The sequence below is a fragment of the Comamonas testosteroni TK102 genome (genome assembly GCF_000739375.1).
Taxonomy (GTDB): domain Bacteria; phylum Pseudomonadota; class Gammaproteobacteria; order Burkholderiales; family Burkholderiaceae_C; genus Comamonas; species Comamonas brasiliensis.
In genome coordinates, this window is the sequence record NZ_CP006704.1 from 57,299 (window position 1) to 113,301 (window position 56,003).

At 64.0% G+C, this 56,003-nt stretch carries 51 protein-coding genes (2 of these 51 running past the window's edge); 26 read left to right on the forward strand and 25 right to left on the reverse strand.

Going from position 1 to position 56,003, the window contains the following annotated elements; genetic code table 11:
- A protein-coding gene (locus O987_RS00230; RefSeq protein ID WP_043370390.1) for a hypothetical protein crosses the window boundary here: on the reverse strand, positions 1 to 376 show its start. Its footprint begins 377 nt before the window's first position; only the first 376 of its 753 coding nucleotides appear in the window; it begins with the start codon at positions 374 to 376; its stop codon lies beyond the left edge, outside the window.
- A gap of 206 nt (positions 377 to 582) precedes the next feature.
- Between O987_RS00230 and O987_RS00235 the strand changes: the two genes are divergently transcribed.
- Positions 583 to 1,206 carry a tetratricopeptide repeat protein gene (locus O987_RS00235; RefSeq protein ID WP_003059943.1) on the forward strand — a complete coding sequence of 208 codons (624 nt, stop codon included), beginning with the start codon at positions 583 to 585 and terminating at the stop codon, positions 1,204 to 1,206.
- A gap of 46 nt (positions 1,207 to 1,252) precedes the next feature.
- Positions 1,253 to 2,080, forward strand: coding sequence for a hypothetical protein (locus tag O987_RS00240; protein ID WP_003059942.1), 828 nt, complete (start codon positions 1,253 to 1,255; stop codon positions 2,078 to 2,080).
- Positions 2,081 to 2,164: 84 nt separating this feature from the next.
- Here O987_RS00240 and O987_RS00245 read toward each other — a convergent pair whose 3' ends face one another.
- Positions 2,165 to 3,592 carry an FAD-binding oxidoreductase gene (locus O987_RS00245; protein ID WP_003059940.1) on the reverse strand — a complete coding sequence of 476 codons (1,428 nt, stop codon included), beginning with the start codon at positions 3,590 to 3,592 and terminating at the stop codon, positions 2,165 to 2,167.
- Between the two features lie 291 nt (positions 3,593 to 3,883).
- Here O987_RS00245 and O987_RS00250 point away from each other — a divergent pair, with 291 nt between their 5' ends.
- Together O987_RS00250 and O987_RS00255 are read left to right on the forward strand one after the other, a co-directional pair.
- Positions 3,884 to 4,882 carry a Bug family tripartite tricarboxylate transporter substrate binding protein gene (locus tag O987_RS00250; protein WP_003059938.1) on the forward strand — a complete coding sequence of 333 codons (999 nt, stop codon included), beginning with the start codon at positions 3,884 to 3,886 and terminating at the stop codon, positions 4,880 to 4,882.
- A 15-nt stretch (positions 4,883 to 4,897) separates the two neighbouring features.
- Positions 4,898 to 5,869: a BMP family lipoprotein gene (locus O987_RS00255; protein ID WP_043370392.1), complete on the forward strand. Its 972-nt coding sequence runs from the start codon at positions 4,898 to 4,900 to the stop codon at positions 5,867 to 5,869.
- Positions 5,870 to 5,893: 24 nt separating this feature from the next.
- Here O987_RS00255 and O987_RS00260 read toward each other — a convergent pair whose 3' ends face one another.
- Positions 5,894 to 6,262 carry an EF-hand domain-containing protein gene (locus tag O987_RS00260; protein ID WP_043370394.1) on the reverse strand — a complete coding sequence of 123 codons (369 nt, stop codon included), beginning with the start codon at positions 6,260 to 6,262 and terminating at the stop codon, positions 5,894 to 5,896.
- Positions 6,263 to 6,446: 184 nt separating this feature from the next.
- Between O987_RS00260 and O987_RS00265 the strand changes: the two genes are divergently transcribed.
- Together O987_RS00265 and O987_RS00270 are read left to right on the forward strand one after the other, a co-directional pair.
- Positions 6,447 to 7,013, forward strand: a complete 567-nt coding sequence (locus O987_RS00265; RefSeq protein WP_043370396.1) for a cob(I)yrinic acid a,c-diamide adenosyltransferase — start codon at positions 6,447 to 6,449, stop codon at positions 7,011 to 7,013.
- A 21-nt stretch (positions 7,014 to 7,034) separates the two neighbouring features.
- Positions 7,035 to 7,943 carry a LysR substrate-binding domain-containing protein gene (locus O987_RS00270; RefSeq protein ID WP_043370397.1) on the forward strand — a complete coding sequence of 303 codons (909 nt, stop codon included), beginning with the start codon at positions 7,035 to 7,037 and terminating at the stop codon, positions 7,941 to 7,943.
- 12 nt (positions 7,944 to 7,955) lie between these two features.
- On the opposite strand, the gene O987_RS00275 is transcribed toward O987_RS00270, so the two are convergent.
- Complete coding sequence (locus tag O987_RS00275; protein WP_043370398.1) at positions 7,956 to 9,179, reverse strand: D-amino acid dehydrogenase; 1,224 nt, start codon at positions 9,177 to 9,179, stop codon at positions 7,956 to 7,958.
- A gap of 270 nt (positions 9,180 to 9,449) precedes the next feature.
- Between O987_RS00275 and O987_RS00280 the strand changes: the two genes are divergently transcribed.
- Positions 9,450 to 10,331, forward strand: a complete 882-nt coding sequence (locus O987_RS00280) for an amino acid ABC transporter substrate-binding protein (RefSeq protein WP_043370399.1) — start codon at positions 9,450 to 9,452, stop codon at positions 10,329 to 10,331.
- A gap of 1 nt (position 10,332) precedes the next feature.
- The gene (locus O987_RS00285) at positions 10,333 to 11,061 is read left to right on the forward strand and encodes an aspartate/glutamate racemase family protein (RefSeq protein WP_043370401.1); all 729 of its coding nucleotides are present in this window, start codon (positions 10,333 to 10,335) and stop codon (positions 11,059 to 11,061) included.
- A gap of 146 nt (positions 11,062 to 11,207) precedes the next feature.
- Here the strand turns inward: O987_RS00285 and O987_RS00290 are convergent, their stop codons facing one another.
- The 4 genes from O987_RS00290 to boxC form a co-directional block, all read right to left on the reverse strand.
- The gene (locus tag O987_RS00290) at positions 11,208 to 11,810 is read right to left on the reverse strand and encodes an HD domain-containing protein (protein WP_043370402.1); all 603 of its coding nucleotides are present in this window, start codon (positions 11,808 to 11,810) and stop codon (positions 11,208 to 11,210) included.
- A gap of 138 nt (positions 11,811 to 11,948) precedes the next feature.
- Entirely contained in the window at positions 11,949 to 13,250 is a 1,302-nt protein-coding gene (boxA, locus tag O987_RS00295; RefSeq protein WP_003059922.1) for a benzoyl-CoA 2,3-epoxidase subunit BoxA, read from the reverse strand.
- A 120-nt stretch (positions 13,251 to 13,370) separates the two neighbouring features.
- Complete coding sequence (gene boxB, locus O987_RS00300; RefSeq protein ID WP_043370403.1) at positions 13,371 to 14,798, reverse strand: benzoyl-CoA 2,3-epoxidase subunit BoxB; 1,428 nt, start codon at positions 14,796 to 14,798, stop codon at positions 13,371 to 13,373.
- A 174-nt stretch (positions 14,799 to 14,972) separates the two neighbouring features.
- Positions 14,973 to 16,631, reverse strand: coding sequence for a 2,3-epoxybenzoyl-CoA dihydrolase (gene boxC / locus O987_RS00305; RefSeq protein ID WP_043370404.1), 1,659 nt, complete (start codon positions 16,629 to 16,631; stop codon positions 14,973 to 14,975).
- A gap of 304 nt (positions 16,632 to 16,935) precedes the next feature.
- Between boxC and O987_RS00310 the strand changes: the two genes are divergently transcribed.
- Positions 16,936 to 18,135, forward strand: coding sequence for a threonine ammonia-lyase (locus O987_RS00310; protein ID WP_029158482.1), 1,200 nt, complete (start codon positions 16,936 to 16,938; stop codon positions 18,133 to 18,135).
- A 21-nt stretch (positions 18,136 to 18,156) separates the two neighbouring features.
- Here O987_RS00310 and O987_RS00315 read toward each other — a convergent pair whose 3' ends face one another.
- On the reverse strand, positions 18,157 to 18,927 hold the full coding sequence (locus O987_RS00315) for a slipin family protein (RefSeq protein WP_003059914.1): 771 nt from the start codon (positions 18,925 to 18,927) through the stop codon (positions 18,157 to 18,159).
- 304 nt (positions 18,928 to 19,231) lie between these two features.
- Here O987_RS00315 and O987_RS29170 point away from each other — a divergent pair, with 304 nt between their 5' ends.
- Positions 19,232 to 19,369 (forward strand): hypothetical protein, encoded by a 138-nt coding sequence (locus tag O987_RS29170; RefSeq protein ID WP_003059912.1) that lies wholly within the window; start codon positions 19,232 to 19,234, stop codon positions 19,367 to 19,369.
- 320 nt (positions 19,370 to 19,689) lie between these two features.
- Positions 19,690 to 21,546 (forward strand): phosphoenolpyruvate carboxykinase (GTP), encoded by a 1,857-nt coding sequence (locus O987_RS00320; protein ID WP_003059910.1) that lies wholly within the window; start codon positions 19,690 to 19,692, stop codon positions 21,544 to 21,546.
- A 308-nt stretch (positions 21,547 to 21,854) separates the two neighbouring features.
- On the opposite strand, the gene O987_RS00325 is transcribed toward O987_RS00320, so the two are convergent.
- Entirely contained in the window at positions 21,855 to 22,271 is a 417-nt protein-coding gene (locus tag O987_RS00325; RefSeq protein ID WP_043370406.1) for a hypothetical protein, read from the reverse strand.
- 135 nt (positions 22,272 to 22,406) lie between these two features.
- Here O987_RS00325 and O987_RS00330 point away from each other — a divergent pair, with 135 nt between their 5' ends.
- Genes O987_RS00330 through O987_RS00340 form a run of 3 tightly spaced genes read left to right on the forward strand, consistent with a single transcriptional unit; the run spans position 22,407 to position 24,731 of the window.
- Positions 22,407 to 23,387 carry a LysR family transcriptional regulator gene (locus O987_RS00330; RefSeq protein WP_003059905.1) on the forward strand — a complete coding sequence of 327 codons (981 nt, stop codon included), beginning with the start codon at positions 22,407 to 22,409 and terminating at the stop codon, positions 23,385 to 23,387.
- A 13-nt stretch (positions 23,388 to 23,400) separates the two neighbouring features.
- The gene (locus O987_RS00335; protein ID WP_043370408.1) at positions 23,401 to 24,279 is read left to right on the forward strand and encodes a metallophosphoesterase; all 879 of its coding nucleotides are present in this window, start codon (positions 23,401 to 23,403) and stop codon (positions 24,277 to 24,279) included.
- Between the two features lie 29 nt (positions 24,280 to 24,308).
- Positions 24,309 to 24,731, forward strand: coding sequence for a universal stress protein (locus O987_RS00340; protein ID WP_003059902.1), 423 nt, complete (start codon positions 24,309 to 24,311; stop codon positions 24,729 to 24,731).
- 164 nt (positions 24,732 to 24,895) lie between these two features.
- On the opposite strand, the gene O987_RS00345 is transcribed toward O987_RS00340, so the two are convergent.
- Complete coding sequence (locus tag O987_RS00345; protein WP_003059900.1) at positions 24,896 to 25,807, reverse strand: LysR family transcriptional regulator ArgP; 912 nt, start codon at positions 25,805 to 25,807, stop codon at positions 24,896 to 24,898.
- Between the two features lie 42 nt (positions 25,808 to 25,849).
- Here O987_RS00345 and O987_RS00350 point away from each other — a divergent pair, with 42 nt between their 5' ends.
- The 6 genes from O987_RS00350 to gorA all read left to right on the forward strand — a co-directional run bounded on the left by O987_RS00350 (position 25,850) and on the right by gorA (position 31,758).
- Positions 25,850 to 27,226 (forward strand): D-amino acid dehydrogenase, encoded by a 1,377-nt coding sequence (locus O987_RS00350; protein ID WP_043370409.1) that lies wholly within the window; start codon positions 25,850 to 25,852, stop codon positions 27,224 to 27,226.
- A 113-nt stretch (positions 27,227 to 27,339) separates the two neighbouring features.
- Entirely contained in the window at positions 27,340 to 27,831 is a 492-nt protein-coding gene (gene hpaR, locus O987_RS00355; protein ID WP_034401205.1) for a homoprotocatechuate degradation operon regulator HpaR, read from the forward strand.
- A 26-nt stretch (positions 27,832 to 27,857) separates the two neighbouring features.
- Positions 27,858 to 28,499 carry a PolC-type DNA polymerase III gene (locus O987_RS00360; RefSeq protein ID WP_003059894.1) on the forward strand — a complete coding sequence of 214 codons (642 nt, stop codon included), beginning with the start codon at positions 27,858 to 27,860 and terminating at the stop codon, positions 28,497 to 28,499.
- A 198-nt stretch (positions 28,500 to 28,697) separates the two neighbouring features.
- The gene (locus tag O987_RS00365) at positions 28,698 to 29,222 is read left to right on the forward strand and encodes a flavin reductase family protein (protein WP_043370410.1); all 525 of its coding nucleotides are present in this window, start codon (positions 28,698 to 28,700) and stop codon (positions 29,220 to 29,222) included.
- Between the two features lie 130 nt (positions 29,223 to 29,352).
- Positions 29,353 to 30,264 (forward strand): TauD/TfdA dioxygenase family protein, encoded by a 912-nt coding sequence (locus O987_RS00370; protein WP_043370411.1) that lies wholly within the window; start codon positions 29,353 to 29,355, stop codon positions 30,262 to 30,264.
- Positions 30,265 to 30,393: 129 nt separating this feature from the next.
- Positions 30,394 to 31,758 (forward strand): glutathione-disulfide reductase, encoded by a 1,365-nt coding sequence (gene gorA / locus O987_RS00375; RefSeq protein ID WP_003059889.1) that lies wholly within the window; start codon positions 30,394 to 30,396, stop codon positions 31,756 to 31,758.
- Between the two features lie 98 nt (positions 31,759 to 31,856).
- On the opposite strand, the gene minE is transcribed toward gorA, so the two are convergent.
- From minE to minC, 3 genes are read right to left on the reverse strand one after another with little or no spacing between them, the layout of a single operon-like run.
- Entirely contained in the window at positions 31,857 to 32,123 is a 267-nt protein-coding gene (gene minE, locus O987_RS00380) for a cell division topological specificity factor MinE (RefSeq protein WP_003059887.1), read from the reverse strand.
- A gap of 5 nt (positions 32,124 to 32,128) precedes the next feature.
- Positions 32,129 to 32,941 carry a septum site-determining protein MinD gene (gene minD / locus O987_RS00385; protein ID WP_003059885.1) on the reverse strand — a complete coding sequence of 271 codons (813 nt, stop codon included), beginning with the start codon at positions 32,939 to 32,941 and terminating at the stop codon, positions 32,129 to 32,131.
- A gap of 56 nt (positions 32,942 to 32,997) precedes the next feature.
- Positions 32,998 to 33,732, reverse strand: a complete 735-nt coding sequence (minC, locus tag O987_RS00390; protein WP_043370414.1) for a septum site-determining protein MinC — start codon at positions 33,730 to 33,732, stop codon at positions 32,998 to 33,000.
- Between the two features lie 148 nt (positions 33,733 to 33,880).
- On the opposite strand from minC, the gene O987_RS00395 reads away from it, so the two are divergent.
- Positions 33,881 to 34,630 (forward strand): enoyl-CoA hydratase/isomerase family protein, encoded by a 750-nt coding sequence (locus O987_RS00395; RefSeq protein ID WP_043370415.1) that lies wholly within the window; start codon positions 33,881 to 33,883, stop codon positions 34,628 to 34,630.
- Here the strand turns inward: O987_RS00395 and O987_RS00400 are convergent.
- Positions 34,627 to 36,849: an acetoacetate--CoA ligase gene (locus O987_RS00400; RefSeq protein WP_043370416.1), complete on the reverse strand. Its 2,223-nt coding sequence runs from the start codon at positions 36,847 to 36,849 to the stop codon at positions 34,627 to 34,629. The two genes, O987_RS00395 and O987_RS00400, sit on opposite strands and share 4 nt — an antisense overlap.
- A gap of 229 nt (positions 36,850 to 37,078) precedes the next feature.
- Between O987_RS00400 and O987_RS00405 the strand changes: the two genes are divergently transcribed.
- From O987_RS00405 to O987_RS00420, 4 genes are all read left to right on the forward strand, one after another.
- Complete coding sequence (locus O987_RS00405; protein WP_043370417.1) at positions 37,079 to 38,989, forward strand: B12-binding domain-containing radical SAM protein; 1,911 nt, start codon at positions 37,079 to 37,081, stop codon at positions 38,987 to 38,989.
- A gap of 232 nt (positions 38,990 to 39,221) precedes the next feature.
- Positions 39,222 to 40,544 carry a solute carrier family 23 protein gene (locus tag O987_RS00410; protein ID WP_003059874.1) on the forward strand — a complete coding sequence of 441 codons (1,323 nt, stop codon included), beginning with the start codon at positions 39,222 to 39,224 and terminating at the stop codon, positions 40,542 to 40,544.
- Positions 40,545 to 40,691: 147 nt separating this feature from the next.
- Positions 40,692 to 42,218: an acetyl-CoA hydrolase/transferase family protein gene (locus O987_RS00415; protein ID WP_043370418.1), complete on the forward strand. Its 1,527-nt coding sequence runs from the start codon at positions 40,692 to 40,694 to the stop codon at positions 42,216 to 42,218.
- A gap of 212 nt (positions 42,219 to 42,430) precedes the next feature.
- Complete coding sequence (locus O987_RS00420; RefSeq protein WP_043370419.1) at positions 42,431 to 42,904, forward strand: PaaI family thioesterase; 474 nt, start codon at positions 42,431 to 42,433, stop codon at positions 42,902 to 42,904.
- 608 nt (positions 42,905 to 43,512) lie between these two features.
- Here the strand turns inward: O987_RS00420 and O987_RS00425 are convergent.
- From O987_RS00425 to O987_RS00455, 7 genes are all read right to left on the reverse strand, one after another.
- The gene (locus tag O987_RS00425) at positions 43,513 to 44,214 is read right to left on the reverse strand and encodes an ABC transporter ATP-binding protein (protein WP_043370421.1); all 702 of its coding nucleotides are present in this window, start codon (positions 44,212 to 44,214) and stop codon (positions 43,513 to 43,515) included.
- Between the two features lie 142 nt (positions 44,215 to 44,356).
- Positions 44,357 to 45,127, reverse strand: coding sequence for an ABC transporter ATP-binding protein (locus tag O987_RS00430; RefSeq protein ID WP_003059864.1), 771 nt, complete (start codon positions 45,125 to 45,127; stop codon positions 44,357 to 44,359).
- Positions 45,120 to 46,214: a branched-chain amino acid ABC transporter permease gene (locus O987_RS00435; protein ID WP_043370422.1), complete on the reverse strand. Its 1,095-nt coding sequence runs from the start codon at positions 46,212 to 46,214 to the stop codon at positions 45,120 to 45,122. The genes O987_RS00430 and O987_RS00435 overlap by 8 nt, the downstream gene beginning before the upstream one ends.
- A 142-nt stretch (positions 46,215 to 46,356) precedes the next feature.
- Positions 46,357 to 47,226, reverse strand: coding sequence for a branched-chain amino acid ABC transporter permease (locus O987_RS00440; RefSeq protein WP_043370423.1), 870 nt, complete (start codon positions 47,224 to 47,226; stop codon positions 46,357 to 46,359).
- Between the two features lie 158 nt (positions 47,227 to 47,384).
- Positions 47,385 to 48,548: an ABC transporter substrate-binding protein gene (locus O987_RS00445; protein WP_003059855.1), complete on the reverse strand. Its 1,164-nt coding sequence runs from the start codon at positions 48,546 to 48,548 to the stop codon at positions 47,385 to 47,387.
- 190 nt (positions 48,549 to 48,738) lie between these two features.
- Positions 48,739 to 50,301 carry a benzoate-CoA ligase family protein gene (locus tag O987_RS00450; protein WP_003059853.1) on the reverse strand — a complete coding sequence of 521 codons (1,563 nt, stop codon included), beginning with the start codon at positions 50,299 to 50,301 and terminating at the stop codon, positions 48,739 to 48,741.
- A 3-nt stretch (positions 50,302 to 50,304) separates the two neighbouring features.
- Complete coding sequence (locus tag O987_RS00455; RefSeq protein ID WP_043370425.1) at positions 50,305 to 51,867, reverse strand: 3,4-dehydroadipyl-CoA semialdehyde dehydrogenase; 1,563 nt, start codon at positions 51,865 to 51,867, stop codon at positions 50,305 to 50,307.
- A 167-nt stretch (positions 51,868 to 52,034) separates the two neighbouring features.
- Between O987_RS00455 and O987_RS00460 the strand changes: the two genes are divergently transcribed.
- Positions 52,035 to 52,937: a helix-turn-helix transcriptional regulator gene (locus O987_RS00460; protein WP_003059848.1), complete on the forward strand. Its 903-nt coding sequence runs from the start codon at positions 52,035 to 52,037 to the stop codon at positions 52,935 to 52,937.
- Between the two features lie 6 nt (positions 52,938 to 52,943).
- Here O987_RS00460 and O987_RS00465 read toward each other — a convergent pair whose 3' ends face one another.
- The 3 genes from O987_RS00465 to O987_RS00475 all read right to left on the reverse strand — a co-directional run.
- Positions 52,944 to 54,620: an acyl-CoA dehydrogenase family protein gene (locus O987_RS00465; protein ID WP_043370426.1), complete on the reverse strand. Its 1,677-nt coding sequence runs from the start codon at positions 54,618 to 54,620 to the stop codon at positions 52,944 to 52,946.
- 94 nt (positions 54,621 to 54,714) lie between these two features.
- Positions 54,715 to 55,542: a M48 family metallopeptidase gene (locus O987_RS00470; RefSeq protein ID WP_003059843.1), complete on the reverse strand. Its 828-nt coding sequence runs from the start codon at positions 55,540 to 55,542 to the stop codon at positions 54,715 to 54,717.
- 37 nt (positions 55,543 to 55,579) lie between these two features.
- A protein-coding gene (locus tag O987_RS00475; RefSeq protein WP_043370427.1) for a DMT family transporter crosses the window boundary here: on the reverse strand, positions 55,580 to 56,003 show its end. 449 nt of this gene lie beyond the right edge of the window; 424 of the gene's 873 nt are visible here — the last part of the coding sequence; its start codon lies beyond the right edge, outside the window; it ends in the stop codon at positions 55,580 to 55,582.

A 56,003-nucleotide genomic window follows, 5' to 3' on the forward strand; every position in this document is an offset into this window, starting at 1 on the left:
CCGGTGCCTGGTCGGGCAGCTTCACGACCTCTGCCAATCCTTTGAGCGCATGCAATGGCGTCGGAAAGACGGGAGCATCGCGCCAGGCATTGAGCGGGTAGATCAGCAACAGCAAGGCCAGCGGCAGCAACCAGCCCCATGCGGGCAGCTGGCTGGCGCTGAGCACCAGAAACGACAGCGGAAAGCCTGCGGCAATCAGCAGGCGGCGCCACCAGCTGTTGCCCCAGAGACTGGCGGCCGAGCTGGCGGCACCCGCCAGCAGCAAGGCCAGCCACCAGACGACGATATGACCGAGCGCAAAGAAGGCGACCCAGGCCAGCAGCCAGGTCAGCAGCGCAGGCAGAGGCCATACCAGGAAAGACGATTTGTTTTCCATCAGATTGTTAATTTTGTGAAGGATCTTATGCAGGTGTGCTAGCGGGTGATGCAACGCAAGTACTCACTGCACAGCCACTTGTATATTGTGCAAATTACCCCCCCCAAGGGGGGGTATGCGAGCGTTCATCTCGCCGTAAAAATTACCATTTTTTGCTTATGTATACTTTTCGGCTTTCACCGGCAGAAAATCAAGAGGAGTGATTCATGCGCCTGGCTCTACCAAGCCTTTCATTGGCAGCTCTTGCGCTGACGGCATGCGCGGCACAGACGCCGCAGGATCAGCTGGCACCTGCGTCGCCCACGGTGCGCCTGTGCGAAGGCAACAACTGCTCCGAGCTGCCGCGCAATGTCGCTACCTTCCGCGGCGAGCCGGTCAACCCGGAAGCCGAACGCCGCCAGGCAGCCCTGGTGCAAAGGGCCGAAGCCGATCTGCAGAAGACCCAGGCCGATCCTCGCGCCGCCTATGACCTGGGTCTGCGCTATCTGCGCGGCGACGGCGTGGAGCGCAACAGCTATCAGGCCATCGAGTGGATGCGCAAGGCCGGCGATGCCGGTCATGGCCCGGCCCAGTTCGCGCTCGGTCGCCTGTATCTGCTGGGTTTTGAAGAAATGGGTCCGGACCCCGCCGAAGCCGAGGCCTGGCTGTCGCGCGCCGCCGCCAAGGGCTTCAAGGAAGCCAAGTCTCTGCTGCCTCAGGCGCAGGCTGCCAAACAGAATGCTCATGCTCGCTATCAGGCCATCGAGGACGAACGCAAGTCCTGGAACCGCTGGTACGTGAGTGCGCCCTACTACCTGGTGTGGGGCTCGTCGGGCTGGTATTACCGCTGAAGCGCGTCGAGCGCCTCAACATTTTTCATTTGTAGAAAGCATCTCTATGTCCAAGAAGACAACGCTGCGTCTGGCAGCCATCGCATCGGCCCTGGCACTGGGCGGTTGCGTGACCCCCGGCGGCGGCACCATTTCCACCGGCACGGCTCCCACGGCGGCCACGGGCGCAGCGGGCGGCGCCACCAGCGTGAATGCCAATGCCTCTCTGGAGCGCTGCGATGCGCCTCTGGGCACGCTGGCCGTTGACGACGGTCGCGGCAAGGAGTGGTATGCGAGCTTTGGCGCGGCCACAAAGATCACCACCATCGAGCCTCTGATCCGTCTGGCCGTGCAGCAGTCCAACTGCTTTGTGATTACCTCCGTCGGCAACAACCGCACCGAAAGCAAGATGTCGGCGATCACCGACAAGCAGCGCAATTCCGGTGAGTTCCGTGCCGGCTCCAGGCAGCAAAAGGGCCAGCGCGTGGCCGCTGACTACTACATGGAGCCCTCCATCATCATCGACAACGATGCCACCGGCCAGCTGGCTGCCGGCGTGGGCGGTCTGTTCGGCAATGTGGGCACGCTGATCGGCGGCGCCATGCAGAGCAAGGCTTCGGTGGTGACGCTGAGCATGTTCGACATCCGTTCGGGCGTGCAGATCTCCATCTCCGAAGGCAACTCCACGGCGACCAACTTCGGCGCTGCGCTGGGTGCCTTCGGCGGCGGCGTGGGCGGCGGTCTGGGCGGCTTCTCGCGCACACCGGAAGGCAAGGCCACCGTGGCTGCCTTCATGGACGCCTACAACAATATGGTGATCTCGCTGCGCAACTACAAGGCGCAGGAAGTCAAGGGCGGCCTGGGTCGCGGCGGTCAGCTCAAGGTCGGCAAGTAAAGCGTCGATCCGAGAACAGAAAAGGGCCTGCAACTGCAGGCCCTTTTTCATGGCTGGCGCGTTTTCAGCCAGCGCGAGCGAGGCTCACTGCAGCTGAAAGATCTTGCCCGGGTTCAGGATGTTCTTGGGGTCCAGAGCCTGCTTGATGGCACGCATCATCTGCACCGCACCGGCTCCCGCCTCTTCGAGCAAAAAGCCCTGCTTGTGGATGCCGATGCCGTGCTCGCCCGTGCAGGTGCCGCCCAGCGCAATCGCGCGTGCCACCAGCGTGTGGTTGAGTTGCTCGGCCTGCTGGCGCTGGGCGTCGTTGTCGGGGTCGATCAGATAGCCGAAGTGGAAGTTGCCGTCGCCCACGTGGCCGACCAGGAAGTAGGGGATGCCGCTGGCATCGGCCTCGGTCACGCATTCCAGCAGCGCATCGGCCAGGCGGCTGATGGGCACGCAGGCATCGGTGGTGATGCAGCGGCAGCCGGGCACGCTGGAGACGGCCGCGAAATAGGCGTTGTGGCGTGCGGTGAACAGGCGCGTGCGGTCTTCGGGGCGCTCGGCCCATTCAAAGGCATTGCCACCGAATTCATGGGCAATGTCCTGAACCATCTCGGCCTGCTCCTTCACGCCCGTGGGCGAGCCGTGGAACTCCATCAGCAGCATGGGCTCCTCACGCAGGGACAGCTTGCTGTAGGCGTTGACCATGCGTACGGAATTCACATCGACCAGTTCCACGCGAGCAATGGGAATGCCCATCTGAATGGTCTGGATCACCGTGTGCACGGCGTTTTCGATGCTCGAAAAAGAGCAGATGGCTGCGCTCACCGCTTCGGGCAGCGGGTAGATGCGTAGTGTGATCTCCGTGAAGATGCCCAGCGTGCCTTCACTGCCCACCAGCAGGCGGGTCAGATCGTAGCCGGCGGCGCTCTTCTTGGCACGGTTGCCGGTACGCACCACTTCGCCATTGGCCGTCACCACTTCCAGGGCCAGCACGTTCTCGCGCATGGTGCCGTAGCGCACGGCATTGGTGCCGCTGGCGCGGGTCGAGGTCATGCCGCCGATCGATGCGTCGGCACCGGGATCGATGGGGAAGAAGAAGCCGGTGTCCTTGATGGCTTCGTTCAGGGCCTTGCGCGTGATGCCGGGCTGCACGGTGATGGTCAGGTCTTCGGTGTTGACCGAGAGCACGCGGTTCATGCGGCTGACGTCGATGGTGATGCCGCCCTGCACGGCCAGCAGATGGCCTTCCAGCGACGAACCGGCGCCATAGGCAATCACGGGCACGCCGTACTGGTCGCAGAGCCTGACGGCGTCCTGCACGTCCAGGGTGGATTCGGCAAACACCACGGCTGCCGGCGGGGGCGCCGCAATCGCGCCTTCGTCGCGGCCATGCTGCTCGCGCACGGCCAAGGCCGTGGAGCACTGGCTGCCGAAACGTGTTTGCAGAGCCTGCAGAAATTCTTCGGGGATGGGGCGCTGCACGAAATCGGGCTGCAGCGAGGTATGGGCAACGGGTGCGTTCATCGGGGTCTCCAGAGGAGAAAAAGAATACCACCAGGTCCGATCCGGGCGTGTACGTATTGCGCACTAGGCCAGGGCGCAGGAGGCTGCGGCGGCCGGTTTTGCGCATGCCTTGCCAGGCATCGTGACTTTCGCGGCAGCGCAGCCGCCTTGCGCGAGCACATAGATAAGTTTCGCCCTAGCTAATGAGAATTCAGTGTTTAGGGTTTGTGCCGGGTGTGCCTATATTGGCAAGCCTCATGGCGTGCGCTGCAGAGCTCGCTTCAAACCAAAAGCAGTTCGGAGGGCGGAGCTATGCGCGATACGGGTCGCAGATCATTCATTCAGGGGCTGGCCGGGGTGTCGGCGGCAGGCATGCTGGGCGCGGCATGGCATGTGCGTGCCGCGCAGACGCAGGCCTGGCCGGTGCGGCCCATCAAACTGGTCGTGACCTTTCCGCCGGGCGGCTCCAGCGATATCGTGGCCCGGGTGCTGGCTCCCGCGCTGGCCGAGAAGCTGGGCCAGAGCGTGGTCATAGACAACAAGCCCGGTGCGGGCTCGTCGATTGGCGCGCAGATCGTGGCGCACAGCGCCAACGACGGCTACACGCTGCTGGTATCCAATTCGGCGGCGCTGTCGATAGCGCCATCGCTGCTGCAAAGCCCTGGCTACGACCCCTTGCGCAGCTTCGAACATCTGGCCTACATCGGTGCAGTGCCCACGGTGTTTGTCGTGCACCCTTCGGTGCCCGTCAACAGCCTGAGCGAGCTGGTGAGCTGGATCAAGGAGCAGCCTGCTCCCGTCGCCTTTGGCAGCGGCGGCGCCGCCTCGGTGGGCCATCTGGTGGGCGAGCAGTTTGCACAGACGCTCAAGCTGTCCATGGAGCATGTGCCTTACCGCGGCGCCGGCCCCATGCGTGCGGATCTGCTCAGCGGCCATATCAAGCTGGCCATCGATGCGCTGCCGCAGAACATCGCGCTGCACAAGCAGGGCCGGCTCAAGCTGCTGGCGCTGACATCCTCACGCCGCGTGGCGCAGGCACCGACGGTGCCCAGCGTGGCCGAACTGGGACTGGCACAGCTGGTCTCGGAGAACTTCGTCGGCATCTCGGCACCGGCTGGCCTGCCCAGGGCTCTGGCCGAAAAAATCGCCAGCGCGGTGCGGCAGATCAGCGCGCGTCCCGAGTTTGCGCAGACGCTGGAAGCCCAGGGATTCGTGACCCGGGACATGGAATCCAAGGCCTTCACCCAGCTGATTGCGGACCAGCATCTGGCCTGGGGAGATATCGCCAAGAAAACAGGTGCAAAACTTTAAGCAGAAGAGACAACGATGAGCAGCGAGACACTGTATTCACCCCGTAAGCCACGCTATGCCGTGGTGCTGTTTGGCCCCGAAGGCCAGGGCAGTTTCAACGAGTCGGGACTGCGCGGAGCGCACAAGGCCAGAGAGGCCGGCCACGAGGTCGATGTGCTCTGGGTGGCCGGCCAGTCGGCCCAGCAGCGTGCTGCCGAAATGTCCGCATTGTGCGGCGGTCGCTACGCGCTGATTCTGGCGCATGGCGGTCAGGGTGACGGTCCGGTGCAGATCCTGGCCGATCGCTGGCCCGAGCAGGCCTTTGCGGTCACGCAGGGCAGCTGGACGGCAGCCAATGTGGCGCGTTACGAGGTGCTGCAGGAGCAGTCGGCCTTCCTCGCCGGCGTGCTGGCCAGCCAGTGGAGCAAGACGGGCAAGGTGGGGCATTTCTCGGGCGAGAAGGTGCCGCCGGGTCTGCGTGGCCGTGCGGCCTATGCGGACGGTCTCAGGCGCGCCGGTTTTGAGGGGCAACTCGTCACCCAGTTCTGTGGTCACCAGCATCGCCCGGGCTGGGCCCGCAGCTGTGTTTCGGCGATGGTCGAGCAGACGGGTCTGGACATTGTGTTTGCCATGCTCGATGGTGGCCGTCCCGGTGTGACGCAGGCCTGCCGCGCACAAGGCGTGGCGCAGATCGGCAATGTGCTGGACTGGGTGGCGCGCGACCCCGAGGTGTTTGTGGCCTCGGCGATCTGCGATTCCGGCGAGGCCTTGTTTCGCGCCGTCGAGGACCATGCCAGGGGCCTGCTGCCGCTGGGTGGCTATCGTGCCTTCGGCCTCGAGGAGCCGAGTCTGGTGCGGCTGGAAATGGGGGCCGGAGTGAGTGCTGCGCAGCGCAGCCTGGTCGAAGACTGGGCGCAGCGTCTGCTGCGCCGCGAGTTCGAGATTCACCTGGACTATGCCGGGGCCGAGTTCCCCTTGCCGCAGGAGGAACTCAGCGCTGCGGCGTGAGCAGGAAAGCGCCGCGGCAAGGCCTCAGTACTGCTGAGCGCCCTTGTCGAATTCGGCGCGTGACAGCTGGCCGTTGCGGTCGCTGTCAATCTCTTCGAAGCGCTGGGAAATGGCGGGCAGCTGGCGCGCTTCCTGCGCGCTGAGCTGACCGTCGCGATTGGCGTCGGCACGCTCGAAGGCCGCCTGCACGCTGTTCTTGGCGGTGGGGGCCTGCTGCACGCCGGTGGCCGCGCCTGATTGCACGATGCGCGCCGGCTCCTTGCTCTCGCCGACAGTGCCGCTGCCGGTTTGCGCAAAAGCCATGCCGCCGCCGAGGGTGAGTGCGGAGAACAGCACCACGCTGACGACTTCGAATGACGAGACCTTGCAATTGAGCAGATTCTTCTTGTTCATGGATGGCATTCCTTCTCTATGCGATAACAGGAGTGCATTGCACCCTGTGAGGCGGCAAAGGGCCAGCACTTTTGCCTGCTGTTGCCTCAGGCTACATTTGTCTGCGGGCTGTAACGCACAATGGCGGCCGTATCTGAGGGCCGTGCCGGCCCTGAAAACTCGCAGCTTTGACAAGGGATGACCCATGGGCAACCGCCTCACGCAAATCGCTACCCGCACCGGAGATGACGGAACCACCGGCCTCGGAGACAACACCCGCGTTTCCAAGAACAGCGGCCGCCCGCATGCCATGGGCGATGTGGATGAACTGAACTCGCATATCGGTCTGCTGCTGTGCGAGCCGATGCCCCAGGATGTGCGCGACCTGCTGATCGACATCCAGCATCAGCTGTTCAACCTGGGCGGCGAGCTGTCCATGCCGGGCTATGAGCTGCTCAAGGATGATGCGCTGCTGCAGCTCGACAATGCGCTGGCCCACTACAACGCACAGTTGCCGCGCCTGCAGGAGTTCATCCTTCCTGCTGGCACACGCGCTGCCGCGCAGGCCCATGTATGTCGCACCGTGGCGCGCCGTGCAGAACGCCAGGTGGTGGCGCTGGAGCAGACCGAGGCCATGCGAGCCGCTGCGCGCCAGTATCTGAATCGCCTGTCCGATCTGCTGTTCGTGCTGGCCCGCGTGCTCAACCGCATCGACGGCGGCGACGATGTGTACTGGAAGAGCGAACGCCTGGCGCGCGCCCAGTCCGAGTGAGGCAGGGGTAGGAGGGCGGGCATGCGTCTGCGACATATCGAAGTCTTCAATGCCGTGATGCAGACCGGCAGCGTCAGCGCGGCTGCGCGCCTCATCAACGTCACGCAGCCCGCAGTCAGCCGCACGCTGCAGCATGCAGAGCTGCAGATGGGCTTTGCGCTGTTCCAGCGCGCGCGGGGGCGGCTGACGCCGACCAATGAAGCGCTGGCCCTGTTTCCGCATATCGAGAAGCTGTTCGAGCAGCTCGACGAGGTGCAGCGTCTGGCCGCCAACCTGCGCCACGGCCAGTCGGCCGACCGGCTCAATGTGCTGACGGTGTTTGCGCTCAGCCGCGAGGTGTTGCCGCGCGCCGTGGCGGGCTTCAGGCGCCGCCATCCACAGGTCCAGGTACATGTGCAGGCGCTGCACACGCCGCAGGTGGTGTCGGCCCTGCTGCTGCAGGAGGCCGATGTGGGTTTCGTGATCAGCTCCGCGGGCCAGCCCGCGCTGGAGCACGAACTGCTGGCCGAGGTCGACATGTTCTGCGTCTTGCCCAAGGGACTGCTGTCGCCTTCGCGCGTGCGCGCCGAAGGCATGGAACTCAAGGATCTGGCCGATCTGCCTGTGGTCGCGCTCGATGCGCGCGACCCGCTGGGCATGCGCCTGGGCCAGGCCTGCCGCGAGCATGGCGTGGGGCTGTCGCCGGTGGTGACTGTGCAGACCTACCATGCGGCGCTGTCCATGGCCGAATACGGGCTGGGCGCGGCCATCATGGACGGCTGCACGGCCCTGGCGGCCGACCGGCGCCGTGTGCACGTGGTGCCGCTGTTGCCGCGCATCACCGTGGGCGTGAACGCGCTGAGCCTGCCCCAGCGCCCGGGATCGGTGCTGGCGCGTGCCATGACCCAGGAAATGCACAAGGCTCTGCGGGAGCTTCTGAGCGCCTCCTGAGCAGGCCCGCGTTCAGGCTGCGCGCATCTGCGCAGCCAGCCGCTGTGCCGACCCGAAGGCCAGCGTCAGGCCCAGCGCACCATGGCCTGTCTGCAGCCACAGATTGCGTGGTCCGCCGCGCTGGCGGCCGGTGATGGGCAGGCCCGTGGGTGTGGCCGGGCGCATGCCGCTCCAGGGATGCAGCGAGCCCTGCAGCGGCAACTGGGCAAAGACCTGCTGCGTGGAGCGGCGCAGGCTGTTGATGCGGGCCGTATCGATGCGTGTGTCGCGGCCGATGATCTCCACCATGCCGGCCACGCGCAGGCGTTCGCCAAGGCGCGCGAACACCACCTTGCGCGCGGTGTCGGTCACGCTCACGCGCGGCGCGGCCTGGGTGTGGTCGGCCGGTATGTCCACGGTGATGCTGTAGCCCTTGAGCGGATAGACGGGAATGCGCAGGCCCAGCTGGCGCGCGTGGGCCGGGCTTTCCCAGCCGCTGGCCAGCACGTAGTGCTCGGCCTGAAGCAGTCCTGCGGCAGTGCGCAGGCCGGTGACGGCGTCGCCCTGGCGCTCGAAGCCCAGCACCTCGGTGTCGTAGCGCAGCTCGGCGCCGCGTGCGGCCAGCAGCGCCGCCAGCTGCTCACACAGCTGGCGGCAGTCGGCAGCGCTTTCACTGGGGGTGTGAACGGCGCCCGCCATGCGGCCCGCGTAGCCTGCCAGCGCGGGCTCCAGGCGCACGGCGACTGCCGCATCCACGACCTGCTGGCTGGCGCCGCCAAGGCGCGATTGCAGGGCGACCTGCCGGGCCGCGGCATCCAGGCCCTGCTGTGTGTGGTAGAGCACCAGCTTGCCCGGCGTGTGCAATGAGCAGCTCAGGGACTCCTGCGCCTGCAGACTCTCGAAAGCCTGCCGGCTTTCGGCGGCCAGCCTCAGCAGCGCCTGCGTGCCGGCCATGGAGGCGCGTGCATTGCAGGCGCCCAGAAAGCGCAGGCCCCAGGCCCATTGGGCGGGGTCGGCGCGCAGGCGCAGTGCCAGCGGCGAGTCCTTTTCCAGCAGCAGTTGCGGCAGCATCTTCCAGATGCCGGGATCGGCCAGCGGCTGCACATAGGAATAGCTGAGCTGCGCGCCGTTGCCGCCGCTGGCGCCCGCTGCCGGGCCGGGCCCGCGCTCCAGGACCGTGACGCTGCAGCCCGCGCATTGCAGCGCATAGGCAGTGGCCAGGCCGACGATGCCGGCGCCCACGATGCAGACATGCATTGTTCGTTTCTCCATGCTGTCGCACTGTAGGCCCGTACGGGGCCGGGCAGCCATGGCATTTGGCATGCAGGGTATGCACCCAGGTTATGGCCTGTCCGCGCGATGCGTGCGGCCGGGTGGCCCTCGGTCGCGGTGTTTACCCGGAGCATTGCGGTGCCTGTGCAGCCACCCATAAACCAGAGGCATGGACCCGCCCGATATTGTCATCCTCCGGAGCCGGGCGCGCTTTCTACACTGGCGGCACATCCACCACCGAAGAGGAGACACCGCATGCAACTTCACTCCACCGTGCTTTGTGCGGCACTGGGCCTGGGTTTTCTGGGCGCTGCCCATTCCGATACCCTGGCCAAGGTGCGCGACAGCGGGCGCATCACGCTGGCCTACCGCGAGTCCTCCGTGCCCTTCAGCTACCTGGACAACGGCAAGCCCATCGGCATGACCGTGGAGCTTTCGCAGGCAGTCGCCGAAGCCGTGAAGAAGGTGCTGAACCTGCCCGCGCTGGAGGTGCGCTGGCAGGCCGTGACCTCGCAGAACCGCATGCCGCTGCTGGCCAACGGCACCATAGACCTGGAGTGCGGATCGACCACCAACAACACGGTGCGAGCCAAGGAGGTGGGCTTTGCCATCAATCACTTCTACACCGGCACGCGGCTGCTGGTGAAGAAGAGCTCGGGCATCCAGAACTATGCCGACCTCAAGGGCAAGACCGCAGCCATCACCACCGGCACCACCAATCTGCAGGTGCTGCGCAAGGCCAATGCCGAGCAGGGCTGGGGCATGAACATCGTCATGGCCAAGGATCATGCCGACGGCTTTCTGCTGGTCGAGAACGACCGCGCCGCAGCCTTCGGCATGGATGACATCCTGCTCTACGGCCTGATCGCCAACGCCAAGAATCCCAAGGATTTCCACGTCGTGGCCGATGCGCTGCAGGTCGAGCCCTATGCCTGCATGCTGCGCAAGGACGACCCGCAGTTCAAGCAGCTGGTGGATGGCGTGATCGGCGACATGATGAAGTCTGGCGCCTTCGCCAGGCTCTACGACAAATGGTTCATGCAGCCCATCCCGCCCAAGAACGCGGCCCTGGGCCTGCCCATGAGCGAGCAACTGCAGCGCAATGTGCAGGAGCGCGGCGACAAGCCGGCGTTCTGAGATGCGGGCGGTCGGCATTCTTGGCGGCATGGGGCCTGCAGCGGGCGCGGATTTCGTGCGCCTGTTCGTGCAGGCCTGCACCCGGCACCTGCAGGGCCAGGGCCTGCCCGTGCACGACCAGGCCTATCCCGAGCACTGGCTGGTGCAGCTGCCCATGCCCGATCGCACACAGGCGCTGCGCAGCGATCCGCAGTCCCCTGCGGGCCCGGCTGCGCATCTGCTGCAGGGTGCGGGCCGGCTCGCGGCCCTGGGCGTGCGCAGCATGGCCCTGGCCTGCAACACGGCCCATGCCTGGCATGGGCAGATACAGGCGCTTTTCCCGCAGCTGCGCGTGCTGCACATCGCGCAGCAGACGGCGCTGCACCTGAAGGCAGGTGGCGCGCGCCAGGCCCTGGTGCTGGCCACGGATGGCACTTATGACAGCGGGCTCTACGACGCGGCGCTGGCCGATTGCGGCATTGCCGCATTGCGGCCAGGACCGGCGGGCCGGGCCCGGCTCATGCAAGGCATCTACGAGGGTGTGAAACAGGGCGATATGCCGCTGGCCGTGCAATGCTTCGGCGAGGCGCTGGCGCCGCTGCTTCAGCGCCATGGCGCCGTGCCAGTGATCATGGGCTGTACCGAGATTCCGCTGGCCCTGCCGCAGGCATCGCAGGCCCGCGGCGCCGAGCTGGTGGACCCGGCCTGGATACTGGCCTGTGCGTTGGCGCAGGATGCCTACGCGCATTAGCTGCGACAGCAGCACCCATTGCGCAGCGGGTTAGGACGCACCAAAAAGATGAGCTTCAATCGCTTGTCGCAAAAAGATATGTATCGAATCCAGGCCGGATCTATTGATGGATAAGCGGTACGCGCTCAACTTTTAACGATGGTTTGCTAAGACTTCCGAGCGTCCTGCATCTCCGATTCCATGGCGGCCTTGTAGATGCTTTGCCGGGGCCGCTGCATCAGGCGGCGTAGCATGGGCTCGAATTCACTCATGGGCAGGGTCTCGGCCTGGGGATCGAAGGCCGGGTTGTCATAGAGTTCGCAGAACTCGGCCGTGCGCGTGTAGTGCGGATGGTTCCGGAACTGCTCGCGCATGTCCCTGTCCAGGCCGATGTGATGGAAGAAATAGTGACCCTGGAAGATGCCGTGATGCTGGACCATCCAGTGGTTGGCCTCGCTCACAAAGGGCTGGAGAACCGCTGCGGCTATGTCGGGGTGGTTGAAGGACCCGAGGGTGTCGCCGATGTCGTGCAGCAGTGCGCACACCACATACTCCTCGTCGCGGCCGTCGCGCAGCGCGCGCGTGGCGGTTTGCAGGGAGTGGGTGTAGCGGTCCACCGGAAAGCCGCCATAGTCGCCTTCCAGCAGCTTCAGATGGGCCATCACCCTGTCGGGCAGGCCGCTGGTGAAGTGTGCGAATTCGCCGCCGATCAATTGCCAGTCTTCACGCGTGCTGTCTTGCATGCGCAGAAAGTTCGCCCGTGCATTCATGCCATGTCTTTCGTGGGTTATGGTCGTTGCACTGTAGGGCGCTGGCAGGGGCTGCGCTGTCAAGGGCATGACATGCCGCCGCCGCCTTGATGCGCGAATCCTGTTTGCTGCTAACAGGGTCCGCGAGGGCTTGAGGCGTCAGTAGGTTTCCAGGTGCAGACGTCCTTCGCGCTTGAGCCTTGAGCCAAGTTCATCCCAGCCCAGTCCTGCTTGCTGGGCCACGTCACGCAGGGCCAGCACGACCCCGTCCTCCATGCTTTTGAGACCGCAGACATAGATATGCGTGTTGTCGTCGCGCAGCAGCTCCATGAGGTCGGCCGAGCGCTCACGCATGGCGTCCTGCACATAGCGCCTGGCCTGGCCGGCCACGCGCGAGAAGGCGAAGTTGATGTCGATGAAATCCTTGGGCAGGTTCTGCAAGGGGCCGAAATAGGGCAGCTCCTGAGGCGTGCGCGCACCGAAGAACAGCAGCAGTTTCCCGCTGTCGAACTTGCCGCTCTTGCGCAGGCGGCGGCGCCACTCCGTCATGGCGCGCATGGGCGCGCTGCCCGTGCCGGTGCAGATCATCACGATGTGCGAGCGCGGGTGGTTGGGCATGAGAAAGCTGCTGCCGAACGGACCTATGACCTGCACCTTGTCGCCCACCTGCAGATCGCAGAGATAGTTGCTGGCCACGCCGCGCACGGGCTGGCCCTGGTGATCCTCGACCACGCGTTTCACGGTCAATGCCAGATTGTTGTAGCCGGGGCGTTCGCCGTTGCGGGCGCTGGCAATCGAGTACTGGCGTGCCACATGGGGCTTGCCGCCGGCATCCACGCCGGGCGGGACAATGCCCAGCGACTGGCCTTCGAGCACCGGAAAAGGCATGGCGCCGAAGTCCAGCACGATATGGTGGGTCTCGTTGTCGAAGCCGGCTTCCGTGCAGTTCAGATTGCCCACCACCGTGGCCGTCACCGGAGCCTTGGGACCATGCAGATTGGTGTAGGCATGGGCGGCAGACCAGGGCGGCGTGGTGGCGCCATAGCTGGCGGCGCGAAAGACTTCCGCAGCGCCGTTATCGGCCAGACCGGCAGCGGCCGCGATCACGGCCTGGGCCTGGCTCAGGTCCTGCACATCGACGGCATTCTCGGTCGTCTGCGCGGCGGCCAGCACGTCGGCGCAAAGCTCTTCGGGCAGGCTCTCCCAGCCCAGTTGCTCGGTCACGCTGTAGGGCTTGCTTGCCGACACCAGGCGCCAGTTGTCGATGGAGCCCGTGGGGCAGGGCGAGATGCAGTCCATGCAGCCGTTGCACTTGTCCGCCATGACTACATAGTTGTTGTCGTCATGCGTGATGGCGTCCACGGGGCAGGTTGCCTCGCAGGTGTTGCAGCGAATGCAGATCTCCGGGTCGATCAGATGCTGCTTCAGGATGCCGTTTTCAATCAGCGTGATGGTGCTCATTTCTTTCTCCAAACTGGCATGGCCTCAAACTGGCACTGCACCAAGTGAGAGGTGCCGAGCAAGAGCCGCCTCGCGGCGAAGGCACCGTCCCCTTGGGGAAGCCGCGTAGCGGCTCAGGGGTCACCCAAACTTCACGTACTCGAAGTCCACGGGCTGGCGATTGATGCCCATGACGGGGGGCGCAATCCAGCCGGCGAACTTGCCCGGCTCCAGGCATGGCTTCATCAGCGATGCGACAAAGTTGCGGTCGTCGTCGCCGGCCAGCCACTCGCTCTTCCTGAGCAGCCATTCCTGCTCGCTCACGGGGCGGCCGTCGGGGCTGATGCGCACGCCTGCCAGCGCGCCGATCTGGCGGTTGAAGGCCTTGTGCGGCACCGTCAGGCGAAAGTCGATGCCGGCCTTTTCCATCACCTTGTTCCAGCGGCCTACACCGGCATTGCTGTCCTTGATGTAGTCGTCGCGCAGCACCTCGTTCAAGGCGTTGAGCATGGGCACTTCCTTCTCCTGCAATTTGCCGTCCACCACTTCCAGCACCTTGTAGTTCTGCTCGTGCAGCCTGTGGTCGTCCACGCGCTTGCCCTCTTCGTAGCGGCCCTTGAGGCCCGAGCTGTAGAAGGTGGCGGCATTGCTCGACTGGTCGGCGCCGAACAGGTCGATGGTCACGCTGTAGTGGAAGTTCAGATAGCGCTGGATCGTGGGCAGATCGATGACGCCCGCATTGCGCAGCTTGTTCACATCGTCGGTCTTGAGCTCGTTCATGACCTGGCAGGTGCGGGCCAGCACGCGCGAGACGCCGGACTCGCCGACGAACATGTGGTGCGCCTCTTCGGTCAGCATGAACTTGGTGGTGCGCGCCAGCGGATCGAAGGCCGACTCGGCAAGCGCTGCGAGCTGGAATTTTCCGTCTCTGTCGGTGAAGTAGGTGAACATGAAGAACGCCAGCCAGTCCGGCGTTTTTTCATTGAACGCGCCCAGAATGCGCGGGTTGTTCTCATCGCCGCTCTGGCGCTCCAGCAGGGCCTCGGCCTCCTCGCGTCCGTCACGCCCGAAATGCTTGTGCAGCAGGTAGACCATGGCCCAGAGATGGCGGCCTTCTTCCACATTGACCTGGAACAGATTGCGCAGGTCGTACATGGACGGCGCGGTCAGGCCCAGGTGGCGCTGCTGCTCCACCGACGCGGGCTCGGTATCGCCTTGCGTGACGATGATGCGACGCAGGTTCGCGCGGTGCTCGCCGGGTACGTCCTGCCAGGCTTTCTCGCCCTTGTGATCGCCAAAATGAATGCTGCGTTCCTGATCCGCCGGGTTCAGGAAGATGCCCCAGCGGTAGTCACGCATCTTGACGTAGCCGAACTGCGCCCAGCCCTGCGGATCCACGCTCACCGCAGTACGCAGATAGACATCGTGGTTGGTCGATCCTTCGGGGCCCACATCGTCCCACCAGCGGATGAAGCTGGGCTGCCAGCTCTCCAGCGCACGCTGCAGCGTGCGGTCACCGCTGAGGTCCACGTTGTTGGGAATCTTCTGGCTGTAGTCGATGCTGCTCATGGGGAGTCTCCTGTGATGTTTTGCCGATTCATGAAGCCGTGTGGTCGCTGCGAAACTGGCGCAGCCCAGGCGGGTAACGCCGAGCAAGGGCCGCCCCGCTGCGAGGGCGTTGTCCCCCTCCGGCACGCAGTGCCAGAGAGGGGGAAGCGGCGTAGCCGCTCAGGGGGAGTTTCCTCATACCCTGTTGAAATCGAAGCCGGCTTTCTGTCCGGTGCCGTAGAGCTTCAGCGCCCCTTTTTCGCCCACCGCGTTGGGGCGGTTGAAGATCCAGTTCTGCCACGCCGACAGACGCCCGAAGATGCGCGTGACCATGTTTTCCTGGCTGGCGAAACGCAGATTGGCTTCGAGGCCCGTCAGCGCGTCGGGCGACATCGCGGCACGCTCTTCCATGGCGATGCGGATCTCGTCTTCCCAGTCGATATCGTCAAGCGCGGCGGTGACCAGTCCCAGCTGTTGCGCGGCATCGCCGTTGAGCGGCTTTCCCACGGCAGCGCGCGCGGCCTCAAGCGGCCCGGACTCCTCATAGAAGCGGCGCTGCAGACGGCTTTGATCGTTGACCAGCGGCAGCAGGCCGAAGTTGAAGGCATCGAGCTCGATGACCGGCTCGCGCTCGGGTTCGTCGGGCAGCACCAGCATGTAGGCGCGATCGGCGCAGAAGACCAGCTCGGCCAGCATGCCGACAAAGCAGGAGCCGGGCTCGATCAAGGCGAACAGCGACCGCGACGACACATCGAGGCGTGCAAAGGTACGGCGCAGCAGGCCTGTGGTTTGCTGCACCAGCCAGTGATCGCGGTGCGTCACCAGGGTCTGGCCCGCCGCCAGCACGGCGCGCGCATCGCCCTCGGTCTTGAGAATCCAGGTGCCCACATCGAGCTCGTTGGTGCGCAGATGCAGGATGGCGTCGTCGAGCTCGCGGCCCATGGCCAGCGGCCACCAGGCGGCGCCTGCGCTTTCTATGGCTTCAGGGCTGGCGGGCTGTTCGCCACGGGGGGCCTTGACCGTGATGGTGGCACTGCGCTTGCTGCGATCGATCTGCACGCTGACGTGGCGATAGTGCAGGCCGTCCGGGCTTTGCTCGCGCTGCAGCCTGGCGAGCTGTACGCCCTGGGCGGAAGCCGGGCGCGGGCTGCTCTCACCCAGTGCTGCGGCACGTTGCTGCACCACCTCGGAAAACTGCGCGGGCTTGGCGATCGCATCCACCAGTCGCCAGTCCACGGCACGCTGGCCGCGCACGCCTTCCACGCTGGTACAGAAGATGTCGGCCAGGTCGTGGCGCACATGGCGCTTGTCGGTCACGCGCGTCAGCCCGCCCGTGCCGGGCAGCACGCCCAGCAGAGGGACCTCGGGCAGCGATACGGAGGAAGATCGGTCGTCGATCAGCACGATGTCGTCGCAGGCCAGAGCCAGCTCGTAGCCGCCGCCTGCGCAGGCGCCGTTGATGGCGGCGACGAACTTGAGTCCGTCGTGCCGGGAGCTGTCCTCCATGCCGTTGCGCGTCTCGTTGGTGAACTTGCAGAAGTTCACCTTCCAGGCGTGGGACGAGACGCCGAGCATGAAGATATTCGCGCCCGAGCAGAAGATGCGTTCCTTGCCGCTGGTGACGATGACGGAGCGCACCTGCGGGTGTTCGAAGCGGATGCGGTTGAGCGCATCGTGCAGTTCCACGTCCACGCCCAGGTCATAGCTGTTGAGCTTGAGCTTGTAGCCGGGGCGTATGCCGCCGTCCTCGGCAATGTCCAGCTTGAGCCGGGCGATATTGCCATCCACTTCAAGCGACCAGTGCCGGTACTGGCTGGGGTCGGTGCGGTAATCGACAACGGTTTGCTGCTGCATGCTCGGCTCCTGCTGAGATGAAAAATAGTGCAGTTATTGACTGGGTTTAGGCACAATTATGCAGATCGCGCAAAAAAATGCACGCTGTTTTAGGCACTATGTTGCATGTTTTGCGCTAACTAAGGGAAATCCTTAGCGGTTCGCTCATCGCAGCATGGCGCTGAAATTCAGCTCTTTTTGTCGACAGGCCTTTTCAAATAAAAGGATTGAAGCTATCAATTGGAGAGCGAGTGGGTCAGAAGCCGCTGATCTGCAAACCCAGCACCGGCGCGGGGTGATGGGCTGCTTGCAAAATGGCTTCACCATGCTGACCTTTGCAGATATCCAAGCCGCCGCTGCGCGCCTGAATGGCGCCGTCCTTCAAACTCCTTTTGTGGAATCACGCACGCTCTCGCAGATCACGGGGGCGCAGGTCTATCTCAAGTTCGAGAACCTGCAGTTCACGGCATCCTTCAAGGAGCGTGGCGCGCTGAACAAGCTGCTCATGCTCAGCGATGCCGAGCGCGCACGCGGCGTGGTCGCCATGAGTGCGGGCAACCACGCCCAGGGCGTGGCCTATCACGCGCAACGTCTGGGCCTGCGTGCCGTCATCGTCATGCCTCGCTTCACGCCTGGCGTGAAGGTGGAGCGCACGCGCGGCTTCGGTGCCGAGGTGGTGCTGCATGGCGATACCCTGGCCGAGGCGCGTGCCCATGCCTATCAGCTGGCGCAGGAGCAGCAGCTGACCTTTGTCCATCCCTATGACGACGAGGCGATCGCCGCCGGCCAGGGCACGCTGGCGCTGGAGATTTTGCAGGCCCAGCCCGATCTGGATGTGCTGGTCATTGCCATTGGCGGTGGAGGCCTGATTGCGGGCATTGCCACGGCGGCCAAGGCCATCAAGCCCGAGATCGAAATCGTGGGCGTGCAAACTCAGCGCTTTCCTTCCATGGTCAACGCGCTGCGCCACACCGATCTGCCCATGGGTACATCGACGATTGCCGAGGGCATTGCCGTGACCCAGCCCGGCGTCATCACCCAGGAGGTGGTGCAGCGCTGCGTGGATGACTTGCTGCTGGTGGACGAAGGGGATATCGAGCAGGCCGTGCTCATGCTGCTGGAGATCGAGAAGACGCTGGTCGAAGGCGCGGGTGCGGCAGGCCTGGCGGCGCTGCTGCGCAATCCTGAGCGTTTCAAGGGCAAGAAGGTGGGGCTGGTGCTGTCGGGCGGCAATATCGATCCGCTGTTGCTGGCCGCCATCATCGAGCGCGGCATGGTGCGCTCCGGCCGTCTGGCGCGCATCCGCGTCAGCGCGCGCGACGTGCCCGGCGTGCTGGCTCAGATCACGGCCACCGTGGCCGGTGCCGGTGCCAATATCGAGGAAGTGCACCATCAGCGTGCCTTCACCATGTTGGCCGCACAGAACGTTGAAATCGAATTTGTGCTGCAGACCCGCAACCAGCCCCATGTGGAGCAGGTGCTGATGGCTTTGCGGGCCGCAGGCATGGAGGCCGCCCTGGTGTGAAGGTGGGGCCGGCGGCGGGGTTCAGGCCGGCAAGGATGCTGCTTTCTTCATGAGCGGCGCCACCAGATCCATGGGCAAGGGAAATACCACGGTCGTGTTCTTGTCTGCGCCGATCACGGTCAGCGTCTCCAGATAGCGCAGCAAGATGGCCTGAGGCTCCTGCGCCAGCACCTTGGCTGCCTGGAACAGTTTTTCAGAGGCCTGCAATTCACCCTCGGCATGAATCACCTTGGCGCGGCGTTCGCGCTCGGCCTCGGCCTGGCGCGCGATCGCCCGGATCATGGATTCGGTCAGATCGACCTGCTTGATCTCCACGTTCGAGACCTTGATGCCCCAGGTGTCGGTTTGCGCATCCAGCGCCTGCTGGATGTCCAGGTTCAGCGATTCGCGCTCTGCCAGCATTTCGTCGAGCTGATGCTTGCCCAGTACGGAGCGCAGCATGGTTTGCGCGAGCTGGCTGGTCGCTTCCAGATAGTTGACCACCTGGATCACCGCCTTTTCCGCATCCACCACGCGCAGATAGATCACGGCATTGACCTTGACCGAGACGTTGTCGCGCGAGATCACATCCTGCGCCGGGACCTCCAGGACCACGGTGCGCAGATCCACCCGTACCACCTGCTGAATGGCGGGAATGATGAAGATCAGTCCCGGCCCCTTGACCTTCCAGAAGCGCCCCAGCGTGAAGACCACGCCGCGCTCATACTCGCGAAAAATCCGGATCGACGCCGTCCCCAGGCCAATCACCAGCATCAGCAGGATCAGCCAGAACAAGAAAGAAGCGCTAACCATAGAAGCCATCCTTTCAGCGAGGAACTTCGGCGCTGCGATCTGACGCGAAACGGTGCACATCGATTTCGCAATCGGCGCCGGGTCGTCCGCAAGCCCAGCATATGCTGTTGCACTCCGGGTGCGAACGTATCTGCGCATGGTCGACATCGAAGAAGTGCTGTTCGCCATTGGCGGCGCATGAGAGGCGGGTCTGAGGGCCAAGAGCTGCTATGGCTTTCCCTGAGCCATGTCGCCAGGGCTGTGCCTAGAATGGCCGCAGAGCTTGCTTGTTTCACCGCCTGCTTTCAGGAGGAGCATTGATCACATGTCAGATGATTCCGCTGTGAACCACGAGGCACAGGATGCGGCCGAAGCCGTTGTGCCCTATATTCCCATCATCATTCCCGCCGCTGGCGCCGTGATGATGTTCCTGCTGGCCTTTATCGCCGTGAACATGGCCTAGGCATTCCAACCTTCTCGAGCCCAACCCCGCGACGCGGGGTTTTTTTACGTCTGTGCAGGGTACGAATGAATGTCGAATGCATATTTTGATGCGCAGAATGCATAGATATTGCCAGTGATTTGCTGACAAATTCAAGGCTCCTACCTAAAATCGATCTCCCGCTGCTATTCAAAACAAGGTTGTTTTGACTATTCCAGACGGATTTCAGGCGCCAACAAGCGCTAGGGAAAGCAAGCGAGACACCTTCAAAAGCCTTTTTTCAAAGACGCAGCCGAGGATGCTTCTTTGAAAAATTGGTTTTTAATTGAAGGACTTCCCCCATGAACGCCGCTGTGCAAAGCCTGAACATCCAGGCTCCCGATTACGTCAAGAACCCCAAGCTCATTGCCTGGGTCGCCGAAATGGCTGCGCTGTGCAAGCCCGCCCAGATCCATTGGTGCGACGGCTCGCAAGCCGAATATGACGCGCTGTGCCAGCAACTGGTGGATGCCGGTACCTTCAAGCCCCTGGCCAAGCGCCCCGGCTCCTTCCTGGCCTGGACCGATCCTTCGGACGTGGCCCGCGTGGAAGACCGCACCTATATCTGTTCCGCCAAGAAGGAAGACGCAGGTCCCACCAACAACTGGATGGACCCTGCCGAGATGCGCGCCACGCTGAACCCTCTGTTCGACGGCTGCATGGCTGGCCGCACCATGTACGTGGTGCCCTTCTCCATGGGCCCGCTGGGTTCGCCCATCGCCCACGTGGGCATCGAGTTGTCCGACAGCCCCTATGTGGCCGTCAACATGAAGATCATGACCCGCATGGGCAAGGCCGTGTATGACGTGATCGGCACCAGCGGCGAGTTCGTGCCCTGCGTGCACACCATCGGCGCACCTCTGGCCGCAGGCCAGAAGGACGAGACCACCTGGCCTTGCAGCAAGACCAAGTACATCGTTCACTATCCCGAAACCCGCGAAATCTGGTCCTACGGCTCGGGCTACGGCGGCAATGCGCTGCTGGGCAAGAAGTGCTTTGCGCTGCGCATCGCCTCCACCATGGGCCGCGATCAGGGCTGGCTGGCCGAGCACATGCTGATCCTGGGCGTCACCAACCCCGAAGGCAAGAAGTACCACGTGGCTGCCGCCTTCCCCTCGGCCTGCGGCAAGACCAATTTCTCCATGCTGGTGCCCCCCAAGGCCTTCGACGGCTGGAAGGTCACGACCATCGGCGACGACATCGCCTGGATCAAGCCCCAGGCCGACGGCTCGCTGCGCGCCATCAACCCCGAAGCCGGTTACTTCGGCGTGGCTCCCGGCACCAATATGCTGACCAACCCGAACTGCATGTTGAGCCTGGACAAGAACGTGATCTTCACCAATGTGGCCCTGACCGATGACGGCGACGTGTGGTGGGAAGGCATGGAAAAGGACCAGGGCAAGCTGCCCGATCACCTGATCGACTGGCAAGGCAAGGACTGGACGCCCCAGATCGCCAAGGAAACCGGCGCCAAGGCCGCTCACCCCAATGCCCGCTTCACCGTGGCTGCCACCAACAACCCCGCGCTGGATGAAGCCTGGGACGATCCTGCCGGCGTGAAGATCGATGCCATCATCTTCGGCGGTCGCCGCTCCACCACCGTGCCTCTGGTGACCGAAGCCCGTGACTGGACCGAAGGCGTGTACATGGCTGCGACCATGGGCTCCGAGACCACCGCCGCCGCCTTTGGCGCACAAGGCGTGGTGCGCCGCGACCCCTTCGCCATGCTGCCTTTTGCCGGCTACAACATGAGCGACTATTTCCAGCACTGGCTGGACCTGGGCGCCAAGATCGAAGGCCAGGGCGCAACCCTGCCCAAGATCTTCACCACCAACTGGTTCCGCAAGAACGCCGAAGGCAAGTTCGTCTGGCCCGGCTACGGTGAAAACATGCGCGTGCTGAAGTGGATGATCGACCGTCTGGAAGGCCAGGCCCAAGGTCAGGAAACCGCCTTCGGTATTGCGCCCCAGTACGCTGAAATCAACTGGAGCGGCCTGGACTTCGACGCCGCCCAGTTCGACAGCGTGACCAATATCGACAAGGCCGCCTGGGCCGAGGAAATGAAGCTGCATGGCGAGCATTTCGACAAGCTGGCTTACAACCTGCCCAAGGCCATGCTGGACACCAAGGCTGAGCTGGAAAAGCGCTTGAGCGCTTGATTCTCCCCCTGAGCCGCTGCGCGGCTTCCCCCTAGCCGGGCGCCCCTCTCTCTGCGCGCTTCGCGCTATGGGAGGGGGACGACGCCAGCGCGGCGGGGCAGCCCTTGCGCGGTGTCCCTGACTGAGACTGTGCACATCAAAAAGCCCTGCTGAAAAAAATCAGCAGGGCTTTTTGTTTGCTTTTATTTTTGTAGCTGTAAGCGCTTTCTGAATCTGGGATAGAGGCTTGTTTGACTCAAAAATCTGTTCCCCATGAAAAAAGCCGCAGCCTTGTGGGCAGCGGCTTTTCGGGGCAGCGGTCCGGGCGCTTAGCGGCTCTGGCGATCCATGGCACGGGCCAGATCGGCCATCAGGCGGGCATCTTGCAGCGCGGCGTTCCAGACGCGTTCATCGGCAGCGGCTTGCTGGCGGCTCTTGACCCAGGCGCGGTAGCCGGTACGCACCAGATTGATGGCGCGGCGGGCGGGCTGGGAGAAGAGGGCGATGCTGGCAAAGGCCATGGCCCACAGGACCATCCAGGCAGCCATCATATGACCGTCGCTCCAGGTCTCGGTGGCCTGGAAGACGCCGGCGGCCAGAGCGGCCAGCACCATCCAGTGCGATCGGGACTGGGATTGCGCTTCATGCTCGGCGGCAATGGCGGCCATGCGTTCGTCGCTGGCCTGATAGATACGCACCACACCAGGGTGCTCGACACAGTAGGAGTTGTAAATAAAGTTGCTCATGGCAGTTAACCCTTTGACCCACGCTTTTGGCGAATTGCCCGGGGAATAGGTGTAACTATAGGGATTACCCTAGGTATGTTCAAATTTATATTTTGAATCTGTAGCATTCACAGCAGTGATGTATCGGGTGATGCCATGTCTTTGAACTTTCGCTCTCTGGATCTGAATCTGCTGCGCGTCTTCGATGAGGTCATGTCCGAACGCAGCCTCACGCGCGCGGCGCACAAGCTCAGCATCACCCAGCCGGCGGTCAGCAATGCCATGCGCCGGCTGCGCGAGGTCCTGGGCGACGAGCTGCTGGTGCGCCAGGGGCAGGGCGTGGAGCCCACGCCGCGCGCCCAGGCCCTGTGGCCGGTGATACGCGAGGCCCTGCAGCATCTGGAGGGCGCACTCGCGCCCGACGAGTTCGATCCCGAGACGGCCAGCACCACGTTCGTGATCGCCATGGCCGATGCCACGGCCGCCACGCTGATTCCGCCGCTGTACCCGATCCTGGCGCGCGAGGCACCGGGCCTGGGCATACGCCTGCTGCCGCTGACCACGCGTGATCCCAGATCCTTGCTCGACGATGGCGAGGCAGACATGGCCGTGGGCTATTTTCCCGCCGTGCTGGCCGATCTGACGGCGCGTGCACAGGCCGGCGGTCTGGTGGCGTTTGACAGCCGCCGCCTGTACGAGGGCGAGTACCTGTGCGTGATGCGCAAGGACCATCCGCTGGCGCATGTGCCGCTGACGCTGGACAACTACTGCGCGGCCCGCCATATGCTGGTCAGCTTCTCGGGCCGCTCCTTCGGCTTCATCGACGAGGCCCTGGCCTCGCTGGGGCGTTCGCGCGAAGTGGTGCTCACCGTCAACCAGTTCTTCACCGCGGCGCGCGTGGTGATCAACTCCGATCTGCTGACCATACTGCCGCGCCATTTCGTGCCCGTGACCGGCATGGGCGATCAGCTGGAGCTGCGCGATCTGCCCTTCGATGTCACGCCCGTGCATGTGGATGCGCTGTGGCGCCGGCGCGGCCCGCACCCGCAGGCCTATGACTGGCTGCTGAAAACGCTGACGCGCTCTGCCGAGATCACCTTTGCCAATGGTACGGCCCAGGTCACCCAGCATGGTTGACTAAACTAGCCGCATGAAGATCCAGCTGCTGTCCGACCTGCACCTTGAAGTCCATCCCCAATTCGTGGCCCAGCCGGCGGCCGGCGCCGATGTGCTGGTGCTGGCCGGCGATATCGGCTCCTACCAGAGCAGCAGCCAGGTCGATGGCGAGAACTTCGGGCTGGAGCGTTTCTCGCCGCTGCCGCAATACGCGGCCTGGCCCACGCCCGTGCTGTTCGTGCCCGGCAATCACGAGTACGACATGCAGGACTTCGACGAGGCGCGACTGCGCCTGCAGCGCGTGTGCGACAAGCTGGGTCTGATCTGGCTCGACCGTGAAACCGTGCTCATGGACGGCGTGCGCTTCATCGGCACCACGCTGTGGAGCGACTTCGACGCCATGGCCATGCATGAGGGCGTGAGCGATGCCACGCGCTTGCACAGGCTGCGCGAGAAGGCTTTTCGCGCCGCCAATTTCTATCTGCAAAAGACCGGCGGCAGCCGCCAGGGCGAGCCGTTTCTGGCCGCGCCCATGCGCGAGGAAAGCCTGCTCTGCCAGGACTGGCTGCGCGCCGCGCTGCAGCAGCCGTTTGACGGGCCCACGGTGGCCGTGACCCACTTTGCGCCCAGTCTGCGCAGCGCCGATCCGCGCTACGGGCTGGTGCCCGGCACGGCCGGCTTCTGCAATGTGATGGACGACTTTCTGCCCCACGCCCAGCTCTGGCTGCACGGCCATCTGCATTGCGCCAGCGACTACATCGCCAGCGGCCGGCGCGACGACGGCAGCGCCTGGCAATGCCGTGTGGTGGCCAACCCTCTCGGCTATGCCCGCAAGGGAGAGCAGGATGACTTTCTGCCGGCATCGACAATTGACTTGAGCCAAGTCAAGATGCTGACTGTCCCCAGCCCTTAGGCTTGAGACATCAACAAGGAGAAATTGGTATGAAGATCTTGCTCGCTGTGGACGGCAGTGCCTACACCCAGAAAATGCTGGCCTATCTGACCTCGCATCAGGAGATGCTGGGCACGGGCCACGAGTACACCATCATCACCGTGCAGCCGCTGCTGCCGCCTCGTGCACGCGCTGCGCTGGGCAAGGAAGTGGTGGAGCAGTACTACGACGAAGAATCCGCCAAGATCCTGCAGCCCGTGCTGGAGTTCCTGAAGGGGCGTGGCGTCGAGGCGCACAGCATCTCCAAGGTCGGCCCCATTGCCGACACCATCATCCATACTGCCCAGGACGGCAAGTTCGACCTGATCGCCATGGGCACGCATGGCCACGGCGCGCTGGGCCGCCTGGTCATGGGCTCGGTCAGCTCGCAGGTGCTGGCGGGCTGCACCATCCCCGTGCTGCTGATTCGCTGATTTTCATAGCTGCTTGCGCTTGATCTGCATGCACATCAGGCATAAAACAGCGTCAAATCAAGGATGGATGAGCGTCCACAGCTACAAAAACCAAAGTACCTCCGTTTGACTTCAAGCTCTCAAGGCCGCGCTGCAAAGCACGGCCTTTTTTTTGGCTGCATCATTCATGCTTGCAGCAGTTGCCGGGCCTTGCCAAGCAAGGCCTGGCTGACATGGGCCAGCACGCGTGACTCCAGATTCCAGCAATGCCAGAACAGCGCGATGGACAGCGCATGGCCGGGCGCAATCTCGACCAGATCGCCAGCCTCCAGCGCAGGCTGCACCAGCAACTGCGGCAGCACGCCCAGGCCCCAGCCGGCACGCACGGCGCGCACCTGCGCCTCGCAGCTGGGCAGCAGGATCTGGTGCTGCAGCGACACATTGCGCAGGCCCAGGCAGCGCGCCACGAACTCGGCCTGCATATCGTCCTTGCGGTTGAAGGACAGATAGGGCAGCTGGTTGAAGTTCTTGCGCGTCAGCCCCTGCGGCAGTCTTTGCCGGGCAAACTCGGCCGAGGCCACGGCCACATAGCGCATGGCACCCAGGGGCTGCACCGTGCAGCCGCGCAGGGCCCGACCCAGCGTGGTCACGCAGCCCATGACCTGGCCCGAGCGCAGCAGCTCCTGCGTGAAGTCCTGGTCGTCGACCACCACCTCCAGCGGCAGGCCGCTCCTCACCAGCTCGTCAAGGGCCGTCATGGCCCAGGTGGCAATGCTGTCGGCATTGATGGCGATGGAGACGATTTCGCCGGCCAGACTCTGCCCGGTCTGCGGTGCCAGTTCCTGCAGCTCATGCGCGAGATCGGCGCGCAGCAGGCGCAGCTGCTTGGCATGCTTGAGCAGCAGCCGACCGGCGCTGGTGGGCTTGACGGGGCGTGTGCGCTCCACCAGCACCGAACCCACCTGAGCCTCCAGCGCGCGCAGGCGCTGGGACACGGCCGACTGGGTGATGTGCAGCTTTTGCGCGGCGCGCTCGAAGCCGCCTTCCTCCACGATGGCGGCCAGGCATTCCAGCGCAACAGGGTCCCAGGAACTCATGGCAATTCCATTAGCATTTCTGATGAAACTGCTGAAAATTTAATGCTGCTTTTGTTTGCCTGCAAGAGTGCAGACACTGGCCGCATGAACATCATCGTCCTGGGCGCCGGCATCATCGGCATCAGCACCGCCTGGCATCTGCGCGAGCGCGGTCATCAAGTCACCGTGGTGGACCGCCAGAGCGGTCCGGCCCTGGAGACCAGCTATGCCAATGGCGGCCAGATCTCGGTCAGCTACTGTGAGCCCTGGGCCAATCGCCAGGCGCCCTGGAAGGCGCTGAAATGGATGTTCGACAAACAGGCTCCGCTGCTGCTGCGGCCCCGGCTCGACAGCGCGCAATGGCGCTGGTGCCTGCAGTTCCTGGCCCAGTGCAATGACCGGGCGTTCGCGCGCAATGTCCAGCAGATCGTGGCGCTGGGCGCCTACAGCCATCTGGCGCTCAAGGACATGGTCCAGAAGACCGGTATCGAGTTCGAGCGGCTGGAGCGCGGCATTGCCCATTTCTACAGTAGCCGGCAGGCGTTTGCCGAGGCCGCCGAAGGCGTGGAGCTGATGCGGCAATACGGCGTGCAGCGCCGTCTGGTCAGCTGCGAAGAGCTGCTTGCCATCGAGCCTGCATTCACGCCCTATGCCGCGCAGATTGCGGGTGGCACGTTCACCGCTACCGATGAGTCCGGTGATGCGCGTCTGTTCACCGAAAAGCTGGCCGATCTCTGTGCCCAGGCCGGTGTGCAGTTCCTCTACGGCCACGACATCCTGAGCCTGCAGCCGGCGCGCCGGGGCAAGCCAGCCCGGGTGCAGATTCGCGACGGCAGCGATGGCACCCGGCGCATGCTGGGCGCGGATGCCGTGGTGGTCGCCTGCGGCTCCTACACGCCGCTGTTGCTCAGGCCTCTGGGCGTGCATGTGCCCATCTACCCGGGCAAGGGCTATAGCGCCACCCTGCCGCTGCTGCGGCCCGAAAAAGCCCCTATGGTCTCCACCATCGACGACAGCCGCAAGGTCGCCATGAGCCGTTTGGGCAACCGCCTGCGCGTGGCCGGCACCATTGAGTTGGGCGGCTTCGATCTGAGCCTGGACACGCCCACGGCCAGGGCGCGTTGCGAGATGCTGGTCGCGCGCGTGGAGGAGCTGATGCCCGGCGTCTGCGACACGCGCCTGCCCGAGCAGGGCGGCGATCCGCAGTTCTGGTGCGGTCTGCGGCCCGCCACGCCCAGCAACATTCCCTGCATCGGTGCCACCCAGGCTGCTGGAATCTGGGTCAATGCCGGGCATGGCACCCTGGGCTGGACGCATGGTGCAGGGTCGGGCAAGGCCATGGCAGCCCTGATGAGCGGCGAGCGCCCGGCGCTGGATTTCCGGTTCTGGGATGAGCCGGTTCCCGAGATCGCTCGCGGCGCGCGGATTGCGTCGGCCTGAGACAGGGCATGGGACTGCAGGACGAGTACGGGCTGGCTGACTCTTTTGCCCGGATTGACGGTATCGCTGCGTGGGGCTCTTACATACAATCACGCCAGCAACTCGTCCATGCCATGACCCAGCACGACATCACTCCAGCCCTTGACACTTCACGTTCCTTCGCGCGCTCATTGCCCATGGCTTTGCTCAAGGCCCGCGAGGCGGTCATGGTGCGCTTTCGTCCTTCGCTGCGTGCGCACGGACTGACCGAGCAGCAATGGCGCGTGCTGCGCATCATGTCGGTGGCCGACAGGCGTCTGCGTCCCATGGAGCTGTCGCAGCTGACCTTCATCAGCATGCCCAGCCTCTCGCGCCTGCTCAAGACGCTGGAAGGGCGTTTGCTCATCAAGCGCGGCCGCCATGTGGCCGACCTGCGGGGCTCCGAGTTCGCCCTCACGCCCGCCGGCCAGGAAATGGTGGCGCAGATCGTGCCGCATTTCGAAACCATCTACACCGAGATCGAGGAGCAACTGGGCAGCGCCGAGAGCGAGCAGCTGTTCCGCATCCTCGAGCATGTGGTGCAAAGCCTGGGCCTGCCCGGAGAAGACGAGCTGGGCACGGACTGAGGCGCCGGCCACGGCACAATGCAGTCATGAGTGCTGCGATCGCCGTCATCGACTTTGAAACCACGGGCATGACGCCCGCCCAGGGCGCCAGGGCCACCGAGGTGGCCATCGTGCTGCTGGAGCAGGGCCGTGTGGTGGACCGCTTCCAGAGCCTGATGCAGGCCGGAGCCTGGGTCTCGCCCTTCATCACCGAGCTCACCGGCATCACCAACGCGATGCTGCGCACGGCGCCGCCCGCCGCCGAGGTGATGCGCGATGCAGCCCGCTTTGTGGGCGGCGCACCCATGGTGGCCCACAACGCATCGTTCGACAGCAAGTTCTGGCAGGCCGAGCTGGCACTGGCGGGCGAAGCCGCCCCCCAGCTGTTTGCCTGCACCGTGCTGCTGTCGCGCCGCATCTATCCGCAGGCGCCCAGCCACAGCCTGGGCAATCTGGCGCGCTATCTGCACCTGCCTTCCACGGGCCGCGCCCACCGGGCGCTGGCCGATGCCGAGATGGCGGCGGCCTTGCTGGCCCGCATGCAGCAGGACCTGTGCGAGCGCCATGCCCTGCCCTGGCCCGAACATGCGCTGCTGATGCAGCTGCAGCGCTGCAGCAAGGCCAAGGTCGGCGGGTGGCTGGCGCAGCAGGCCGGTCAGGGGCTGCTGGCAGCACAGACCCAGGATTGATGAAGATTTTGGCCTGCAGGCATTTCCAGCCCTGCGTAAGATGCTATCAAAATTGATGATTCTGGCCTTAAGCCCTTACGGATTGTGACTGGCTAGGTTCAAGTTGATAATTGCTCAAGTCCTGCAGATGCCCCTTGGGATCTGCTGATCTTGAACCGTGGCGCACCGTTGTGGTCGCTGACCTGAGCTCTGAATTTCGTGAACTCCGCCTTGCCTACCTCCGTCTTGCGTTCGGCCTTGCCTTTCTCGCAGCGCGAATTTCGCGATGCGCTGGGGCAATTTGCCACCGGCGTGACCATCATCACGGCGCGCAGTGCAGAGGGCCATGCGGTGGGCTCCACGGTCAGCTCCTTCAACGCGCTGTCGCTGGCGCCCTCTCTGGTGCTCTGGAGCCTGGGTCTGAAGGCCAACTCCCTGCCCGTGTTCCGCCACAGCACCCACTACGCGGTCCACGTGCTGGCGGCTTCGCAAAAGCCGCTGGCCGAGCTGTTTGCACGCAAGGGAGCGGACCGGTTCAGCCATACGCAACACCATGACTCCGAGCATGGCGTGCCGCTGCTCGAGGGCTGCAGCGCGGTCTTCGAGTGCCGCAATCTGCGCCAGCATGAGGAGGGCGACCATCTGCTCTTCATCGGCGAGGTGGAACGCTGCGAGCACCATGCCGACCGCGCGCCGCTGCTCTACCACTCGGGCCATATGCACGCCCACGGCTTCGTCAGGTAAGGCCGGCTGCCGACTGGGAACCCTACCTAGTCGGCTTGAACGATACCGATCTCCAAGGCCCGCCCTAGATTGCACCCAGGCCTGCAGCGTCATGCCGCAGGACATTGGTGCAACGCTTTGGAGACATATCATGATCGATTGCGGAGACAGGCCGGCCCATACCCAGCGCAAGGTGGCTGCGGCAAGCAGCACGGGGATCGAGCTCAGGCGCATCTCCCCTGCCATAGGCGTGGAGGTTTCGGGCATAGACCTGCGCCAGCCCATGAGCGAGGAGCAGACGCGCGAGCTGCGTCAGGCGCTGGTGGCGCACAAGGTGCTGGTGTTTCGCGAGCAGAACATCACGCCTGCCCAGCATGTGGCGTTTGCGCGCCGCTTCGGCGAGCTGGAGCTGCACCCGGTGTTCCCCCATCACCCAGACCATGCCGAGCTGGTGCTTCTCGGCGGCAACAGCAAGGTCCCGGGCACCGAGAACGTCTATCACACCGATGTCTCCTGGCGCGAGACCCCATCCATGGCCTCGGTGCTGCGCTGCGTGGAATGCCCCGAGGTCGGCGGCGACACGGTCTGGATCAATATGGAGCAGGCCTACGAGCAGTTGCCCGAGACGCGCAAGCAGCAGATCGCCGGCCTGTATGCCGTGCATGACATCCTGCCCTCGTTCGGCGCGCGCATGACGTCTGCGGAGCAGGCCCAGGCGCGCGGCAAATATCCGCCCGTGGTTCACCCGGTGGTGCGCACCCACCCCGAAAGCGGCCGGAAGATTCTCTACGTCAACGAAACCTTCGTCACGCATTTCGCCAATTTCAGCTCGCACTTCGACAGCTTTCGCTCGGCCAACGAAATTCATGCCCAGCAGCAGGATCTGATGAACTATCTGCTGCGCCAGCCCGCGATTCTGGAATACCAGATGCGCCTGCACTGGGAGCCCAACACCATTGCCATGTGGGACAACCGCTCCACCCAGCATTACGCGATTCAGGACTATTTCCCGGCCGTGCGCCGCATGCACCGCGCCACGGTCAAGGGCGACAAGCCGTTCTAGGCCGTGCGCCGGCCAAACTGGGTCGTGCAGGTGGTTTAACGCTGCGTTAAACCACCTGCGGCAGTCTTGTCTTGTAGAGTTCAAAGCGGCAAGCATCTGCTTTGAACCTCCCAACCAGCGAGACAGAACATGCAGCAACAAGACTTTGATTACGACTTCCTGGTCATAGGTGGCGGCTCGGGGGGCGTGCGCGCCAGCCGCGTGGCTGCCGGCCTGGGGGCCCGTGTGGCCGTGGTGGAAGCCGCCCAGCTGGGCGGTACCTGCGTCAACGTGGGCTGCATCCCCAAGAAGCTGCTCAGCCATGCAGCGCATTTCAGCCAGCTGGCCGAGGAGGCTCGGGGCTTTGGCTGGCAGCTGGAGCAGCCGCGCTTCGACTGGCCTGTGCTGATTGCCAACAAGGACCGCGAAATCGAGCGTCTGAACGGCGTCTACGGCCGCATGCTGGCCGGCGCAGGGGTTGCCGTCATCCACGGCCGTGCGGAGCTCTCAGGGCCGCATAGCGTGCAGGTGAACGGGCAGACCCTGCACGCCCGCCATATCCTGATCGCGACGGGTGGCACGCCCAGCCTGCCCGATATCCCGGGCATCGAGCATGCCATTACCTCCAACGAGGCTTTCCATCTGCCGCAGCTGCCCAGGCGCGTGGTGGTCGTGGGCGGTGGCTATATCGCCGTGGAGTTCGCCTCCATCTTCAACGGCCTGGGCGCCGAGACCACCCTGCTGCACCGCCGCCAGCAGCTGCTGCGCGGCTTTGATGCCGACCTCGGTCTTCACCTGGGCCAGGAGATGGCCCAGCTGGGCGTGAACTTCCGTTGGGAGGATGAGATTCAGGCCATAGACAAGCAGGCGGACGGCCTGCACCTGCAGCTCAGGAGTGGCGAGCAACTGGTGGTGGACTGCGTGATGTACGCCACGGGTCGCGTGCCCCTGATCGAAGGACTGGGTCTGGAGGCGGCGGGGGTCAAGGTCAGCGACCAGGGCGCCATCGAGGTGGACCCGCATTTCTGCAGCAATGTGCCATCCATCCATGCCGTGGGCGACGTGGTCGATCGCATGGCCCTGACGCCCGTGGCGCTGGCCGAGGGCTCGGTGGTCGCCCATCGTCTGTTCGGTGAGGGCGACAAGAGCGCCCCCGACTACGAACTGGTGCCGACGGCGGTGTTCTCCCATCCGCAGGTGGGCACGGTGGGACTGTCCGAGGAGGCGGCGCGCGTGCGCTTTGGCGCGGTGCAGGTCTTCCAGTCCAGCTTCAGGCCGCTGACCAACCGCATGGGGGCCGAGCCCGAGAACGTCTTCCTCAAGCTCATCGTCTCCAAGGCCGACCAGCGCGTGCGCGGCGTGCATATGGTGGGCGAGGGCGCGGGCGAGTTGATGCAGGGCTTTGCCGTGGCGCTGCAATGCGGCGCGACCAAGCAGCAGTTCGATGCAACCATAGGCATACACCCGACCGTTGCCGAGGAGCTGGTGACCATGCGGGAGCCGGTGCGGGAATGAGGCACGACCCCCGCGTTTTCGCGCTGCGCGAGGCGCCGGGTGGAAGCACCATGAAAAATGGGCCTCAGAGGCCCATTTTTTGAATAGATGAGTTGGTGTCAGCCGCGTGTGGCGTCCGGCAGCTCGATCTTGACTTCCAGAACCTCAAGGTTTTCCTGGCGCTCCAGCTGTACCTTGATGTCATTGGGGTTGATGTCCACATACTTGGAAATCACGGCCATCAGCTCTTTTTGCAGGGCCGGCAGATAGTCGGGCTTGCCGCTTTCGCCGCCCACGCGTTCACGGGCGAGAATGATCTGCAGACGCTCCTTGGCGACCGAGGCGGATTTTTTCTTCTCTCCGAGCAGAAACGACAACATGGACATATGGCTTACCTCCCGCCAAACATGCGTTTGAAGAAGCCGGGCTTGACGGCTTCGGTAAAGCGCATGGGTTTTTCTTCGCCCAGGAAGCGTGCCACCACGTCCTGATAGGCCTCGGCCACGTCGGTGCCTTGCATGTGCACGGCCGGAATGCCCTGGTTGGAAGCCTGGAGCACGGTTTCGGATTCGGGAATCACGCCGATCAGCTCGATGCGCAGAATGTCCTGGATGTCCTCCAGCGACAGCATCTGGCCGTCTTCCACGCGGTTGGGGTTGTAGCGCGTGATCAGCAGATGTTCCTTGATGCTCTCGCCCTTGACGGCACGTTCGGTCTTGGAGCTGAGCATGCCCAGAATGCGGTCCGAATCGCGCACCGACGAGACTTCGGGATTGGTCACCACCAGGGCCTCGTCGGCATAGTGCATGGCCATCAGTGCGCCGCTTTCAATGCCGGCGGGCGAGTCGCAGATGATGAACTCGAAGTCCATGGCGGACAGATCGTCCAGCACCTTCTTCACGCCTTCCTGCGTCAGGGCTTCCTTGTCGCGGGTCTGCGAAGCGGCCAGCACGAACAGGTTTTCGCACTGCTTGTCCTTGATCAGGGCCTGGTTCAGATTGGCTTCGCCCTGGATGACATTGATGAGGTCATAGACCACGCGGCGTTCGCAGCCCATGATCAGATCGAGATTGCGCAGACCCACATCGAAGTCAATCACTGCGGTCTTGTGGCCGCGCAGAGCGAGGCCGGATGCGAAGCTGGCGCTGGTGGTGGTCTTGCCGACACCGCCTTTGCCGGAGGTCACGACGACGATTTTGGCCATGTTTGCACGATTCCTTTAAGACAAATGGGGCAGGTTGATAGGGTGTCCGGTGTGTCTCATACCGGCTCGATAATGATTTTTTCTCCTTCAAGACGCACCTTGGCAGCTTTGCCGGCGACTTCTTTGGGGAGATCGGTTTCAATTGTGCGGTAGATACCTGCAATGGAAAGCAGTTGCGCCTCCATGCAAGTGCTAAAAATTCTGGCGCTGGTATTGCCGCTGGCCCCGGCCACGGCGCGGCCGCGCAGCGGCGCATAGACATGGACGTTGCCGTCGGCAATCACCTCGGCACCATAGCTGACCATGTCCAGAACCACAATGTCGGTGCCCTTGGCATAGACGCGCTGGCCCGAGCGCAGCGGCCGGTCCACGATGAGGGCATCGGCCAGAGGTGCGGGCACCTCGACCTCCACCTCGCGAATGATCTCGTGGATTTCCGGCTCGGCGCGACGCGCCGGCATGGCATCGGGAGCTGCGCTCAGCCCCAGCGCCTTGGCCGCCTCCATCTGGGCCTCGCTGCCGCTGCGCACGGCAACCGGCACGGTGCGGTGGTTGCGCAGGGCCTCGAGCAGGGCCGGGAAGTCGATCTCCTGCTCGGCTTCACACACCTGGCTGAGGTCGATGAGCACGGGGTCGTTGTCGAAGAAGTCGGGGTCGTCGGCCAGACGACGTGCCAGATCCTGGGCCAGTGCCTGCATGTCGGTGCTGCGAAGCACCACGGAAAGCACCGGCAGTTGCGCGCTCTTGAGGTCAAAGCTGGGGCGCTCGGCGCCGGTCGGTTCAACAGACATGGATGGGATCAGCGCACATCAGGTGCTCTATGAGGACGACAAAGTGTACCTGTCAACCGGCAAAAGATAAGGTCACCGAGTGTTTGCACTGCAACACTTGATGCACCTCAGAGGCCCTATCTGCACAGGTCTGGATGAAAATACAGTCATGTCTCCAGAGCTTTCGATCCAGGGCGCCTGTGCCCGCATCACCTTGCGCCGCCCCGAAGTTGCCAACAAACTGCTGCCCGAAGACCTGAGCGTGCTGCGTCGCCAGATCGATGAGGTCAATGCCAACCCGGCCGTGCTGGTGCTGACGCTGCAGGCGGTGGGCAAGCATTTCTGCAGCGGCTACGACATCGCCGAGATTGCCAACAGCCAGAACGAGGGCAGCTCCTTCGGCGAAATGGTGGATGCCGTGGAAAACTGCCGCGCCGTGACGATTGCCGCGATCCAGGGCGGGGTGTTTGGCGGCGCCACCGATATGGCGCTGGCCTGCGATTTCCGCGTCGGCGGTGCCAACAGCCAGATGTTCATGCCCGCCGCGCGGCTGGGCCTGCATTTCTACGGCTCGGGCCTGGAGCGCTATGTAACCCGGCTGGGCCTGGATACGGCCAAGCGCCTGTTTCTGACCTGCGAGAAGCTGCAGGCCCAGGCGATGAAGGACTGCGGCTTTCTGACCGATCTGGCGGACGGCGCAGATATCGGCGAGCGCGTGGCGCAGCTGCAGGCCACGCTGTCCGGCATGGCGCCGCTAGCCTTGCTGGGCATGAAGAAGCACCTCAACGCCATTGCCCGCGGCGTGCATGACAAGGCCGGCATCGATGCTGCCGTGCAGGCCACCATCGAATCGGCCGATCTGAAGGAAGGCGGCGCGGCCTGGCGCGAGAAGCGCCAGCCTTTGTTTACCGGGCGTTAGGCCACTGTCTCTGCCTTGGCCAGGTATTCCCTGGCAAAGCCCTCGTACCAGTCCAGGCAGCCGGGGTTGGCCATGGCGTCCTTGTTGACCACCTTGGCCAGGGGCTGGCCCAGCAGCAGCTTCTTGATGGGCAGCTCCTGCTTCTTGCCGCTGAGCGTGCGCGGGATCTCGGCCACGGCAAAGATATCGTCGGGCACAAAGCGGGGCGACAGCGCCGAGCGGATGGCCTTGTTGATGCGCTCGCGCAGGGCCGCATCCAGCTCCACGCCGGGTCGCAGGGCGACAAACAGCGGCATGTAGCTGTCCTTGCCCAGATATTCCAGGTCCACCACCATGCTGTCCAGCACCTCGGGCAGGGCCTCGACGGCGCTGTAGATCTCGCTGGTGCCCATGCGCAGGCCGTGGCGGTTGATGGTGGCGTCGCTGCGGCCGTAGATGATGCAGCCGCCCTCGCCGAGCAGCTTGATCCAGTCGCCATGACGCCAGACCGGCCCCATCTCTGCCGGGCCGTCACCGCCGCCGGGTTGGCGGCCATGACCGGCCGGATACATGTCGAAATAGCTGGACAGATAACGTTTCCCGAATGGATCGCCCCCACGCTCCCCCACTGGGTGTGGGTCGCTGCCCCTAAGCCGGGCGCCCCCCGAGGGGGCCTTCGCACCTTGAGGCGACTCGGCGGTGCTCACGTCCCCCCATAGAAACAGCGGCATGGATGGAATGGGCTGGGTGCAGACCAGCTCGCCGACCTCGTCCATCACGGGCTGGCCCTCTTCGTTCCAGGCCTCGACGGCCGCGCCCAGCTGGCGGCATTGCATGACGCCGGGCACCAGCGGCAGATCGCGGTTGCCACCGATGAAGGCCCCCGCGAAGTCGGTGCCGCCCGACAGGTTGTTCCACCAGATGTCGCCCCCACGCTCCCCCAAGGGGGCCGACGGCCCGGCGCCGCTCATCTGCCGGATCTTGCGGAACTGATCCGTGCCCCACTGCTGCACCTCGGCAGACAGCGGCGAGCCCGTGCTGCCCAGCCCGCGTATGCGTGACAGATCGCCGCAGGCCGACAGATCGACACTGGCCTTCATGCAGTTGGCGTAGAAGGCCGCCCCTGAGCCAAAGCTGGTCACGCCGGTCTCGGCCGCGAAGCGCCACAGCGTGCCCCAGTCGGGCTTGTCCTTGCTGCCGCCGGGGCTGCCGTCAAAGATCACGCAGGTTGTGCCCCCCAGCAGGCCCGAGACCTGGGCATTCCACATCACCCAGCCCGTGGAGCTGTACCAGTGGTAGCGCTCGCCCCAGCTGTTGGGCTCGTAGCTGCAGCCGATGTCGTTGTGCAGACCCTTGAGCTGCAGGGCCACCAGCACCATGCCGCCATGACCGTGGACTATGGGCTTGGGCAGGCCCGTAGTGCCGCTGGAGTAGACGATCCACAGCGGATGGTCGAACGCCAGCCATTCGGGCTCAAAGGCAGCGGTATCAGCATCATTTCTCGCGGTAACGCTTGTGTAGTCTGCGGTGTCAGCTATCTTTATCGAGGTATTCAGATTGGGCACCAGCACCACGTGCTGCACGCTGGGCAGGCCCTGGCGCAGCTCCTGCAGGACCTCGCGGCGGTCTATGTCCTTGCCTGCGTAATGCACGCCGTCCACGGCGATCAGCGCCTTGGGCGCTATCTGCTTGAAGCGGTCGAGCACGGCATGAGTGCCCATGTCGGGTGCGCAGATGCTCCAGATGGCGCCCAGGCTGGCACAGGCCAGAAAGGCGACCATGGCCTCGGGAATATTGGGCAGATAGGCCGCGACGCGGTCGCCCTTGGCGACGCCCTGGGCGCGCAGATGCAGGGCCAGGGACGCCACCTGATGCTGCAGCTCGGGCCAGCTCAGCTCGCGCTGCAGGCCCTGCTCGTTGCGGCTGATGACGGCCGGCATGCCGGCGGCATGGGCCGGCTGGACATGGCGCAACACCTGCTGCACATAGTTCACCTGCGCGCCAGGGAACCACTGCGCACCGGGCATGGTGTTGCTGGCCAGCACCGCGCTGTGTGCTGTGGGCGACTGCAGATCGAAGTAATCCCAGATGCTTTGCCAGAAGGCATCGAGATCGCTGGTCGACCAGCGCCACAGCGCGTCATAGTCGGCGAAGCTCAGGCCGCGCGTCTCACGCAGCCAGTTCTGGTACAGCCGGATCTGGGGAATATAGGGGGCGGTGTTGGGGGAGGCACAGGACATGGCCTCAGCCTAGCGCTGCAGTCCGTGCAAGTCATTGGTGGTGGCCCCCGCAGATGTCACCTGTGCAGCACGGATGCGCGGTCAAACCGACACGACTTGCGCAAATCAGGTTTGGGCAAGAACTTTGCATCAGGGTTGCGGCCTTGGTGCATCCTTGTTTGCGTAAGTCCTCACCGATAATCGGGGCCTGTCTACACCGTCAACGGCGCATGCCGGCGACCCGCACCCCATGTCCGCTTTGCCCACCCGCGTGCTGGCCGTCATTCCGCCGATGACGCAGCTCAACACTCCCTACCCCTCCACGGCCTATCTGACCGGCTTTCTGCGCTCGCGCGGCATCACCGCCATGCAGGAAGACCTGGCCCTGGCCCTGGTGCTGCAGCTGCTCTCGCCAGATGGCCTGCGCGCCGTGGCCGAGCGCATCCGGAGCCTGCCTGCCAGGCAGCACACGCCTGCCGTGCAGTCCTTTGTCGCACAGCAGGAGCGCTATCTGGCCACGATTGCGCCCACGATTGCGTTTTTGCAGGGGCGAGACTCCACGCTGGCCCACCGCATCGTGGGGCGCCACTTTCTGCCCGAAGGCCCGCGCTTTGCCACGCTCGATGTGTATGAGGACGAGGAAGGCGGCGATCCGCTGGGCTGGGCTTTCGGGGCCCTGGGACTGCACGACAAGGCCAAGCATCTGGCCACGCTTTACCTCAACGATCTGGCCGATGTGCTGCGCGATGCCGTGGACGAGCGCTTCGAGTTCGTGCGCTATGCCGAGTCGCTGGCCGGCAGCCAGCCCACTTTCGATCCGCTGGCCAATGCCCTTGCGGCAGAGCCCAATCTGGTGGACGAGGTGCTGGAGCGCCTGACGCTGGAGGCCGTGGAGCGTCACCAGCCCACGGTGGTTCTGCTGTCCGTGCCCTTTCCGGGCTCGGCCTATGCGGCGTTCCGCATTGCCCAGACCATCAAGCGGCGCTTCCCGCAGATTGCCACCGTGCTGGGCGGCGGCTTTGTCAACACCGAGCTGCGCGAGCTGGCAGAGCCGCGCGTGTTCGACTACTTCGACTTCGTGACGCTGGATGCGGGCGAACGCCCGCTGCTGGCGCTGCTCGAGCATCTGCGCGGCGAGCGCGGCAGATCGCGCCTGGTGCGCACCTTTGTGCGCGGCGACGACGGCAAGGTGCAGTACGTGAACATGATGGAGTCCGACATCGCGTTTGCCGAGGTCGGCACGCCCACCTGGGACGGCCTGCCGCTGGACCGATACCTGTCGCTGCTGGACATGCTCAACCCCATGCACCGTCTGTGGAGCGACGGGCGCTGGAACAAGCTCACCGTGGCCCATGGCTGCTACTGGAAGAAGTGCAGCTTCTGCGATGTCAGCCTGGACTATATCGGGCGCTACGAGGGCGCCAGCGCCGCCGTGCTGGCCGACCGCATCGAAGCCATCGTCGCCGAGACCGGCCAGACCGGCTTTCACTTTGTCGATGAGGCCGCACCGCCCAAGGCGCTCAAGGCGCTGTCGCAGGAGCTGATTGCGCGCAACGCCGGCATCTCCTGGTGGGGCAATGTGCGCTTCGAGAAAACCTTCACACCCGAGCTGGCCGAGCTGATGGCCGACAGCGGCTGTATCGCGATTTCGGGTGGTCTGGAAGTGGCATCCGACCGGCTGCTGGCGCTGATGAAAAAAGGCGTGACCGTGGACCAGGTGGCACTCGTGACCAAGGCGTTCTCGGAGGCCGGCATTCTGGTCCATGCCTATCTGATGTACGGCTTTCCGACGCAGACCGTTCAGGACACGGTGGACGCGCTCGAGTATGTGCGCCAGCTGTTTCTCAACGGTTGCATTCAAAGCGGCTTCTTTCACCGCTTCAGCTGCACCGTGCACTCGCCCGTAGGCCTCAACCCCGAGGAATACGGCATCGAGCTGCCGCCGCTGCCCGAGGGCAACTTTGCCAAGAATGACCGCCCCTTCATCGACCCCACGGGCGTCGATCACGATGCCCTGGGCGCGGCGCTCAAGAAGGCCATCTACAACTTCATGCACGGCATCGGGCTGGAGGAGGATGTGCGCATGTGGTTCCCGTTCAAGGTGCCCAAGCCCACGGTCAAGCGCGACCGCATTGCGCGTGCGCTGCAGCAGAAGCAGTGAATTTGATAGCTGCTAGCGCTTGCTGATAAACAACTTTAGATCTGTTTATTGATTAATTCATTGACGGTATTGCGCTGCAAGCTATGTATTTGATAGTTTGCCCTTGTACAGCCGTTTTCCAGCGTGTGCGAGAGACCACAGTCCCTGGTTTACCAGTGCTTGCACGGCCCCAGCGGGCAAGCACTGCTTGCCATAATCTGCTCCGTTTTTGATATCTCCAAGGAGCGATGGGATGGGAATGTTTCAATGGACGGAGCGATCGTCCGATGTCTTGCAGGGCGGTGGCGTCATCGGCCCCGATGAGCGACTGCCCTGGACGCAGACCGGTTTGATGGGTATCCAGCACGTGATCGCCATGTTCGGCTCCACGGTGCTGGCCCCCATCCTCATGGGGTTCGATCCCAATCTGGCGGTGTTGATGAGCGGTATCGGCACGCTGATCTTCTTTCTTATCACCGGCGGCAAGGTGCCCAGCTATCTGGGCTCTTCCTTTGCCTTCATCGGCGTGGTCAACATCGCCACCGGCTATGTGGCCAGCCAGGGACCTGCCAACGCCAATATCGGCGTGGCGCTGGGCGGCATCATTGCCTGCGGCTTTGTCTACATGCTGGTCGGCCTGCTGGTGCAGATGGTGGGCACGGCCTGGATCGAACGCTTCATGCCACCCGTGGTGACGGGCGCCGTGGTGGCCATCATCGGCCTGAACCTGGCCTCGATTCCCATCAAGAACATGGCGTCCAACAACTTCGAATCCTGGATGCAGGCGCTGACCTTTGTGTCCGTGGCGCTGGTGGCCGTGTTCACGCGCGGCATGCTGCAGCGCCTGCTGATTCTGATCGGCCTGATCATTGCCAGCGTGCTCTACGCCGTCTTCACCAACGGCCTGGGCTGGGGCAAGCCCGTGGATCTGAGCGGCGTGCTCAATGCCGCCTGGTTCGGCATTCCCAGCTTCCATGCGCCGGTATTCACCAGCAACGCCATGCTGCTGATCGTGCCCGTGGTCATCATTCTGGTGGCCGAGAACCTGGGCCATATCAAGGCCGTGACGGCCATGACGGGCAAGAACCTGGACCAGTACATGGGCCGGGCCTTCATCGGTGACGGTGTGGCCACCATGGTCTCCGGCGCAGCCGGCGGCACGGGCGTTACCACCTATGCCGAAAACATCGGCGTGATGGCGGCGACCCGCATCTACTCCACGGCCGTGTTCTTTGTGGCGGCCCTGCTGGCCGTGCTGCTGGGCTTTTCGCCCAAGTTCGGTGCACTGATCCAGGCCATTCCCCTGCCCGTCATGGGCGGTGTCTCCATCGTGGTGTTCGGCCTGATCGCCATTGCCGGTGCCAAGATCTGGGTGGACAACAAGGTCGACTTTTCCGACACCAAGAATCTGATCGTGGCTGCCATCACCCTGATTCTGGGTACCGGAGAATTCACGCTGAGGTTCGGCGAATTCGCGCTGGGCGGCATCGGCTGCGCCACTTTCGGCGCCATCATCCTGTACGCACTGCTGGCCATGGGCGAGCGCAAATCTGAAACCAAGGTACAGGCCAGGTGAGTGCCAACATGTAATCGAGGGAACATTCCCCTGACAGCAGCGCGGGGCCTTTGCCGAGAATCCTGGTATTAATGTTCCGCGCTGGTAACATTTCTCGCTGGAGATATGCCGCCCTACCCGGGCGGTTTTTTTTAGTTGGAGCATGCAATGTCCATCGCAGATCGCGTACGTTACCCAGAATTCCTCTCGCGCGTCATGACGGCCGAAGAGGCAGCCGCCCTGATTCCCCACGGTGTCAATGTCGGCATGAGCGGCTTCACCGGAGCCGGCTACCCCAAGGCATTGCCCCAGGCCATTGCGGCCCGCGCCAAGGCCGAGCATGCCCAGGGCAAGCCCTACAAGATCAATGTCTGGACCGGCGCGTCAACCGCCGCCGAGTGCGACGGCGTGATGGCCGAAGCCCATGCCCTGGGTCAGCGTCTGCCCTTCAACACCGACCCCATCGCGCGCAAGGCCGTCAACGCGGGCGAGATCGATTTCATCGACATGCATCTGTCCCACGTGGCGCAGCATGCCTGGTTCGGCTTTCTGGGCCACATGAACGTCGCCGTGATCGAGGTGCTGGGCGTGACCGCCGACGGCCTGCTGATCCCTTCGACGGCCGTGGGCAACAACAAGACCTGGCTGGAGATTGCCGACAAGGTGATTCTGGAGGTCAACACCAAGCCGCCTGCCCGGATGGAGGGCATGCACGACATCTACTACGGCACGGCCATCCCGCCGCGCCGCATGCCCATCAACATGACGCATGCCGACGACCGTATCGGCGATGCCTACCTGAAGGTGGACCCCGCCAAGGTCGTGGCCGTGGTCGAGACCCACAAGGGCGACCGCGACAATGTGTTTGCCACACCGGACGAAAACTCTCAAAGAATAGCTGGCTACATCATCGACTTCCTGGCCCACGAGATGAAGATGGGCCGCCTGCCCAAGGAAATGCTGCCCATCCAGTCGGGCGTGGGCAATGTGGCCAATGCCGTGCTGGCCGGACTGCTGACCGGCCCGTTCGAGAACCTGCTGGGCTTTACCGAAGTGCTGCAGGACGGCATGCTGGATCTGCTGCGCGCAGGCAAGATGAGCAAGGCCTCGGCTACCTCCATCTCGTTGTCTGCGGCAGCCTGCAAGGACTTCGAGGACAACATCGACTTCTACCGCGAGCGCATCATCCTGCGTCCGCAGGAAATCTCCAACCATCCCGAACTGGTGCGCCGCCTGGGCATCATCGCCATGAACTCGATGATCGAAGCCGACATCTACGGCAACATCAACTCCACGCATGTCATGGGCACGGGCATGATGAACGGCATCGGCGGCTCGGGCGACTTTGCCCGCAACGGCTATCTGTCCTTCTTCGTCACGCCTTCGGTGGCCAAGGACGGCAAGATCAGCTGCATCGTGCCCATGTGCTCGCATGTGGACCACACCGAGCATGACACCCAGATCATCGTCACCGAGCAAGGTCTGGCCGATCTGCGCGGCCTGTCGCCCAAGCAGCGTGCGCAAGTCATCATCGACCAATGCGTCCATCCGGACTACCGCGCCCAGCTGCAGGACTATTTCGACCGCTCGCGCCAGCAGGGTGCACAGCACACGCCCCATATCCTGACCGAGGCGCTGTCCTGGCATCAGCGCTTCATGGACAAGGGCGATATGCGTAGCTGCGCTACCCCCTGAGCCGCTGCGCCTGGGCGGCCCCGCGGCTTCCCCCAAGGGGGACGACACCCTCGCTGCGGGGCGGCCCTTGCTGGGTGTCTCTGGCTTGGGGCGGGGGTGGATTGGGAGCTGCTGCCTAGTCCGCTTGGTGCTGGCGTTGGCGGCTCCAAGTCCTTAGCATCGAAGGACGCTCTGCAAGGAGCGTCCTTTTTTCATGCACCACAAGGACTGGTATGGCGATCTGGACCCGAGAGCTCGATCTGAAAGCGCTGAACGCAGGCAGCGCAAACACTGCAATTTCCCATCTGGGCATTGAGTTCACCGAATACGGCGACGACTATGTGCGCGCCCGCATCCATGTGGATGAACGCACCTGCCAGCCCTATGGCATTTTGCACGGCGGTGTCAGCGTGGTGCTGGCCGAGACGCTGGGGTCGATGGCTGCGGCCTGCAGCATTCCCGAAGGCTACCGCTGCGTGGGCCTCGGCGTGACCGCCAGCCATGTGCGCGCAGGCCGCAAAGGCAGCTGGATCACCGCCACGGCGCGGCCCACGCACCTCGGGCGCACCACGCATGTCTGGGCGGTGGAGCTGCGCGATGAGGAAGGCAAGCTGACCTGCAACTGCAGCCTGACGATGGCTATCCTGCCGCCCGAGGCAGCGAAGAATGTGCGACTGGATGCGGCTTCGTTGGGTGGGGTGCAGTAGGCTTTTGTTTGCGAGACCGCTTTGTTTTTAGGGCAGAGGCCGGGACTCGCCCCGGCAGGCGAGTTACCTTTCTTGCTCGCACAAGAAACGTAACCCAAAGAATGCGACCCGGATGTCTGCGTCCCTGCGCTTCGCTCCGGGCAAACCTGTGTCACGCAATTCAGACCGCGGTGCGGCAAAACTCGCTGTGTGCTGGCGCACTTCGCTCAAACACGTTGCCGCAAGTCAGAGCACGAAGCATTGGCACTCTTCGGTGCCAATGCCCGCAGCCTGAACTGCGTGCCGCAGGCGCAGCCAGACGGGTGAAAGCGGGATCGGACGGCCTGCGAGAGTTATGACGAAATTGGCTTCTAGCGCTTATACAGATTGCGGTAGCAGCTATCAGTTTGATAAAGAAGCTCTGCTATGACCCATTTTGACGGCGCAGGTTGCCCGTAGCGCAGCGGAGGGACTTGGGCTGCAGGGGCTGTTCTTTGCTTACTTTCTTGGGAGCGGCCTTCCGTCACCAGCAAGAAAGTAAGCCGGCGAGGCGGGCCGAGACCCGCCCTCTGCCTCATATCAAAGAGAAGAACTCTGCCATGTAAGAAAGGCGCAAAACCTTTCCCCGCTCAAACCCCCAGCAACGCCGACAACTTCTCCGGCTGCTGCAGCAGATGCGCGGACTCCGCCTGCAAGGCCAGCCGGCCTTTTTCCATCACCACGGCCTTGTCGGTATGGGCCAGCACCTTCTTGTAGTCGCGGTCCACGATCAGCGTGGAGATGCCGGTCTCGCGGATCTGGGCAATCACGCGCCAGATTTCGGCCACCACCAGCGGCGCCAGCCCCTCGGTGGCTTCGTCAAGAATCATGAGGCGCGGGTTGGTCATCAGCGCGCGGCCTATGGAGACCATCTGCTGCTCACCGCCCGAGAGCTGATCGCCGCCGTTGGACAGTCGCTCCTTGAGGCGTGGAAAGGTTTCCAGTACACGCTCGTAGGTCCAGCCCCGGCTGCCGTCCAGGCCGGCTCTGGCACTCATCAAGAGGTTTTCCTTGACGGAGAGGTTGGGAAAAACGCCGCGCCCTTCGGGGACATAGCCAATGCCGAGACGCGCCATTCTTTCGGGGGCGGAATTCGTCACCTCCTTGCCATCGGCAAACACCTGGCCCGAACGCGCCGGCACATAACCCATCAGCGTACGGATCAGCGTGGTCTTGCCCATGCCGTTGCGGCCCAGCAGGCCCACGGCCTGGCCCTGAGGCAGATCCAGCGAGATGCCGTGCAGGATATGGCTGTCGCCGTAAAAGCTGTGCACCTCCTGCAGGCTGAACATGGCATGGTTCGAAGGCCCGGAAAGTGGGCGCGTGCCTGTGCCCGAGGCAGCAAGCAAGGGCCGCCCGGCAGCGATGGTGCCGTCCCCCTCCCGCGCAGCGAGAGAGGGGGAAGCGGCAGAGCCGCTCAGGGGGTGCCTAGTTTCAAGCATGCTCTTCCTCTCCGAGATAGGCGGTGCGCACGACCGGGTCGATACGAATCTGATCGGGCGTGCCCGTGGCCACCACGCTGCCGTTGACCATGACGGTGATGCGATCGGCAATGCGGAAAACGGCATCCATATCGTGCTCCACCAGCAGCACGGCATGCGCGGACTTGAGCTCCTGCAGCAGCTCCAGCATGCGTTCTGTTTCTTCGGCGCCCATGCCTGCCAGAGGTTCGTCCAGCAGCAGCACGCGTGGCGCCGTGGCAAGGCACATGGCGACTTCCAGCTGACGCTTGGCACCATGGCTCAGGCTGCCGGCGATGCGCCCGGCATGCTGGGCAAGACCGGCGCGCTGCAGCGCGGATTGCGCCCGTTGCATGCTGGCTGCGCAATGCTGGGCCGACTCCCAGATGCGCCAGGGCCTGGGCAGCGCCTGGGCCTGGGCCGTGAGCCGGCAGTTCTCCAGCACAGTGAACTCGGGGAAGATGGTGGTGCGCTGGTAGCTGCGGCCGATGCCGGCCTTGGCGCGCAGTGGCTGCGGCATCTGCGTGACGTCCTGGCCTTCAAGTGCAATGCTGCCGCTGCTGGCTGCTATCTCGCCCGAGAGCATGTTGATGAGCGTGGACTTGCCTGCGCCGTTGGTGCCGATGACGGCATGGACCTCGCCCTGATGCAGATCCAGATCCACATTGTTCACGGCCACCAGCCCGCCAAAGCGCCGCGTCAGGCCGCGCACGGACATCTTTGGAGCATTGCCTGCATCAGCCATGATCCCCTCCTTGCTCGACAGCTTCTGGCGACTGGCCGGTCCGCGCTGCAGCCTTCTTCTGCCATTTATCGTTGATGCCGACCAGGCCCTTGGGCAGCAGCGCGACCAGCGCGATGATGGCAAGGCCCAGCGTCAGCTGCCAGTGGTCCGCGGCATTGCCCACGATGGCATGGGTGCTCAGCAGTTCCTTGAGCAGCACAAAGGTGATGGTGCCCAGCACCGCACCGCGCAGCGAACCCACGCCGCCCAGAATCAGCATCAGCAGGACCTCGCCGGAGTGGTGCCAGGCCAGCAGCTCGGGGTTGACCACGGCATCGCGTGCGGCCAGCAGAAAGCCCGCCAGCCCCGCCAGCGCACCGGCGATCACAAAGCCGGCGAGCTTGTAGCCGTAGGTGGCAAAGCCGGCAGCGCGCATGCGCTGCTCGTTGACGCGAATACCGGCCAGCGCATGGCCGAAGCGCGAGTGGCGCAGCATGGCGATGAAGGCATAGACCAGCACCAGTGCGGCCAGCACCACGAAGTACTGCGTGCTGCTACTTTCCATGTCCAGTGCTCCGATGGCCGGGCGCTGCATCAGGTGGATGCCGTCGCTGCCGCCAAAGTAGCCCACGTCGTGCACGACAAAGAAAGCCAGTTGCGCGAATGCCAGCGTGACCATGATGAAGTACACGCCCTTGGTGCGCAGACTCAGTGCACCCACCAGCAGGGCATACAGGCCCGAGACGCCGACGGCGGCGCCGAGCATGACGAGAAAGTTGCCGCCGTCCTGGCCGGCAGCCTTCACCGCCGCATAGGCACCCAGGCCGAAGTAGGCGGCATGGCCCAGGCTGACCAGCCCTGCGCCGCCCACCAGGATATGCAGGCTCAGCGCAAAGATGGACAGGATCATGATCTTGACCACCAGATCGGACAGATAGGCCGACCAGAAGGGCTGGGCGGCCGCCAGCAGCACTGCGGCGGCCAGCGGCAGCACCACCCCTACCCAGACGCTTTGGGCGCGAATGGGGCGGCTCTGGTTGGTGACTGCTGGTGCTTCTGCATAGGCCTGGTTGGATTGCGGCAGCGGCGTATAGGAGGTGTCGCTCATATCAATGATCCTTGGCACTGCTTGCAGAACTGGCGCGAACCAAGCAGGGGACACAGGGCAAGGGCCATCCCGCAGCGAAGGTGTTGTCCCGCCCGCGTAGCGAGAGCAGGGGAAGGCGCGAAGCGACTCAGGGTGAACTTCATCATCTCTTTCCCATCAGGCCTTCTGGGCGCCATACGAGGATCACGGCCATCAGCAGATAGATGCTCATGCCGCTGAGTTCCTGGAAGAACACCTTGCCGAAGGTATCCACAAAGCCCACCAGCAGCGAGGCAATCAGCGCTCCGGTAATCGATCCAATGCCGCCGATGACCACCACCACAAAGCAGATGATGAGCACGCTGGAGCCCATGTTCGGATAGACCGAACTCATGGGCGCCGCGATCATGCCGGCCAGGGCCGCCAGGGCCACGCCCACCGCGAACACGATGCGGTACAGGCGCTTGATGTTGATGCCCAGGCCACGCACCATGTCGCGGTTGCTGGCACCGGCGCGAATCATCATGCCCAGGCGCGTGCGGTTGACGGTGTAGTACATCAGCAGCGCCACCAGCAGGCAGGCGGCGGCGGCAAACACGTTGTACCAGGGGTACTGCATCATGCCCATGAGAGGAAAGCTGCCGGCCAGCCAGGCCGGCTTTTCCACGCCATGCACATCGTTGCCGACAAGGATGGCGCGCAGGCCTTCAAACACCAGGATCAGGCCATAGGTCATCAGCACCTGCTGCAGGTGATCGCGTTCGTAGAGAAAGCTGAAGAATGCCCATTCGAGAAAATAGCCCAGCACCACCGCCAGCACTACGCCGACCAGCAGCATGGTGATGAAATGCTGGCCCAGATAAGGTGCCAGCGAGAACGCCACATAGGCTCCGATCATGTAGAAGCTGCCATGGGCGAGGTTGATCACTCCCATGATGCCGAAGATCAGCGTCAGGCCGGAGGCCAGCAGAAACAGCAGCAGTCCGTACTGAATCGAGTTCAGACACTGCACCAGAAAAGTGGCGAGATCCACGGCAATCCTTGTTGAAGCGGGAGGGCTGAGGCAGCGGCAGCTACCGCCCCGCGAATCACGGATTCGCGTTGGAGACGAGGCGCTCTGCCGGGGGCCGGCACCAAAGGTGCGGCATGCGCAGAGCAGCGACGTATCCAGGGCGGTATGGCTTGCTTGCGTTACATGCGGCAGCCGCGGGCCGGGTCCGCCAGCGCCTTCACCGCCACGCTGATCTTCTTGTTTTCCTTGCCGTCGACCTTGCGCAGATAGATGTCCTGCACGGGGTTGTGGGCCTTGCTCAAGGTGAAGTCGCCGCGAGGGCTGGCAATCGTGGCTTTTTCGATGGCCGTGCGGAAGACATCCTTCTTGCCGATGTCGCCGCCGGCTGCCTTCAGGCCCACGGCCAGCATCTGCGCCGCGTCATAGCCTTGCACGGCATAGACATCGGGCTGCAGCTTGTAGTTCTTGGCGTAGTTGGTGCGGAAGGCCTGGTCGCGCGCCGTGCCCAGTTCGTCGGCATAGTGCAGCGTGGTCAGCATGCCCTGGGCGGCCTCGCCCTGGGCGTCCAGCGTGCCGTCGGTCAGAAAGCCCGGTCCGTAGAGCGGAATGGTCTTGGACAGGCCAGAGGCGTGATAGTCCTTGACGAATTTCACGGCACCTGCACCCGCAAAGAAGGAGAACACCGCATCGGGCTTGGCTGCTGCGATCTCGGTCAGCAGAGCCTGGAATTCGACGTTGGGAAACGGCAGGGTCAATTGCTTGCTGACCTTGCCGCCGCTTTTCTCGAAGCCTTCCTTGAAGCCGTTGACGGCCTCTTCACCGGCTGCGTACTTCCAGGTCAGGGTCATGGCATTTTTCTTGCCCTCCTTGGCTGCCACCACGCCCATGGGGTAGGCCGTCTGCCAGTTGGAGAAGGAGCTGCGGAAGATATTGGGAGCACACATGGGGCCGGTGACTGCATCGGCTCCCGCATTGGGAACGATGAGCACGGTGCCGCTTTCCTTGGCAGCCTTGGCCATGGCCATGGCCACGCCGGAGTGCACGGTGCCGATGATCACGTCGACCTTGTCGCGCTTGATGAGACGATTGACATTGTCCGTGGCCTTGGCGGGGTCGGATTCGTCGTCGACCTTGAAGTATTCGATCTCGCGTCCGCCCAGCTTGCCGCCCTGTTCGGCGACCTGCATGCGAAAGCCGTTCTCGATCGCCACGCCCAGCGCTGCATAGGTGCCGCTGAAAGGCAGCATGAAGCCGACCTTGATCTTCTCCTGCGCCATGGCGCTGCTGCCGCTTGCGGCGGCAGCCAGTGCGATTGCGCTCCATAGTGCCCATTGCTTGCTCATGCTTGTCTCCTGCTGGTTGATGGATGAATGCCGGCTTGTTCTCAGATCAAGGGATATGACTGGCTGTGGTGCTGGGGGTCGCACTGGTGCAAGAGCGCACTCTAACAACTTTAGGTTTAAAGCAATACCAGCGATTGCCCTAGTTGGATGACGCTGTTGCTAACGCTTTTTGCGCGCTTGCAGCAGGCCGTCAGCGTGGTTTCGTGTCCAGTTCCCGCAAGCGAAAGCGCTGGATCTTTCCGGTTGCGGTCTTGGGCAGTTCGTCCACGAATTCAATGAAGCGCGGGTATTTGTAGGCAGCCAGCCGGTTCTTCACAAAGGCCTTGAGTTCGTCCTCGCTGGCGCTCTGCCCGGGCTTGCACACCACATAGGATTTGGTCTTGGTCAGGCCCTGCTCGTCGGTCACGCCGATCACGGCCGCTTCCAGCACGGCAGGGTGCTGCTGCAGCGTGGACTCGACCTCGAATGGCGAGACATAGATGCCGCTGACCTTGAGCATGTCGTCGCTGCGGCCCGCATAGGTGTAGTAGCCCTCGGCGTCGCGCACATATTTGTCGCCGCTCTTGAGCCAGGCACCCTGGAAGGTGTCGCGCGTCTTGTCGCGGTTGGCCCAGTACATCAGGGCCGCGCTCGGGCCCTTGATGTAGAGATCGCCGATCTCGCCATCGGCCACGGGCTGTCCATCCTCGCCGCGCAGCTCCACCGCATAGCCGGGCACAGGCTTTCCGGTGCTGCCGTAGCGGATATCGTCCGGGCGGTTGGAGAGGAAGATATGCAGCATTTCGGTGGAGCCGATGCCGTCCACGATATCGGCACCGAAGTGGTTCTTGAAGCGCTGGGCAATCTCGGCCGGCAGGGCTTCGCCGGCCGACGAGCACATGCGCAGGCTGACCCGTTCGCGTGCCGGCAAGGCGGGGTGGGCCAGCATGCCCGCAAAGCCCGTAGGCGCTCCGAAAAACACGGTGGGCCGGTGCTCGGTCCAGCGCCTGAAAGTGGCTTCCGGCGTGGGGCGCTCGGCCATCAGCACCACGCTGGCTCCCACGCTCAGAGGGAAGGTCAGGGCATTGCCAAGGCCGTAGGCGAAGTAGAGCTTGGCGGCGGAAAAGCAGACATCGTTTTCATTCAGGCCCAGCACCGGTTTGCCATACAGCTCGGCCGTCCAGTAGGGGTTGGCGTGGGTATGCACCGCCCCCTTGGGCTTGCCGGTGGAGCCTGAGGAATAGAGCCAGAAGCCGGGGTCGTCGCCCATGGTCCTGGCGGCGTGGGCCAGCGGCGTTTGCTGCTGCAGCCAGGGCTGCAGCGCCTCGAAGGCCGGTGGCAGGCCTGGCGATGCATCCTCGGGTCTGGCGACCCAGATATGGTTGACCTCATGGTGCGCCTGCTCCAGGGCCTGCTGCACCACGGGAACCAGCGCGCCATTCGTCAGAATCGCCTGCGCACGGCAATGCTCGAGCATGTAGGCGTAGTCAGCTGCGGTGAGCAAGGTATTCACCGCCACCGGCACCACACCAGCGTACATGGCTCCGAGAAAGGAGATCACCCACTCGCGCATATCGTGCATGACCAGCAGCACGCGCTCCTCGCGATGGATGCCGGCCGCGAGCAGGCCATGGGCCAGGCGGCGGGCCTGCTCCTGCAACTGTGCATAGCTGAGCGTGCCCTGGTCATCGGTGTAGGCGTTCTTGTCACCGCGCCCCTGGTTGAGGTCAAACAGATGCTGGGCAAAGTTGAAGGCTTGGCTGAAGTCGGCCATGGCTCATGCTCCCGTCGTTTCGGCCAGTGCCTGCAGAACCTGCGGTGCAGCTTGTATGGCGCTTTTGCGATGATAGAAATCCAGGGCCCGCAGGCCGCCGAGTTCGCAGCCGCCGCCGGCGCGGCCCGGACCTCCATGCTGGGACTGGGGCATGACATTGCCATGGCCCGTATGCAGCTTGGCGACAGCGGGCGTGACCACGTGCACGCGGCCGTGGCTGGCGGCGAGCTCGGTGGCGCTGGCGGCCAGGGCCTGGTCGTCATCACCGTAGATAGAGCAGACCAGCGAGCCCTGGCCGCGATGCGCAAGTGCCAGGCCATGGGCCAGGTCACGGTAGGGCAGGAGCGTGGCCACCGGGCCAAAGACCTCCATGTCGTGCACGAGTGCACTGCCATCGGGGTCTTGTGTGCCCAGCAGCACGGGTTGGGCGCAGGCGGCAATCGCCGGGTCGGCATCGATCAGCGCATTGCGCCGGCCGTCATGCAGGGCCGTGGTGTGTTCCAGCAGGCGGCCCAGGCCTTGCTGCACGCTGTCGTACTGCTCGCGGCTGACCAGAGATCCCATGCGCACGGCGTCGTTGCGCGGGTTGCCCACGGAGATCTTCGCCAGCTGCGCACTGATGGTCTGGGCCAGGCTGTCATACAGGGCCTGCGGCACCAGCACGCGGCGTATGGCCGTGCATTTCTGGCCAGACTTGACCGTCATTTCGCGCACCACTTCACGCGCCAGCAAGGCGGCGGCTTCGCTGTCCGGGCCATGGCCGGGCAGCAGCATCGCACAGTTCACGCTGTCGGCCTCGATATTGCTGCGCACCGAATGGCGGCTGATGGCCGCATGAGAGCGGATGGTCGACGCCGTGTCCGCAGACCCCGTGAAGGAGACCACATCCATGGGCTGCAGCTGATCCAGCAAGCCGGCGGCACTGCCGCAGACGATGGACAGCGCTCCCGGCGGCAGTATGCCGGCATCGATCACATCCTTGACCATGCGCTGGGTCAGCCAGGCAGTGGCCGTGGCCGGTTTGACGATGACGGGCACGCCCGAGAGCAGGGCCGGTGCCGCCTTCTCCCACAGCCCCCAGGCAGGGAAGTTGAAAGCGTTGATGAACAGCGCCACGCCACGCGTCGGAACCTGGATATGGCGGGACAGAAAGGCTCCGTCCTTGGCCAGCGCCACGGCTTCGCCGTCGCCCAGATGTCTGGCGTCGCCCAGTGCTGCGCCCCATCTGGCGTATTGATTCAGGGTGTAGATGCCGCCGTCCACATCGACGGCGGTATCGTTTCTGACGGTGCCGCTGTTGGCGGTGGAGATCTCGTAATACGCGTCACGCCGGCTTTGCAGCACGGCGGCAATATCGGCCAGCAGGCTGGCGCGCCGGGCATAGCTCAGGGCGCGCAAGGCATTGCCTCCGGTGTCGCGGGCAAAGGCAAAGGCGGCACCCAGATCAAGCCCTGTGGCGTCGACACGCACCAGCTCGGCCCCCAGTACCGGATCTCGTAACAAACTGCCAGGGCCGCTGCCGGTTTGCCAGCGGCCTGCCACATGGTTGGCCAGTAACTCAGTCATGGGGGTCTCCTGAAGTGCTGTTCTGATCAGCATCAAATCTTTGGTGCAACATGCAATATTGTGCGTGCAATCAAAAGATAAATACGAGACAATGCAGTGTCAAGCAATATATTGCATGATTCGCGTTAACCCCGACTGTTTATCATTCACGGCCTCTGAGGAGCTTTATGGATCAGTTAGACATGGCATCCGCGTCGGTTGCGGAAGGGGATGAGGCGGGCAAAAGCCCGTTGCTGCAGGCCTTGGGCGAGAGGGTGCGCAATCTGCGTGCGCGCCGCGGTCTCACGCGCCGCGGGCTGGCTTCTGCGGCGGTGGTGTCCGAGCGTCATCTGGCCAATCTCGAATACGGCACGGGCAATGTCTCCATCCTCGTGCTGCAGCAGATCGCACAGGCACTTCAGTGCAGCATGGCCGAGCTGCTGGGCGATGTGACGACGGCCAGTGCCGAATGGCTGCTTCTGCGCGAATTGCTCGAGGGCCGCAGCGAGGCCGATTTGCAGCGTGTGCGACTGGCGGCCGGAGAGATTCTCGGGACGGCGCCCAGCGGAGACCCGCACCGGGCTTCTCGCATTGCCCTGATAGGCCTGCGCGGCGCGGGCAAGTCCACGCTGGGCCGCATGCTGGCAGAGCAACTGAATGTGCCGTTTCTGGAGCTGAATCAGGAGATCGAACGGGTGGCCGGCTGCAGCGTGCGCGAGATCTATGACCTTTATGGCGCGGGTGCCTATCGCCGTTACGAGCGTCGTGCACTGGAAGAGGCCGTGCAGATCTACAGCGATGTGGTGATTGCCACGCCGGGCGGTATTGTCTCGGACCCCGCGACCTTCAATGAGTTGCTCAGCCACTGCACCACGGTCTGGCTGCAGGCCCAGCCCGACGAGCATATGGGCCGTGTCGTGGCTCAGGGCGACACGCGGCCCATGGCAGCCAACCCCGAGGCCATGGACGATCTGCGCCGGATTCTGGACGGCCGATCGGCCTTTTACTCCAAGGCCGACCATGTGCTGGACACCAGCGGCAAAAGCCTGGCACAAAGCTTCAGGCAGCTGAAGACACTGGTCGCTGCCTGAGCGGATTCAGGCGGGCAGGGCGCGCTCAAGTATGGCCGCAATGTCGAGCCCAGCAGGGTCGAACGCTCCGACCACCATGGCCCCGCCTTGTGCGCCAAGGCGGGTCTGGATGAAGCCATCGGCCATGGGGGCGGGCGCGTGCCTGTGCAGCAGGCAGGCCTGGGCCAGCAGACACAAGTCCTGCACCAGTCGGCGCGCTTGCGGCTCCAGTGCATCGGGTGCGGCAGACAAGCGCCTGGCCAGCGATTGCGTCATCGCCGTCAGCAGGGGGTGGTCGGCAGCCATATCGCTGAGATCCTGCAGCAGCAGGCGCGCAGCTTCTGGCTCGCGGCCCATGGCGCGCAGAACGTCGAGGCACATCACATTGCCCGAGCCCTCCCAGATGGAGTTGACCGGTGCTTCACGGAACAGGCGCGAGACGATGCTTTCCTGCACATAGCCGTTGCCGCCAAAGACCTCCATGGCTTCGCCCGTGATCTCCACCGAGCGCTTGCAGACCCAGAACTTGGCGGCCGGAGTCATGATGCGTTTCCAGGCACGAGCCAGCAGGTCGCCGTCGGCCTCCGACTCATAGGCTTGCGCCAGATGCATGGCGAGCTGCATGGAGGCTTCGCTTTCGAGGGCCAGGTCCGCGAGTACGGAGGCCATCAGCGGCTGATCCGAAAGATGCTTTCCAAAGGCCGAGCGCTGACGCGCATAGGCAATCGACTGCACGGTGGCGCTGCGCGCAATGGCCGCGCTGCCCAGCACGCAGTTCAAGCGCGTGTAGCTGGCCATTTCGATGATGGTGGGAATGCCGCGCCCTTCCTCGCCCATGAGAATGCCCCAGGCGTCCTGCAGCTCCACTTCCGCGCTGGAGTTGCTGCGGTTGCCGACCTTGTCCTTGAGGCGCTGCACACGTACCGGGTTCTTGCTGCCATCGGGGCGCCAGCGCGGCACGAAGAAGCAGGCATGGCCGCCGAGTTCGCCGCTTGCCGTGGCCATGCGCGCCACCACCAGATGGGCGTCGCACATGGGGGCCGAGAAAAACCATTTGTGGCCGCGCAGCAGATACTCGCCGCCGCGGCCGCCATCATGCACCGGGCGGGCCACCGTGGTGTTGGCGCGCACGTCCGAGCCGCCCTGTTTTTCCGTCATGCCCATGCCTATCCAGATGGATTTTTTCTGGGCCAGCGGCAGATCGCGTGGGTCGTACTCGTGGCTGAACAACTGAGCCTGCAACTGGCTCCAGAGCCGGGGCTCTTTTTGCAGCACGGGGATGGCCGCTGTGGTCATGGTGGCCGGGCATAGCGTGCCTTGCTCTACCTGACCGTGCAGGTAGAAGCCGGCGGCCCAGGCGCTCCAGCGACCGCGACCCTGGCTCTCGAAGGGCAGAGAGATCAGACCCTGCTCGCGATACAGCTGCATGAGGCGATGCCAGCTGGGGTGGAATTCCACGGCATCGAGCACACGCCCGCGCGCGTCGAAGCGCTGCAGCTCGGGAGTATGGCGGTTGGCGAGCTCGGCATGCTCCCAGTTCTGCTTCTCGCCAAGCTGTTGCGCAAAGCGGCTCAGGGCCGGAACAAAGCCCTGGGCCTGCTGGCGCAGCAGCACTTCCTGCAAGGCCGTGTCGGCCTGCAGCAGGTTGATGTCGGTCAACTCATCGAACTGGTTGAAGACGTCATGGGTGTCCAGGGCCTGCATGCGATCACTCCTGTGCTGTGCGCTTGTCACAGCCCAATATAGAGCGCCGCATGGCTGGCGCAAAGCGGGTTTTCAGCCGCCTTGGCGCCGGTGTTCAGCGCCTGCGTGCCTGCTCGTACAAGCCCGTGACGCGCGGCACGTTTCCTTCCAGCTGGCGGATGCGATCGGGGCCTGTCGGGTGCGTGGAGAGAAAGCCTATGCCGCCTTCGCCCGTGGCCTGGCCCATCTTGCGCCACAGGCTCACGGCGGCCTGCGGGTTGTAGCCGGCGCGGGCCGCCAGCTCCAGTCCGACCAGATCGGCATCGCTTTCGTCGTTGCGGCTGAACTTGAGGCTGAGCAACTGGCCGCCCAGGCGTGCAGCGGCATTGCCGATATCGCCCAGACCCAGCAGTTGCGCGCCCAGCGATATGCCTATGCTGGTGGCCTGGTTCTTGGCCAGCTGCTCGCGCGAATGCTCGCGCAGGGCATGGGCCATCTCGTGACCCATGATCATGGCAATCTCGTCGTCCGTGAGCTTGAGCTGGTCGATGATGCCGGTGTAGAAGGCGATCTTGCCGCCGGGCATGCAGAACGCGTTGATCTGCTTGCTGCCGATGAGGTTGACCTCCCAGCGCCATTGGCTGGCGCGCGGATTCCATTGCGCGGCATAAGGGATGAGGCGCTGGGCAATGGTGCGCAGGCGTTGCAGCTGCGGGTTACCGGCATCTGCCAGCGCACCCTGGGCCTTGGCTTTTTGCAGCAGCTCCTGGTATTGCTGGGTCGCAGAGTTCTCCAGCGTCTCGGCCGGCACCAGCTGACGCATGACGGATGCCTTGCCGACCTCCACCTGCGCCTGTGCAGGCATCAGCGGCGCGCAGGCCAGTGCAAGCAGCAGGCAACTGCGGGTGACGGGCAGGCGCAGGGATGAGGTGAGGGAGTGCATGGCTGCCAAGTCTATGCGAGCGCGAAGAGGACTCGGGTCAGACGGCTTCTGCAGTCTTTCGTTCTGCCTGTACCACCAGCCACAGACCGCCGATCACGCCGAGCAGACCGATTACGGACCACCAGGCCGGTCGCTCGCCCACCACCAGCAGCGACAGCGCAAAGGCGGTGATCGGCTCGGCCTTGCTCAGGGCCACGCCGGTCGCGGCAGACATGCCGCGCAGGCCCACTGAAAACAGCAGATAGGCAAAGCCCGTGGCGACCATGCCCAGATAGGTCACCACGGCCCAGCCTTCGGCGCTGATCTGCAGCGGCCCGCCCAGCCAGGCCGAAACGGGCAGCGACAGCAGGGCCGCGCAGGCAAAGACCCAGGCATTGACCGTGGCCACACGCGATTGCATCACCAGGGCCTGATTGACCAGGGCGTAGGCGGCGTAGGACAGACCGGCGAGCAGGCACAGG

Excerpts from the sequence above, each read along its gene's own strand:
- O987_RS00405 (WP_043370417.1), top strand. The coding sequence starts at position 37,079 with ATGTCCGCTTTGCCCACCCGCGTGCTGGCCGTCATTCCGCCGATGACG.
- O987_RS00280 (WP_043370399.1), top strand. The coding sequence starts at position 9,450 with ATGCAACTTCACTCCACCGTGCTTTGTGCGGCACTGGGCCTGGGTTTT.
- O987_RS00370 (WP_043370411.1), top strand. The coding sequence starts at position 29,353 with ATGATCGATTGCGGAGACAGGCCGGCCCATACCCAGCGCAAGGTGGCT.
- O987_RS00415 (WP_043370418.1), top strand. The coding sequence starts at position 40,692 with ATGTCCATCGCAGATCGCGTACGTTACCCAGAATTCCTCTCGCGCGTC.
- O987_RS00445 (WP_003059855.1), bottom strand. The coding sequence starts at position 48,548 with ATGAGCAAGCAATGGGCACTATGGAGCGCAATCGCACTGGCTGCCGCC.
- minD (WP_003059885.1), bottom strand. The coding sequence starts at position 32,941 with ATGGCCAAAATCGTCGTCGTGACCTCCGGCAAAGGCGGTGTCGGCAAG.
- minE (WP_003059887.1), bottom strand. The coding sequence starts at position 32,123 with ATGTCCATGTTGTCGTTTCTGCTCGGAGAGAAGAAAAAATCCGCCTCG.
- O987_RS00330 (WP_003059905.1), top strand. The coding sequence starts at position 22,407 with ATGTCTTTGAACTTTCGCTCTCTGGATCTGAATCTGCTGCGCGTCTTC.
- O987_RS00235 (WP_003059943.1), top strand. The coding sequence starts at position 583 with ATGCGCCTGGCTCTACCAAGCCTTTCATTGGCAGCTCTTGCGCTGACG.
- O987_RS00360 (WP_003059894.1), top strand. The coding sequence starts at position 27,858 with ATGAGTGCTGCGATCGCCGTCATCGACTTTGAAACCACGGGCATGACG.
- O987_RS00340 (WP_003059902.1), top strand. The coding sequence starts at position 24,309 with ATGAAGATCTTGCTCGCTGTGGACGGCAGTGCCTACACCCAGAAAATG.
- O987_RS00435 (WP_043370422.1), bottom strand. The coding sequence starts at position 46,214 with ATGAGCGACACCTCCTATACGCCGCTGCCGCAATCCAACCAGGCCTAT.
- O987_RS00285 (WP_043370401.1), top strand. The coding sequence starts at position 10,333 with ATGCGGGCGGTCGGCATTCTTGGCGGCATGGGGCCTGCAGCGGGCGCG.
- O987_RS00275 (WP_043370398.1), bottom strand. The coding sequence starts at position 9,179 with ATGCATGTCTGCATCGTGGGCGCCGGCATCGTCGGCCTGGCCACTGCC.
- hpaR (WP_034401205.1), top strand. The coding sequence starts at position 27,340 with ATGACCCAGCACGACATCACTCCAGCCCTTGACACTTCACGTTCCTTC.
- O987_RS00335 (WP_043370408.1), top strand. The coding sequence starts at position 23,401 with ATGAAGATCCAGCTGCTGTCCGACCTGCACCTTGAAGTCCATCCCCAA.
- O987_RS00315 (WP_003059914.1), bottom strand. The coding sequence starts at position 18,927 with ATGGTTAGCGCTTCTTTCTTGTTCTGGCTGATCCTGCTGATGCTGGTG.
- O987_RS29170 (WP_003059912.1), top strand. The coding sequence starts at position 19,232 with ATGTCAGATGATTCCGCTGTGAACCACGAGGCACAGGATGCGGCCGAA.
- O987_RS00310 (WP_029158482.1), top strand. The coding sequence starts at position 16,936 with ATGCTGACCTTTGCAGATATCCAAGCCGCCGCTGCGCGCCTGAATGGC.
- O987_RS00245 (WP_003059940.1), bottom strand. The coding sequence starts at position 3,592 with ATGAACGCACCCGTTGCCCATACCTCGCTGCAGCCCGATTTCGTGCAG.
- O987_RS00260 (WP_043370394.1), bottom strand. The coding sequence starts at position 6,262 with ATGAACAAGAAGAATCTGCTCAATTGCAAGGTCTCGTCATTCGAAGTC.
- gorA (WP_003059889.1), top strand. The coding sequence starts at position 30,394 with ATGCAGCAACAAGACTTTGATTACGACTTCCTGGTCATAGGTGGCGGC.
- boxB (WP_043370403.1), bottom strand. The coding sequence starts at position 14,798 with ATGAGCAGCATCGACTACAGCCAGAAGATTCCCAACAACGTGGACCTC.
- O987_RS00395 (WP_043370415.1), top strand. The coding sequence starts at position 33,881 with ATGTCTCCAGAGCTTTCGATCCAGGGCGCCTGTGCCCGCATCACCTTG.
- O987_RS00270 (WP_043370397.1), top strand. The coding sequence starts at position 7,035 with ATGCGTCTGCGACATATCGAAGTCTTCAATGCCGTGATGCAGACCGGC.
- boxC (WP_043370404.1), bottom strand. The coding sequence starts at position 16,631 with ATGCAGCAGCAAACCGTTGTCGATTACCGCACCGACCCCAGCCAGTAC.
- O987_RS00250 (WP_003059938.1), top strand. The coding sequence starts at position 3,884 with ATGCGCGATACGGGTCGCAGATCATTCATTCAGGGGCTGGCCGGGGTG.
- O987_RS00470 (WP_003059843.1), bottom strand. The coding sequence starts at position 55,542 with ATGCACTCCCTCACCTCATCCCTGCGCCTGCCCGTCACCCGCAGTTGC.
- O987_RS00455 (WP_043370425.1), bottom strand. The coding sequence starts at position 51,867 with ATGACTGAGTTACTGGCCAACCATGTGGCAGGCCGCTGGCAAACCGGC.
- O987_RS00460 (WP_003059848.1), top strand. The coding sequence starts at position 52,035 with ATGGATCAGTTAGACATGGCATCCGCGTCGGTTGCGGAAGGGGATGAG.
- O987_RS00255 (WP_043370392.1), top strand. The coding sequence starts at position 4,898 with ATGAGCAGCGAGACACTGTATTCACCCCGTAAGCCACGCTATGCCGTG.
- O987_RS00425 (WP_043370421.1), bottom strand. The coding sequence starts at position 44,214 with ATGTTCAGCCTGCAGGAGGTGCACAGCTTTTACGGCGACAGCCATATC.
- O987_RS00265 (WP_043370396.1), top strand. The coding sequence starts at position 6,447 with ATGGGCAACCGCCTCACGCAAATCGCTACCCGCACCGGAGATGACGGA.
- O987_RS00320 (WP_003059910.1), top strand. The coding sequence starts at position 19,690 with ATGAACGCCGCTGTGCAAAGCCTGAACATCCAGGCTCCCGATTACGTC.
- O987_RS00465 (WP_043370426.1), bottom strand. The coding sequence starts at position 54,620 with ATGCAGGCCCTGGACACCCATGACGTCTTCAACCAGTTCGATGAGTTG.
- O987_RS00350 (WP_043370409.1), top strand. The coding sequence starts at position 25,850 with ATGCTGCTTTTGTTTGCCTGCAAGAGTGCAGACACTGGCCGCATGAAC.
- O987_RS00420 (WP_043370419.1), top strand. The coding sequence starts at position 42,431 with ATGGCGATCTGGACCCGAGAGCTCGATCTGAAAGCGCTGAACGCAGGC.
- O987_RS00325 (WP_043370406.1), bottom strand. The coding sequence starts at position 22,271 with ATGAGCAACTTTATTTACAACTCCTACTGTGTCGAGCACCCTGGTGTG.
- O987_RS00345 (WP_003059900.1), bottom strand. The coding sequence starts at position 25,807 with ATGAGTTCCTGGGACCCTGTTGCGCTGGAATGCCTGGCCGCCATCGTG.
- O987_RS00290 (WP_043370402.1), bottom strand. The coding sequence starts at position 11,810 with ATGAATGCACGGGCGAACTTTCTGCGCATGCAAGACAGCACGCGTGAA.
- O987_RS00450 (WP_003059853.1), bottom strand. The coding sequence starts at position 50,301 with ATGGCCGACTTCAGCCAAGCCTTCAACTTTGCCCAGCATCTGTTTGAC.
- minC (WP_043370414.1), bottom strand. The coding sequence starts at position 33,732 with ATGTCTGTTGAACCGACCGGCGCCGAGCGCCCCAGCTTTGACCTCAAG.
- O987_RS00400 (WP_043370416.1), bottom strand. The coding sequence starts at position 36,849 with ATGTCCTGTGCCTCCCCCAACACCGCCCCCTATATTCCCCAGATCCGG.
- O987_RS00240 (WP_003059942.1), top strand. The coding sequence starts at position 1,253 with ATGTCCAAGAAGACAACGCTGCGTCTGGCAGCCATCGCATCGGCCCTG.
- O987_RS00410 (WP_003059874.1), top strand. The coding sequence starts at position 39,222 with ATGGGAATGTTTCAATGGACGGAGCGATCGTCCGATGTCTTGCAGGGC.
- O987_RS00430 (WP_003059864.1), bottom strand. The coding sequence starts at position 45,127 with ATGGCTGATGCAGGCAATGCTCCAAAGATGTCCGTGCGCGGCCTGACG.
- boxA (WP_003059922.1), bottom strand. The coding sequence starts at position 13,250 with ATGAGCACCATCACGCTGATTGAAAACGGCATCCTGAAGCAGCATCTG.